Here is a 57671-nt window from a genome sequence, read left to right as displayed (position 1 = left end):
AACGAAAATTGCGCAAGTCATTCGTAATGCTGCCAAATCGGTTGCGATGGAGGAGGAGTACAATAAAAAAGTAACTGACGAAGATATTGTAACGGTTTTGGGAGTACCAAGATTAGAGCGTGATAAATACGAAAATAACGATGTTGCCGGAGTGGTTACAGGTTTGGCCTGGACAAGTGTTGGTGGCGATATTTTGTTTATAGAATCTTTGATTTCTGAAGGAAAAGGAGCGATGACCATTACAGGGAATTTAGGAACTGTAATGAAAGAATCGGCTACAATTGCTTTAGAATACATCAAAGCAAATGCTAAAAAGTTAGGTTTAAGTATTGAATTATTCCAGAAATATAACATTCACTTACACGTTCCGGAAGGCGCTACGCCAAAAGACGGACCAAGTGCTGGAATTGCAATGTTAACTTCTTTAGTGTCCTTATTGACACAAAAGAAAGTTAAGAAAAGCCTTGCAATGACAGGTGAAATCACACTTCGTGGAAAAGTATTGCCTGTTGGCGGAATCAAAGAAAAAATCTTAGCTGCAAAGAGAGCCAACATTAAAGAAATTATTTTATGTCACGAAAACAAAAGTGACATTGATGAAATCAAGGCAGAATATCTTGAAGGCCTGACTTTTCACTATGTAAAAGAAATGAGCGAAGTACTCGCTTTGGCATTAACAGATCAAAAAGCTAAAAATGCTAAAGAGTTGAAATAAAATTTTTAAAATTCCAATCTTTTAAATTCCAAATTCCAAACTGTTTTTTCAGCATTGGAATTTGGAATTTTTTTATTGTATTTTATAATTAATTTTAATCCTTTAAATTCCAAATCCCAAATTTTAAATCTGTATTTTAAGCATTGGAATTTGGAATTTTTTTATTGGAATTTTTCTATTAAAATGGTAATTATGAAACTTTTATGTTTTGAGGTGTAAATTTATTTCGATTTTATTTTTTAGAACACTTATAATTTTATCTTTGTATTTGCGTTTAGAATTTAGAAGCCAATCATAAACATGTTCAAACAACTTGTTTTTCTTTTTATTGTTTTAGTTTGTACCGTTTCATACGGGCAAATTGGAGGTCGTTACACTTATCAGTTTTTAAACTTAACGACTTCGCCAAGACAGGCAGCTTTAGGAGGTAAATCAATAACAATTTATGACGCTGACGTTAATCAAGTGATGTTTAATCCCGCTACTCTGAATGTAGATATGGACAACCAATTGGCAATGAATTACGGAAGTCTTTACGGAGAAGTTTCATACGGAACGGCTTCGTATGCCTATACCTATGACAGACATTTGCAGACTTTTCATGCTGGGATTAATTATGTAAACTACGGTAATTTTGAAGGTTATGACGAAAATGGTCAGGCTACTTCTGATTTTACCGGAAGCGAAGCAGCACTTTCATTTGGCTACGCTTACAATATTCCTTATACCGATATTCATGTTGGTGCAAATGCAAAATTGATAACATCCACTTTAGATACTTATAATTCTTTTGGAGGCGCTATTGACTTAGGTTTTTTATATGTTGATGAATATAACGATGTCAATTGGGCTTTTGTAATTCGTAATATAGGAACTCAGTTCACGACCTATTCCGGAATTCAGGAAAAATTACCATTAGAAATTATTGCAGGAGTTTCACAGGAATTAGAGCATGTTCCGTTGCGCTGGCATCTTTCGTTAGAGAATTTACAACAATGGAATATTTCTTTTTCGAATCCTGTTCGTGGCGAAACCAATATAGACGGAACCACCAGCGAAGAAAAAGTTTCGTTCGTAAACAATGCTTTACGACATGTTGTTTTTGGAGTTGAACTTTTTCCTAAACGTGCCTTTAATATTCGTTTGGGTTATAATTTTAGAAGAGCCGAAGAATTACGTATCGAAGAGCAACGCAATTTTTCTGGAGTTTCATTAGGATTTGGTTTAAAAATGAACCGCTTAAAATTTAATTATTCGTATTCAAGATATACATTAGCAGCAAACACAAGTCTTTTTGGACTTATTATAAATCTTCAATAGCACCTTATATGAGAACATTTTACACCTTACTATTTGTGATGATTGGCTTTTTAACCATTAGCTCAAAAAAATATACCAAAGCAGAAGCGCTTAGCAGTGTCGTGTTAGAAAGAGTTAATTTTCATGTTAATGATTTAAAAACGATGATTAATTCGGAATCAAAATACAATAAAAAAATTGCTTTTTTAGTAGATATGAGAATTCCATCTGCCAAAAATCGTTTTTTTGTATATGATTTAGAAACAAATAAAATTTTAGATCAGGGGCTTGTAGCACACGGCTCAGGTTCAGAAACAGGTGTAAAAGGAGAATTAAGATTTAGCAATACGCCAAATTCTAAGTGCACTTCGTTAGGAAAATATTCCATTGGAAAAAACTATAAAGGTATGTTTGGAAAAGCATATCGTCTAAACGGTCTTGAAGAAACCAATAATAAGGCTTTTGAAAGAGCCATTGTGTTACATCATTATTCTGCAGTTCCATACGAGGAACAAGATTATTATATAAGCAACAGTCAGGGATGTCCAATGGTAAACGAGCAATTTTTTAAAAGAATCGAAAAAATAATTGATGCCTCAAAAACCAATATTATTTTAGAAATTTATTACTAAAAAGAATCCCACAATTACAAATTTCATAAAACCCAAAAGATTATTTTGAAAAAAATAACCATTGCAATCGACGGTTTCTCGTCAACAGGCAAAAGTACTTTAGCCAAACAATTAGCCAAACAATTAGAATACGTATATGTAGATACCGGAGCGATGTACCGCGCCGTAGCTTTTTTTGCTATGCAAAATAAATTAATCGCTGCCGATTCTTTCAATAAAAAAGCTTTAATCGAAGCTTTACCCAATATTCAATTAGAATTCAAATTCAATCCCAATTTAGGTTTTGCCGAAATGTTCCTGAATGGCGAAAATGTCGAAACCCAAATCAGAACCATCGAGGTTTCAAATTATGTGAGCAGAGTAGCCGAAGTTTCTGAAGTTCGTTCCAAATTAGTAGAGCAACAACAGGAAATGGGCAAAAACAAAGCTATCGTTATGGACGGTAGAGACATAGGAACTGTAGTTTTTCCTGATGCCGAACTCAAAATTTTTATGACTGCCAGTGCAGAAACCCGTGCACAAAGACGTTTTGACGAATTACAACAAAAAGGGGATACAGTTTCGTACGAAGACGTCTTAAAAAATGTTGTAGAAAGAGATTATATCGATACACACCGCGAAGATTCTCCTTTAGTAATTGCCGATGATGCCATAGAAATAGATAATTCCTACTTAACAAGAGAGGAACAATTTGCTGCAGTTCTGGAATTGGTAAATGAAGTTGTTAAAACAGCTTAATTTTTTGCTAATATTATTTTTAATGGTAGTTTTACCGCTTCATTTATTTTAAAGACAATTTCATCGTATGGGAATTAAAAACAGATTGATTATAATGAGTTTTCTTCAGTTTTTTGTCTGGGGAGCCTGGTTAATCACAATTGGAAATTATTGGTTTGGAACTAAAAATTGGGAAGGAACACAATTTGGTTTAGTTTTCGGTACCATGGGAATTGCTTCTTTATTTATGCCTACGCTGACAGGTATTATTGCTGACAGATGGGTTAATGCCGAAAAATTATTTGGTGTATTGCACATCGCTTACGCATTAGTTTTATTCGGTATCGCACAAATTACAACACCCGAAAATTTTATTTACGTCATGTTTGCGGCCATGTGTTGTTATATGCCAACCATTGCTTTAAGTAATTCAATTTCATACACTTCATTAAAACTAAATAACAAAAATATAGTAAAAGATTTTCCACCCATTCGCGTTTGGGGAACAATAGGTTTTATTGTCGCCATGTGGATTACCAATTTAAGTGGAAGTAAAGCAACCGAATATCAGTTTTACATTGCTGGAATTGGAGCTTTGATTCTTGGTATTTATGCCTTTACCTTACCAAAATGTGAACCACAGCGTTTGACTAAAGAAAATGCTTCCTGGGTTGAAACTTTAGGTCTGGAGGCTTTCAAATTATTTGGAAATTATAAAATGGCATTGTTTTTTGTGTTTTCTATGTTTTTAGGAGGCGCATTACAATTAACCAATGCTTATGGAGATGTTTTTCTGGACGAATTCAAACATTTCCCAAAATATGCCGATTCATTCGTCATAAAATATTCGACGATTATCATGTCAATTTCTCAGGTTTCTGAAACCTTATTTATTTTGGCAATACCGTTTTTCTTAAGACGTTTCGGAATCAAACAAGTCATGTTGATTAGTATGCTGGCTTGGGTTTTACGTTTCGGATTATTTGCTTTTGGAGATCCTGTTGACGGATTATGGATGATTGTTTTGTCCTGTATCGTTTACGGAATGGCATTTGACTTCTTTAATATTTCGGGTTCACTATTCGTAGAAAGCAATACCGATTCTAAAATACGTTCTTCGGCTCAGGGATTGTTTATGATGATGACCAATGGAGTAGGAGCGGTTTTGGGGAGCTTAACTTCTGGCTGGGCGATAGATCGTTTCTTTACGAAATCATTCAGTAATACAATTGAATTATCTGGATTTTTACAAACCGAAACTACAAATCCTAAAATGTTAGAATTTGTAAAAGAACAAGGAAAATCTATTTCTCCGGAAGGATTATTCAGCAATCCAGTTTTAATGAAAGACTGGCACACCATCTGGTTATCATTTGCAGCCTACGCTTTAGTCATTGCGATTGCTTTTGCCATTTTGTTTAAACACAAACATGATCCAAAAGAATTAGAGAATTTAAGTCATTAAAAAAACATACAAACAAAGCCTGTTCCTCATGAGCAGGCTTTGTTGCTTTAAGGTATATTGGGCGTGACCGTACCGAGATAAGAAGGCAAATATACTTTGCGTACATACGCCTTCTTATCTCGGTACGGTCGGGCTATCCATGCTACTTCGGTAGCTTATTCCTATCCCTCACGCTCCTCGTAACGATCCTGCAAGGTTTCCAAAACCTTGTAGGTATAATCTCTGTCAATTGTTTTTCGATTTTTAATTTCCATTAGCTTTATCCGAATACGAACTTTTATTTTTTTCTATTTCAATAAAAAAAATCAAAAAAATAAATTGCCAATTCAAAATAATGAATAACTTTGTACTTCAAAGTACTTTAATTATGAATCAGAAGCACCAGGAAGACCTATCACACATTCGCTCTATGATGGAGCGTTCTTCAAGATTTATATCGCTTAGCGGACTCTCAGGCGTTTTTGCCGGACTCTCCGCTTTAATTGGTGGATTGTATGTTTTTCAGCTGTTTGAGAAAAACGGAATCCATTACTTTGACGGAAAAAATATTATGTTTTCTATGGATTTAATTTGGGATCTTATTGTGAGCGGTATCATAATATTTGCTTTTGCTTTAACGTTCGGAATTTTATTCACCGTTAGAAAAAGTAAAAAATACAATTTGCCCATCTGGACCTCGACTACCAAAAATATGTTGTTCAATCTTGCTGTACCTTTAGCAGTCGGAGGAGTATTTTGTCTGGCGCTATTGTACCATCAATCGTATGTTTTGATTGCGCCTGTAACATTGTTGTTTTACGGTTTAGCTCTTGTAAATGCTGAAAAATATACTTTTTCGGATATTAAATATTTGGGCTATTGCCAATTAGTTTTAGGATGTATTTCTCTTTTTTATCTGGGTTATGGTTTAGTTTTTTGGATACTAGGCTTTGGTATTTTGCATATCTTGTACGGATTAGTGATGTTCAAAAAATATAAATAAAAACCTCTAATGGGAATCATTGATAAATTAAATAAAGATTTTGAAAGTCGTGTCAGATTAGGTATTATGTCTATTCTGATGGTCAATGACTGGATAGATTTTACCGAAATGAAAACCCTTTTAAACATCACCGATGGTAATTTAGCCAGCCATTCATCGGCGCTGGAAAAGGGTGAATATATCGAAGTTAAGAAAGAATTTGTGGGTAAAAAACCCAAAACCTCCTATCGAGTGACCAATAGAGGACGCGCGGCCTTTAATGAGCACCTGAATAGCCTTGAAAAATTAATGAAATCGAATAACTAAAATTTTTTTACCTAAAAACTTTGAATTACAAAGCACTTTTAAATTAATATCGAATTATTCCAATTGTATTTGTACAACCAAATCACGTAAACAAAGCGAAAACTTAAAGAACCAATAAAAAATAAAACAAACATGAAAAAACTACAATTTATCTTAGCCAGCAGTTTGATTTTTACACTGCTATTCTACAATGAAGATTTAGGTCTTAACTGGGCCATTTTTGCGATGGCACAAATAGCCGCCATTTGTTATTTCTTTCAGGAGAAATTTACCACCCGAACGCACCTTATTTTGGTCATTACATCCGTATTGTCTTGTTTTGCTTTTGCCTGGTATGGCGATTTTGTATCATTTCTGGCTTTGGCCTTGTCGGTTGTTTTTCTGCAATTCAGAACTCAGGAACCTAAACTTAAACTGCTGCAGCTGTTTCCGTTGGTCATAGTAAACGGAATTGCTTCATTAGGACGCATCTTAATGTTCAGCCAATACCTTCCTAAACGAAAAGTCAACAATGGGTTTGCTAAAAAACTGATTGCTTATTTTGTTATTCCGGCTGTGTTTTTAGGATTATTTTTTATTGTTTATTCTTTCGGGAGCGACCATTTTTCGTCTTTGTTTACCGATTATTATTTGGATATAGATGTCTGGCAGGCGTTTGTACTTACTGGTCTGGGTTTTTATATTTCATTTACCTTCTGGAATTACTGGATTCCGGAGGTTTGTTATGAGAAGAACCACATACTGGATAATGATTTTGAAGAAACGGCCAAAACGCAAAACCAGAATTCCTTTTCTTTTCTGGATATTGACTTTGAAAGAAAAAGCGGCGAAATCACGCTCTTTCTGTTAAATGCCCTGCTTTTGGTTTTTATTGCGACTTACAATTACGAGCAATTTTTTGAGGTGGTTGAAAAATCAAACTTAAGTTCAGACACACACGAAAGAGTAAATGCCGTTATTTTTTCAATCGTAATGGCAGTTGGCGTTATTTTATTTTATTTTAAAGGAGGCTTTAATTTTGATGAAAAAGCTACACAACTCAAAAAGCTGGCTAAGATCTGGCTGTTTTTAAACGGTGTTTTAATAGTGAGTGCTATTATTAAAAATTCGGAATACGTTTCATTTTTTGGCCTGACCTATAAACGATTAGGAGTATATGCTTTTCTGGTTTTAGCCATAATCGGTTTGATAGTTTCTTTTTTCAAAATTACGAAGCAAAAAACAAATGCTTTCCTTTTTAATCAGATGGTTTGGTATTGCTACGGAACAGTCTTGATTTGCAGTTTTGTTAATTGGGGAAATCTAATTACGAATTACAACATTTCCGTAAACAAAGGAGTAGAACCTAAATTTTTAAGTAGTTTAGAGTTTAATGATGAACTGCGCCGTGAGTATTTAAAATCGCATAATCTGGACGGAAAGTATCTCGAATCTTACAGAGAAGAGGAAATTACCAGACGACAAAAGGATTCGTTTTTGTCAAAAGCCCTTTATTATGAGTTTCTGAATGAAATTAAATAGCATATTAAATGTTTTTATAAAAAACTCCAAGGATATTCTAATTGTCTTTGGAGTTTTTTTTTGTTTAATTATCTTAAAGTGAATAATCTAACATTATACTTTTTCATTCTTTAGTCCTTATTTTCTTCAATGAATTAACGTAAAATTTATTAATTAAACTACATATTACAAAAGCATAAAACTTATTAAGAAAAACTTTATTATATTTGAATCCTAAATTATTGAAGTTTTTAAGCAGTTTTGTTTCAGCGTAATCAAAGTTTTTCTTAAAAATATAAATAATCAATAAATTATCTAAAAACAAACCCTAAAACCAATCAACTATGAAAAACATTACCTCAGAAGACCCAGCCAAAAGATTCCCTCCTGGAGTTTGTATCGTCGATTCATTACCAAGCGAGCCATTAGGTTCTATCTCATTCCCGGATAACAGATCGAAAGCGCTTTTGCCTCCGGTTGTAAATGCTCAGTTAAAAAACAACAAGAAAGTATTAGCGATTAAAGCGGTTGTATTTATTGCAAAAGGCCAGAATACGCTTGATTTTAGTATCTATCAAAACTGTTATGTGGACATTGATGGAGTACCTCAGTTGCAATTTTTTGTAGCTTATGATATGACAGAATATGAAGGAATAGATTTTGATATGTACGAAGTTAGCTTTGATGCAAATCCAATTCCATTTGTGGATCATTTTTCTCAAATAAAAACAATCCAAACTTTCCTTTGGGACATTGATCCTATAACTTCAAGAGGGACAGAAACTAATGTTCAGGAAAATTAATAGAAAATAAAATTTATCTGCAAAGTTAGGTTCAACAATGAATAAAATGAGCCATCATCTAATATTCTTATTATGATAAAAATTAAATTTTTAATTTTTGTCTTCTTAATAAATTCTCAGTTATTTCTTTTTTCACAAGGGAAAAACGGAGGTAATTTATTAAACGATGAAATTAAAAATAAAGCTAAAGAGTTTAATAAAGAAGTCAATTTTAATAAAGCTCAATTGTTCTTCTTTGAAAACAATTGGGATTCTACTTTAGTTTATTCTATGAAGCAATTAAGTAGCTCTGAAAATAAAGAACTTAAAGATTATTGTCATTATTTCAGGGCTATTAGTTTTTATAAAAAAAAGCTTTTTAAAGAAGCTCAAAAAGAATTTAAACAGATTTCATCTGGATTTAGTTTTTACTACAAGGTAAAATTATATTTAGGTGAAATTGCATTAAAACAGGATAAACCAAAAAATGCGCTACAATACTTTCAGGAAGTAGAAAAACTTCCACATGAGGGTACTTATGATTTTAATAGAAGCTCGGTTTTACACAATATAGGATTATGCTATTTGCACCTGGAAAAATTTGATAAAGCTGAAGAATATTTATTTAAAGGTGCAAAATTGCAAGAGCTTGCAAAAGACAGCTTAATGCTTACCGGTTCTTATATGGATATTGCCAGTTTGTATTACAATCAATATAAAGATGATCTGGCAATACCTTATTTTAAAAAGGCTTATGATCTTTCTAAAAAAATAAAATCATTTGAACTTAGACGAACTGCTACTTTGAATATGGCAGTAGTAGAGGAAAACAGGAAGAATTTCCCACTATCCTTAACTTACAGAAAAGAATACGAAACCTGGAAAGATTCCTTAAACGACCAGAATAAAGTCTGGGCAATTGCTGATCTTGAAAAGAAATTCGCCATAAAGCAAAAACAAAAAGAAGTTAATGTTCTTGCAGCTGAGAATAAAGTAAAAGTAGCCGAACGAAATGGGTTTCTCATTTCTTCGGTTTTACTGCTTGCTTTGTTTGGGGCGGGTGTTTATTTTTATCGACAAAAAATCAGGAACAATAAAATTATTCTGGCTCAAAAAAATGAGCTGGATGTCTTGAACGCCACAAAGGATAAATTGTTTTCGATTGTGAGTCATGATTTACGATCATCTGTAAATGCTTTAAAAACAAGTAATGGTAAATTAATCGAGAATCTGGAAACCAAAAATTACAGTGAGCTCGATGTTTTGCTTCATAACAACAGTACGATTGCTAATGGTGCTTATAACTTATTAGATAACCTGCTTAATTGGGCTTTGCTGCAAACACAACAAGGGTATTTCTTTCAGGAATCATTGCATCTGGCCGCTATTGTACAGCATGTAGAGTACAATTACAAGTCGTTGATGCTGAACAAAAACATTCATTTTGAAAGCAATGTTTCAGCTTCAGATTATGTTTTTGCTGATTTGGATTCGCTTAAAATAATTATAAGGAACTTGTTAGACAATGCGATTAAATTCTCTCAGGAAAATGGAAAAATTTCAATTTACACACGTCCTTCCTCTGAGGATTTCTGTTACCTGGTTATCGAAGATAGCGGATCAGGAATGAATGCTGCAACGAGAGAAGAATTGCTAAGAGAAACAGTACTGCTTTCTAAAAAGAAAAACGACGATGCTATAGGAACCGGATTGGGTTTGCAATTGTGCAAAAGTATGCTTCATAAAAACGAAGGCAGACTGCAAATCGAAAGCGAAGAAAATGTGGGAACTAAAATGATTATTGCGTTACCAAAGTTTAAAACCAATGGATAATATAAATGTACTTATTATCGAGGATACTCCTGCCGAAAGTGAGGTGCTTGTAAAGGTGCTTACCGCTAACAATTACAATATTGTAGGGGTTGCGCCAACGTATACCGAGGCATTAAAACTATTTTATCAAACCACAATTGATATTGTGGTTATTGATGTTTTTTTAGACGGAAAACCGGACGGAATTACTTTTGCAGAGACGATTAATATTGTGCCTAACGGTCAGAAACCATTCGTTTTTTTAACCAGTTCTAAAGATCGTCAGATTTTTGAGCGGGCTAAACTGACGAAACCTTTCAGCTTTTTATTGAAACCTTTTAATGAACTTGAAATTTTATATGCGCTAGAAATGGCCGTAGAAAAGTTTTACGGGCAAACGAATGCTTTTCATAGCGAAGATCAAAATACAGTAGTGAGTACGGACTCGCTTTTTATCAAAAAAAACAAATCTCTAAAGAAGGTCAAAATTGAAGATATTCTTTATATAGAAGTAGAAGACCGCTATTGCAATATCATTACAGAGACAGAGAAATTTGTAATTTTAATATCGCTGACGAAGATTATGCAGCTTTTAGACGCTACAAAGTTCTTTCAGACGCACCGAAATTATATTGTTAACGCCAGCAAAATCACAGAAATAATGGTTAGTGATAATCTGGTTATCCTTAAAGGAAATCACAAAGTAACCCTGAGCGATAAATACAAAGACTTTGTAAAAAACTTTCACATCCTAAAATAGCGTCACTGCTTTTGCATCGCTTTTTGTTTATTATAAATCCTTCATCGTTAATGAAGGATTTTTTTATGCTTTTTCGTTTAGGTCTTTAATGCTGTACTTCACGAGGTGTTTCTTATGACAATATTTGGCTGTTCCATGACATTTTTATGAGCCGGAGCTTAGTTCTGAACTAGTTTTACTTTAGAAAATTAATGGTTTTAAAGAATCCAAACCATTAAAAAGGATTTTTTCTAAAAGCCTTATGAGTAGGACTAATAACTAAATAATACGATTATGTCAAATCAAACCCTTGCAAGCCTGGAGCCAATAGTTGGCGGATGGTCAGAGTTTCAAAAACTAACAGTAGAAGATTTATTGGTGTTTAATAAAGCATTAGAAGGTTATGTTGGAGTAAAATATACGCCTACAAAAGTTGCGATACAAATTGTTGCCGGAACCAATTACCGTTTCAGATGTACGGCATCTGTTCCGCCGTATGATGATGCTTACGAATCGGTAGTGAAGATTATAAAACCGCTTGAGGGTGACCCGTATGTGGTGAAGATTACCAGAATTTAATACTCGGAAAAACCAGATTTTAGACTCCATTTAACCAGGGTGACGAAGCTGTAAGAGTAAAGAAGTAATTTAAAACATAAAAAAAGTATGTCAAATAATGTGCAAACAAATAATGAAACAATACTAGGCAGCTGGTCCGTTTATAATATTCTAACAGCAGAAGATTTAGCCATTTTTAAAGGAGCATTGGAGGGCTTACTTGGCGTTAAATACAATCCCACAGCAGTTTCGACTCAGATTGTGGCAGGAACCAATTACCGTTTTAGAGCGACTGCAACGGTTAATTTATCCGGGCTTACTTACGAGGTTATCGTTGAAATTTACAAACCATTATCTGGTAGGCCGCATCTTGTTTCTATTACACCCTATTAATAATTGGAAAAAAAAGTTGATAAGAAGCCCTGAATAGAAGTATTTGGGGCTTTTTGATGTTGTTTAAAACCGATTATTATTGAATAGTCTCCAACATAAGTTAATCAATTGTTTTGAATAGCCTCCAACTTTAGCTGGATGTTTAATAATTTAAGATATAGTAAGGGCTTTAGCCAAATAATGAATTTGCTTTATTTTTGGCTAAAGCCCATTCTCTTTGAATCTTGTTAATCTCCAACTAAAGTTGGAGGCTATTCAAAATATATTTTTGACCCGTTGGGTGAAATGAATAAAACTTTAATTAAACACATAGGAGAAAACATAGATTTTATGCTTAAAAAAAGGAAATCAAAAAGAAACTCGTTTCTTCATACATAGTCCCGATAACTATCGGGATGTTTTAATACAAGTGAAACGCCTTTTTTGACTTCAATAAGCTATGTTTCTATGTGTTAAAATTAATTTCACTCAACAAGTTATTTTTATATTTTTTTGATGATGTAATAATCGAGTACAGGTTTAAAATAAAAATAATAACTTAGTGACTCATTATTACTATTTTAACGATGCTGAAGCTTAAAGTATTTATTCTGCTTTTGATTGGGGTTTCCGGTTTTGCTCAAACGAAGGTTTTGTACGATCAAAGTGTAGCGGCTTATAAAAACAAAGAGTATGTTTTGTTTTTGAAACTCGCTCAACAATTGGATAGTATAAGGCCAGCACACCCTGCTTATACCTATAATTTAGCTTCGGCTTATGCTTTAAATGGTAAAAAAGAAGATGCTTTATTGGTTTTAAAAAGATTGGTTCTGGCGAATAATACTATTGCATTTGAAGAAGATGCCGATTTTGAATCTATAAAAGAAGAAAAAGGTTTTAAGGATTTATTACAATTAAAAATTTCGCAGTATAAAACCATTGAAAATTCGGTTGAAAAAAGGCAGCTTTCTGAGAAAGACCTGCATCCGGAAGGGCTACTTTATTTGGAAAAGCAAAAGTTATGGCTGGCATCGAGTATTCGGAATAAAAAAATTGTTTCTTTTGATGAAAAAGGTAAATGTTCAGACTGGTTTATGGATTGTTCCTATTCGGTTTTTGCTTTAAAAGCCGATTTTAATGAACAATATTTATGGGTTGCCTGTGCTGCCATTCCTGAGATGAAAGGTTTTGCGAAAGAAATGGAGGGGAAAAGCGAAATTTTGAAAATAGAAATTGCTACGAAAAAATTAGTCAAACGTTTTGCAGTTGAAGGAAATACTGTTTTTGGAGATTTAATTGTAACTAAAAATAACGATGTTTATATTTCGGATAGTGCTGCGCCGATTATTTATAAAATTGAAAAAGAAAATGTAGTGGTGTGGAAAGATTTAAGGAAAGAAGCTTTTAATCTGCAGGGCATTGCTTTGAATGAAAACGAATCGAAATTGTTTGTTGCTGATTATTTGAAAGGAATTATAGCCATAGATATCAAGTCTAAGAAAGAAACCTGGCTCGAATTTCCGGAGAAAACTTCTAAAAAAGGAATCGACGGATTGGTTTTTTATAAAAATGCTTTAATCGCGATTCAGAATGGAGTAGTGCCGATTCGGATTGTACGTTATGATTTGAATGAAACGTAAACTAAAATTACTGATTTTAAGGTTTTGGATAGTAACAGAAAGGAGTTTAACGAACCTGCATTGGCTGCTTTAGTCAAAAACAAAATGTATTTTTTCGCCAATTCTCCCTGGAAATTTTACGATAAAAATTTTCTGTTGGACGAAAGTAAAATTGAAAATCCGAGGCTGTTTGAATTGAATTTAGATTGATACTATTCATTATAAAAGCTACTTTTGATTTAAAATTGATACAATTATGATTAGACAAATTTTAGGGGTTATTATTGGTTACGCCATTTTTGTAATTAGTTCTGTACTTCTTTTTAGATTTTCAGAAGTAAATCCGCATGCAGAGGCTTCCAGATTATTTATGGTTTTGACTTTTGTTTATGGAACTGTATTTTCTTTCATCAGTGGACTCGTAACTCAATTGATTGCAAGGACTAGAAATTTGAAAGTGAATTATGTACTTTTTATTATCATGGCTGGTTTTGCGACTTTTTCGCTTTTTAAATCGAGTGGTAGTTACTGGACGCAATTGCTGGCGATTTTTGTTTTTGCACCGGTTTCGGTTTTGGGAGGTTTGTTTTGGATTAAGAGAAATGTAATTAGTGAAAAGTAAGATGAAAAATATTTGTTTTTTGGTAATTATTTTGTTTTTAGCTAGTTGTGAACAGAAAAAGGAAGGTTTTAAGCCAACAGAAAAACTTGATTTGATTTTGAAAAATGATAAGTTGAATAAAGCTTATTCAGATTTTAGAATGGAAGATGTTTATTTGTCATCAGATCTTGAAAATCAGGATAACTTTATAAAATTTATAAATGAGACAAATACAAATGATTTATTGTCATTGACAGAATGTGAAATTCCAATTGTTCGCTGTTTTGCTTTTAAAGCATTGGTAGAAAAAGATTATCCATATATCAGACAGGTCCTATTTAAGCATAAAAATGATAATGAATTTATTGAATATGGAGCAGGTCAATGTATTCGAATGAAAAGAACAGTAAGCTCATATATGATGTTACAACTTGATCCATATTCAAAAAGTAAAAACAAATTTACTAAAATTGAATATAATAAAATTCAGAAAGAGTTTTGGGAAAAATAAAACATACTCTTTAGTATAGATAGTTATACATAGTAAACTCGACAGGTTTTTGAAACCTGTCGGGTTTGTCGCTTTAAACACGAGTTTTACGCAGCGTTCTTAAAAACTACAAAACATTCTAACATAGCCCCGATAGAGCCAAATATCCTTTTTCTGGCTCCTTTAGCCAGGAAAAGATATGGGCGAAAGCGGGACTAAACGCCCTTAAAACCCGAAAATCTTCTGCTCCTGAGCAATTGACTGATAATCATGCTGATTTTAGTTTGCTATTACAAAAAAATGTATTAATTTTGCAAACCTTTTGGCAAAGAAGAGTTTCCTTTAGGTATCAACTATTTATGTAAAACAACTTCTGTTTTTTCTACTGCTTTATGAAACTCAAGGAAAACAGAATACAAATTTTTTATCAGCATGTCTGAACAATTAAAATCACAAGAAGAGTTTTTAGCAAATTTTAACTGGCATAACTTCCAAGAAGGAATTGATGCAGTAGATGAGAAAAACTTATTAGAGTTTGAAGAACTAGTATCAAAAACTTTTATCGCTACAGATCAAGAAGAAGTAGTTGAAGGAGTTGTTGTTAGAATTACAGATAGAGACGTTATCGTTGATATCAATGCTAAATCTGAAGGTGTTATTTCTTTAAACGAATTCCGTTACAACCCAGCTTTAAAAGTAGGTGACAAAGTAGAAGTATTAATCGACATCCGTGAGGACAAAACAGGTCAATTAGTATTATCTCACAGAAAAGCACGTACTATCAAATCTTGGGATAGAGTTATTTCTGCAAATGAAACAGGAGAAATCGTTAATGGTTTTGTAAAATGCAGAACTAAAGGTGGTATGATCGTTGACGTTTTCGGAATTGAAGCTTTCTTACCTGGATCTCAAATTGACGTTAAGCCAATTAGAGACTACGATGTATATGTAAACAAAATGATGGAATTCAAAGTGGTAAAAATTAACCACGAATTCAAAAACGTTGTTGTATCTCATAAAGCGCTTATCGAAGCGGATATCGAAGTACAGAAAAAAGAAATCATCGGTCAATTACAAAAAGGACAAGTATTAGAAGGTGTTGTTAAAAACATTACTTCTTATGGTGTGTTTATTGACTTAGGTGGTGTTGACGGATTAATTCACATTACTGACCTTTCTTGGAGTAGAATCAACCACCCAAGTGAAGTTCTTGAATTAGACCAAAAATTAAACGTTGTAATCCTTGATTTCGATGATGAGAAAACAAGAATTCAATTAGGATTGAAACAATTAAACGCTCACCCATGGGATGCTTTAGATGCTAATTTAACTATTGGTGATAAAGTAAAAGGTAAAGTAGTTGTAATCGCTGATTACGGTGCATTTATCGAAGTTGCTGAAGGTGTTGAAGGTTTAATCCACGTTTCTGAAATGTCATGGTCAACTCATTTACGTTCTGCTCAGGATTTCGTAAAAGTTGGAGATGTTGTTGAGGCTGTTATCTTAACTCTTGACAGAGATGACCGTAAAATGTCATTAGGTATCAAACAATTGACTCAGGATCCATGGACTGATATTACTTCTAAATACCCAGTAGGTTCTAAACATACAGGTATCGTTAGAAACTTTACAAACTTTGGTATTTTCGTAGAATTAGAAGAAGGAATTGATGGATTAATCTACATCTCTGACTTATCTTGGACTAAGAAAATCAAACACCCATCTGAATTTGTAAATGTTGGTGAGAAATTAGATGTAGTTGTATTAGAATTAGATGTTGAAGGACGTAAATTATCTTTAGGTCACAAACAAACTACTGCTAATCCTTGGGATCAATACGAAGATTCTTTCGCTGTAGGAACTATCCACAATGGTGAGATTTCTGAAATCGTTGACAAAGGAGCTACTGTAGAATTCGGAGATGATATCGTTGCTTTCATTCCTACTCGTCACCTTGAAAAAGAAGACGGAAAGAAATTGAAAAAAGGTGATTCAGCTGATTTCAAAGTAATCGAATTCAACAAAGAATTCAAAAGAGTAGTTGCTTCTCACACTGCTATCTTCCGTGAAGAAGAAGAGAAAAACGTGAAAGCTGCAACTGAAAATACTTCATCTAACTCTTCTACAAACGCACCAGCTGCAACTTTAGGAGATAACAATGATGTATTAGCTGCATTAAAAGCTAAAATGGAAAAAACTGAGAAAAAATAATTCTCCGTTTCCTCTAAATAGAAAGTCCCACAGCAATGTGGGACTTTTTTTATGGGTTTTTGTTTCAGGTTTTATTTGTTTAAGGTTTCAGGTTTCAAGTTTGTCAGTTCGAACAGAACTTAGAACGTTTAGTCTTTGGAATTTGGAATTTATTTTTTGGGATTTTTAGTAGCTATTTCCTGCTATCCATTTCAATCTTTTGTGCCGAACCCCGGCACAAAAGGATTTCCATTTCTATCAGGGCTAGGGGAGTCGTTTTCAAAAGAATCAACTCAATATTGTCATTCCGAGGTACGAGGAATCTCCGCAAGTGGCTCCGCCTGCTTAATCGCCAATCTTTGTCGAGCTCCTTGCGGAGATTCCTCCTTCGTCGAAATGACAAAAATGTAAAAAAGTTTTATTTGGAAGCCAATAATTTAGTCTCTTCAGGACTAAAATCATTTACAATAACGTAAGTATCAATTTTTGTAATTGCCATTTCATCTAAAATATCAACTAAGTTGCCGTAATTGGATTTTTTGCTTGGTTTTATGATTACAATGAGACTTTTTCTGTAATCACCAGTATACTCTATAACTTGTTTAGCTTTATTTGCTAATTCTTTTCTAATACCATCCTTACCGTATTTTACTATTTTGGGCGATATCTCGGAAATTCCTATTAAACCAAAATAAGTTACGATTTTATCATTATCATCAAGTAAAACAGTGAGAGTGCGATTTTGTGTACCAGCACCACAATTGACACGCCCGCATGTGTAAGCATCGTAATCAGGCAAACCAAGAGCCATCATCTTAGGCTTCGACAATTCACCAACAACCATAAAAAAAATAATCAATAAAAAAGAAATGCTCACCATTGCAGTCAAATCGACTCTGGAATTCATCTTTCTGCTTCTGACTTTTTTAGGAAGATTTCGCATAATTAAATGGTTTTAAGTTGAAAATGTTTATTTAGAAGCTAGTAATTCAGTCTCTTTTGGAGTAAAATCATCAATAATAGCATAACTGTTTATTCCTGTTATATTCATTTCGTCAAGAATGTCAACTAAATTTCCGTAATTAGATTTTTTGCTGGGTTTTATAATAACAGTAACGCCTCTTTCAGGTTGTCCCATTCCAGCTGAGTATTGATGAACTTTTTTATCAATACTTAATAATTCTTTGCGTATTCCATCTTTGCCGTATTTAATTTCTTTAGGATTTTGAACAGGAGAATCTATTAATCCCAAGTATGTAATCATTTTATCATTATCATCAAGTATAATGGTTAAAATACGTGTTTGATCAGGGTTATTACAACCAAGATCAGGACCACAACTTCTTTCCGGAGAGCCAAAATCCATCATCTTAGGCTTCGACAGCTCACCAACAACCATAAAAAATATAATCAATAAAAAAGAAACGCTAACCATTGCAGTCAAATCGACTCTGGAATTCAGCTTTCTGCTTCGGACTTTTTTAGGTAGATTTTGCATAAAATTGGGTTTTGGAATTTAAATTTAATCATTTTTTAAGTACAAAATGGAAACAAGTTTAAATTTATTTTAAAACGCATATTTTATAATATTGTAAAAAAAAAAGCCTTGCTAAGCAGGCTTTTGAGTTTATAATTCTTCGACTAAAATCTAAATGTATTTACAAATAAGATAAAACAGCAGTTGTAGCATTAGACTCCAGTTTAACCTTTTTACCAAAAGTAAGGGCATGATTGTTTCTGATATGTCCCGCTGGAAAATCAAAAATTACAGGGTAATCATACTCTTTTACCGCATTTAAAATAATTTCACGCTGAGTACCTCCAAACAAAATATTTTCATCAGCATTATAATCAAAATCACCAACGATAATTCCTTTTAAATCTTTCAGGAAACCATTTCTTTTCAGGGTGTACATCATTCGGTCAACGCGATACAAATCTTCGCCAACATCTTCTATAAATAAAATTTTACCTTTTGGATCAATATCGGAATTGCTGCCTAACATCGACATAATAATAGATAAGTTCCCGCCAATCAAGACTCCTTTGCTGGTACCTAATTTATTCAGCACATTCGCAGGAACTTCATAACTCAATTCTAAACCAAACAAAGATTTATAAAGTGTTTCTTTGGCTTCAGGAGTTGCTCTTCTCATTCCTCCGGGCATAGTGCCGTGAATAGAGGCAAAACCTAATCTGTGAACGTGTTCGTGCAGCGTAGTAATATCGGAGAAACCAATAATCCATTTTGGATTTTTTTTGAAATTAGAAAAGTCTAATTCATCAACAATTCTTACGGTTCCGTATCCGCCTCTGGAACACCAAATGGCTTTTATGTTTTTATTGTCTAAAGCGTCTTGCAGATCTTCTAGTCTTTCCGGATCGGTTCCTGCAAAATGATTGTGTTTTTTAAAAAGATTTTTCCCAAGCTTAACATTCAATCCCCAGCTTTTGGCTAATTCAACTCCTTGATCGATTTCGGTAGAATCGCTTAGAAATCCAGCCGGAGCCACAATCATAATCGAATCGCCGGCTTTAAGGTAAGGAGGTATTGTATAATTTTTAATCGATTTATCTGATTCTGAAAGGTAGTTTTCTTGATAATTCATTTGGTAAGCAGCAGTTTTACATTGAGAGAAAGTAAATAAGAGAAAAATAGGAAAAATCACTCTTATGTATTTATTAGTTGTCATTAAAGCAAAAAATTAAGATTAAGGTTGCAATTTGTTTTATAAAATCGACAAATATAACAATTCGATATTCTTGTGTTAATTTTTAACACAGAATTTTTCAATTAATTTTAAGCCAGAGAATTTCTATGCCGAATTATTTGCTAGGATTTCTACAGATGACAAATTTGATTAAAAAAAAACAAAAAAATCCGTTCAAATCTGCGTTTTCGCTTTAGCGAATCCGTTCCATCCGCGGTCTATTATTGATTTTTTATCGTTTCGCAGTTAAAGTAGCACCAGCCGAAGCAATTACAACACAGACAACTGCCAGAACTTCGTAAAAACTCAAACGTTCCTGCAAAAAGATAAGGCCACAAATTGAAGCTGCTGCAGGTTCTAAACTCATTAAAATGCTAAAAGTTCGGGGAGGAAGCTGTCCTAATGCCTTCATCTCAAGTGTAAACGGAATCGCACTTGATAAGAGCGCCAATGCAATTCCTAAACCTAAAAAGTGTGGTGTAAGATTACTTAATCCGTTTTCGAAAAAACCAAAAGGAAGAATAAGCACAGCAGCGAAAAGCATTCCGGTTGCAACGGCATCGCCATCTTTCATTATTTTAGAAATTTTTCCACCTAAGACTATGTAAGCCGCCCAAAGTGCTCCTGCAACAAGCGCAAAAACTACTCCTAACGGATCAATTTTATCGTTGCTCCATGGCGCAATCAAAACAATTCCGGCTGCTGCCAAAAGTACCCAGCAATAATCAACCAGGCGTTTTGAACCTAGTACAGCAACCAACAACGGCCCGATAAATTCTAAAGTAACCGCCAAACCTATTGGTATTCGCTCTATGGCGAGATAAAAAATCAAATTCATGGCACCCAAAGACAAACCATACGGAATTACAATTTTCCATTGTTGGGGTGTGATTTTCGAAAGGTTAGGTCTGTACACGGCAAACAGAATTAATGCTGAAATTCCAATTCGGAGTGATGCTGTTCCTGCGGCTCCTATGGCTGGAAAAAGTGTTTTTGCAATAGCTGCGCCACATTGAACGCTAATAATCGCTAAAAGTACTGCGGGAACTGGAGGGATATTGAGTTGTTTATTTTTCATGGAAAGATTTGAAGTAAACAAAACTACAAATTTTTACCTTTCTAGAATGGTTTGTTTTATTCAATTGGATTATGACTATACGAATTATTACTTCCTTTACTTTTGTGGAAATCTATTCAGAATATATTTTTCAAGTTCTCTATTATATCTTGGGTCTGTACCAAAAGTATTTTTTAAAGGAAGTCCAAATTTAATTTTAAAATCCTTTTCAGGATAGGTGTAAACTCGATCACATCCAAATGATGAAAATATATTCCAAAACCAAAATCCATAAATCACTTTTTTATTTAAAACCATGACTACAGGCATTCCTGAAAGTTGAATTTTTAACTTACTAATTTTACTTTTTCCCGTTTCTGATAATATAATTTGCTGATTTTTCCAGTCAAAATAATTTATATCACTTTCGTCAAGAAGCGGTTTTTCAGAAAGGATTATACTTTTTTCATTAAAGCAATATTGACAATTTTTTATTTCATTTTGAAAATTTCCTTTAATACCATAAATCTCAATCCCAGATTTTGGTAAAATAGCGGAAAAGCTAAATGAAATGAAAATAAGCATTAACAATGAAGCTATCCTAAAAGACTGTGAAATAGATATTATTTTCATATGGAAATAAAGAAGTTATTCCAAAGCGCGTTTCGTAACATAAGCGCGATAACCAATGATTGCCATTTGCCATTTTTTTGCTTTCGAAATATCTAAACCTTTTTTAGTAAAACTGGGTAAAAGGATTTTATTGATTTTGGCTAAAATTTTAAACATAGTAGGGGATTTTTTTCAAAGATATAAAAAAAGACCTTGCGGTTAGGCAAAGTCTTTTTGGATGTTGTTTAGCAGTAGAAAATTAAGAACGTCTTTTTTCTCTTTCCATTCTTTTCAATTCTCTTTCATTCAATTTCATATCTTTTTCATGTTGTTTCATGTCTTTTTCATGTTGCTTCATATCCAGTTCATGCTGTCTCATGTTTTTTTCAAGTTCTCTCATGTCCATCTCGAATTGCTTCGAATCTGGGCCATAATTTTTTTCGCTGTACTGGCCAAATTTCTCCATGTTAGCATTAAATTGTTCCATGGCAATTTCATACTTTTCCATTTCTTTTTCAAAAATTGCTTCACGCTGCGACATAATTTTCTCAATTTCTTCTCCGTAAGCTTCCATAGCTTCTAAATTAGGTTCAAAAGCTTCCATTTTTTTCTCAAATTCTGCCATTTCTTTTTCAAATTTAGTTACAGCCACTTTGTCCTTCATATTGATTGGAGCTACCGGAGGTTTTGGCATTTTAGACATATCGATTGCAGGTGCAGGAGGCAATGCTCCAGCTGGAAAAACAGGAGGTGCTGGTGGAGTTGGAGGCGTCATTCCGGCAATAGGCGCAACTGGTGCAACAGAATTGTCACTTAGGATTATTCGTTGTTTATTACTAACCGACACACCATTCATTTCGTCATCGCTAGTGACTACGTTGATGTCTTTTGAGCCATCATCATTTGTAGCCACTACAATTCCGAAATCTTTAATAGCTTCTCCATCGCCATCGATATCAATGTTTTGTATTTGTTCGTTTCCTCTTTTTACTTCAACGCTAATCGCTGTTAATTCGCTTTTGTTGTTTCTTTTTACATTCGAAACCGCAACATCAACATTATGATTTTGTTTTAGTTTTTCGCCCATTTCTTTTAATTCCTGATCGGTTGTTGTTTTCTTGATTTTGTAAACATCAACAGATTGTTCTTTTTCAGCAATTTCTTTTTCTATTGCCTTTTTTTCCTGTGCTATTGTTTCAATTTGAAAAATAAGTACAAAAGCAACAAGCGCTGGAATTACAGCATAATACTTCCAATAATTGGTTTTTTTTGATTGATTTTTGTTTAACATGACAATTCGTTTTTTGATTAATGATTGATAAAAATGATTGGTAATGGCAACACAGCTTTCATGTGTTGTTATTTTCAAAAGCGTGTATTGATACGCTTTTTTGTCGGATATTTTTTTGGTCGCTTCGCTGTCGGCAATAAATTCCAGGTTTTGCAAAATGGCTTTTTTATACAGCCACATTACAGGATTGAACCAAAATAAAGCACAAAAAACTCTCGAAATCAAAACATCTACGGTATGATCTTGATCGCTATGCACTTTTTCGTGCTCCAGAATATTCTCTAATTCGGCTTCGCTAAACATTGATGAGTTGTACACGATGTAATCAAAATAAGAGAACGGAGCGATATTTTCGTTGATATCAATAAGTTTAAAATCGGCTTGCTGCTGCACTTCTTTTCCTTTTAAAACCGAATTTAAACTATAAAAATCAATACCAATTTTGATTAAAAAAGCCGCAAGTCCAAGCGCATAAATCCCAAGTGAAACATAGTTCCAGTTGATCTCAAAACTTTCTTCCTGAATGGTTTGCTGCGGAAAATAAGTCGTATCATAATTGTAGTCTGAAACCGGAGCAGGAGTAGGGTCAACCCAGACAATTTGTGTATAAACTATAAATGGCAGCACAACCGATGTGATTAAACCAGCCAGCAAAAACCATCTGTTGCTGGTAAAAAAGGTTTCTTTGCGCAATAAAAAATAATACGCAAGGTAAAACAGTATAAGCAATCCGCCAGATTTTGCGATAAATAGGATAAGTGCTTCCATAAACAGTTATTTTTCTTCTTTTGTAGTTTCGATCATAGCCAGGATTTCGCGTAATTCAGCTGCCGAAATTTTTTCTTCTTTAGCAAAAAACGAAACCATACTTTTATAAGAACTATTAAAATAATTATCAATAGCCGTGCTCATGAAACCTTTGCGGTACTCTTCGATACTTACAATTGGGTAGTACTGATGTGTGTTTCCAAAGGCATTATGGCTCACATAACCTTTTTCTTCCAGATTACGCACAATAGTCGAAAGCGTGTTATAATGCGGTTGGTCTTCCGTAATTTCTGCCTGAACTTCTTTTACAAAAGCTTTTTTAAGCTTCCATAAAATGTGCATGATTTCCTCTTCTTTGTTGGTTAACTTTTGCATAATTGCTGCTTTTTCTGTTTTATTATTTTACTATAAATAGGAATACATAAATATATAGCATTCAAATATTTATTACTTTTTTTTATTTTGTTGTAATTTCAATAACATCATTATTTCCCGCATCGCCATATTTTGCTTTGGCGTTAAGACCTCTTAAAACATTCATGTTTTTTACCACTTTAACATCAATATCATTAACCGTTACGTTGGGGGTGATGGTCCCGTTTATTACAATAAGAGGCTTAGGGTCACTTACATGGTTTGTAATCGTAACGACATTATCATGGGGTGTAACGTTTATTGAATTTGTATTTACACTTGTAGTAGTGTTAGTATTTGAGTTAACATTTGTACTAACGTTTGTACTAACGTTTGTATTACTAGAAGAATTAGATTGATCATTACGATTAGTATTAGAGTTTTGTGTGTTTTTTATTTTTATTATAACGTCTTTAGCTTCTGTTTTAGCTGTGGTTGGAACCGTTTTGTCATCAGCAAAATTAAAGATTATTTCGCCAGATTTTTCACTTATGACAATAATACCTATTTTTTCGATTCCGGTGCTTACTACCGATTTTTTTGATTTGGTAACCCCTTTTTTGTCTTTTAATTCTAATTGGATAGCTGTAATTTCTTGGTTTGAATTTCGCTCCAGTTCAGAAACGGTAGCTGTAATGTCAAACTTTTCTTTTAAAGTTTTTACTCTTTGGTCAATATCAGCATCAGAAGTATTTTTACTGATGGTGAAAACCTCTACAGCTTCTACTTTTTCCGGATTGATATTCGCTCCACTATTAGGGCCATTTTCCTGTGCAATGGTTTTTACCTGAAATAAAGCTACAAAGGCTACAAGTGCTGGAATTACTACATAATACTTCCAGGCATTCCTCTTTTTTGATTGATTTTTGTTTAACATGATGATTCGTTTTTTGATTAATGATTGATAAAAATGATTGGTGATGGATAGACAACTTTCGTGAGTTGTAATTTTTAAAAGCGTGTATTGATACGCCTTTTTATCTGAGATAATTTTGGCAGCTTCTTTATCGGCTATGAATTCTAAATTCTGAACAATGGCTTTTTTGTACCACCATATAATAGGATTGAACCAGAACAGAATACAAAACACCCTCGAAATCAGCATATCAGCAGTATGATTTTGCTCGCTATGTACTTTTTCGTGCTCAATAATATTCTCTAATTCTTCAGCGCTGAACATTTTCGAATTGTAAACAATATAATCAAAGTAAGAGAACGGAGCAATGTTCTGATCAATATCAACGAATTTAAAATCAGCTTGTTGTTTTATTTTTTTTCCTTTTAAAACAGAATTTAAACTATAATAATCCAATCCAAATTTGATTAAAAAAGAAACTAATCCAAGCGCGTAAATTATCAGTACGACATAATTCCAGTTTATCTCGAAATTTTCTTCCCTGATTATGTTTTGAGAAATATCAGTTGGTAAAAAAGAACTGTTTGAGATAGGAGTAGGAGCAACCAGAATTGTTTTGGTGTAAACCAGGAAAGGCAAAACCACCGAAGTTATCAATCCGGCCAATAAATACCACCTGTTGCTGTTAAAAAAAGTTTCTTTGCGCAATAAAAAATAATAAGCCAAGTAAAACAGGGTTATTAATCCACTTGATTTTGCAATAAAAATAAAAAGTGCTTCCATGATTTGTATTTTTTAGATCCTGTTTACCAGTATTTTATAAAGGTAAATAATTTGAAGGCAGTAAGTCTCCTAAACGTCTTGTTCCTAAATATCCTGAAAATCTAATTTCATCGCTGTTTGAGTTGTTTCCAAATTTATCAACATAAAATTCATTCGTATAAAACATAATTTTAGATTGATTCTTTTTGTTCAGCACACTATACTCAGCATAAAATTTGGTCTTGTTTTCTTTTAATGTAATGTGTTCCGTATCGTTATACAATACCGTAATTTTTTTAGAATCGCCTACAGATGTAATCGTAAAATAATGCTCCGGATTGGCAGGAAAACTACCTTTATAAAAAGTGTATTTAGCTTCTTTCCAGTTGTTATTGGCCAGGACTTTAAAGAAATTCATGGTCGATTGTTTGTATGTTTCTCTTCTTATTTTTTCAATCTTGCTGTCTTTTTTTACTTCACGATACAAAGTAGTTCCTAAAAATAAGCTTTCGGTTGCATCTATACTTTGTACACTTTTTTTATAGAATTTTACGTAAAAATCCTGTAAATTAAACTCAACATCATATCCTAAATAGGTATTTCTAACTTTAATAGGATTTATTGATGTGGCTGATAAAACATTCGTTTTATAATCATAATCCAGCAAAATATCCTCTTCGTTATCAATTATACAGGACCTTCCTGCTTTTGATTTACCTAAGAGCTGCTCTTTGAAAACGGCCAACTTTTGTTTTCTTGTAAAAAACTCTTTTGTAATAATTACCTCCCTAAGCTGGTTTTGTTTCGGAATTAAATAAGAGTCTAAATCATTATTTTTGAGCGGATCATTAATGATGATTGTTTCGTAACCCAGTGCTTGTATTATTAAAGCTATATTAGAATTTTGACTAATCTCTAACGAATATTTTCCGTTTCCGTCTGTTACAGTTCCAATTGTTGTACCATCCAGATAAACCGAAACTCCCGGAACAGGAACTTTGGTTTCATCAAAAACACTCCCACTAATCGTTTGCGAATAAGCTGACACGGTAAACATCAAAACAAATAGTAGCTGTATTTTACTTATCATGCTGTTTTCTTTTCTTCTTGGTTCGTTAATTTTTGGAGTTCTTCTAATTTTAATTCAAACCTACAACTATTTTTTTAGTTACACAACTATAAAAATAGTTATTTAACTGTTTTTTAAGTTAGGAATGAAGTTTAAGGCAATTAAAAGTAATTTATTTTAAATATAAATGACTGATTATAAAGGTTTTACTGATGTTGAAAAAAGTTTATATAAAATTGAGTTTAAACAATTTAATTACTAATCCCCAAATTTGACATCGGGTACGTCAAATTTGACATCGGGTACGTCAAATTTGGCATCAGGAACGTCAAATTTGACATCAGGGACGTCAAATTTGACATCAGAGACGTCAAATTTGACATCAGCGACGTCAAGTTTGACATCGGGAACGTCAAATTTGGCATCAGAGACGTCAAATTTGACATCAGGCACGTCAAATTTGACATCGGTTACGTCAAATTTGACATCAGGGACGTCAAATTTGGCATCAGCGACGTCAAATTTGACATCAGGCACGTCAAATTTGACATCAGGAACGTCAAATTTGGCATCAGGAACGTCAAATTTGACATCAGCGACGTCAAATTTGGGGTTCTGAATACTACTTGGAATACATTAGTGCAAACGAAATAATTTTATGAAGGAAATATAAAGGAGTGCTACGATACTTTTTCGTCTATCAATGCTTTCTTAATCCAAAAGCAGCAAAAAGTAGCTACAAGTCCGATACAAGCCATAAAAAACCAATTGATCTGATAACCAAATTTCGAAATAATTTCAAAACTTGCTTTGGAACTGGTAATATGTGCCAGACTAAAACTCATCGTATAAAGTGCCATATAACGCCCTTCCTGACCTTTAGGAGCACGGCTCAGGGCAAAGGCATTCGAAAACGGAAAAACCAGAATTTCGCCAATCGATATGCAAATCATACTGATGACTAATATTCCGGCCCAAGCATTTATAAGCAGTAAAAAGAAACTGGACGCCATGACAAAGGAGCCGAGCGTGATGATTTTTAATTTTTGAAACCCTTTTCTTTCAACGAATCCGACGGTGGGCATTTCGAGAGAGAAGATTATGATTCCGTTTAAAGTCATTAAAAGCCCGGTCTGAAATTCGGTTAAGCCAAATTTTTCGTTATGATATAAAGGTAGTGTGGTAAAAAGCTGAAAGAAAATCATCGCCGCCACAAAGCTTACGAATAAGAAAACCCAGAATATTTTATCCTGAAAAACAGACTTTATTTCAGGTGCGCTTTCGGTTTTATCATCATGTGTTGCTTTTTTCTTTTCTTTTACCAATAAAGCAAAAATCGAAATCGAAATGATGCAGGAAGCTCCATCGACCCAAAAAAGTCCCGGATATCCCATTCCCATAATAATTAGACCTCCTAAAGCAGGACCAGCAGCAAAACCTAGATTTACAGCCAAACGTACCAATGTCAATGCACGGGTTCGGTTCTCGGGTTTGGCATAGGCACCAAGCGAAACAAACATCGCCGGACGAAACATATCGGCAATAGTCATCAGGACAAACATAGCGGAACAAAGCGCCCAAAAAGTGGTAATATATTGTACTAAAAAGAGCGAAACACCACTAGTAAACAGACTGAAAATCATGATTTTGTAAAAACCAATTTTATCAGACAGCTTTCCGCCCAGCCACGAACCTAACATCGAACCCAAACCAAAAGAAACCATAATCCAGCCTACCTGATTGTAGGTAAAATGAAGATCTTCTTTAAGGTATTTTGACAAAAACGGCAATACCATAGTACCTGCACGATTGATAAAAGTGATGATGGCAAGTATCCAGATTTCGCGTGTAAATCCTCTGAAATTGTTGATGTAGTGATTAAAGGCAGTTTTGAGCATTATAATAATGGTTATTTGCAACAAAGTTAGGAAACTTTGTCACGCAGATGGGTTGCCGCTTTGTTAGTTTTAAACTATTTTTGTGGAAAATTTTCCAAATGAAAAAAATACTTTCTCTTGTTTTATTGCAGGCTTTTACTTTTGGCTTTGCCCAAATAAAATTTAGCAAAACAGAAGCTGAAAAATTTCAGAAGACCATTAATGCGGAATATGCTGATGCTAAGACGAGTCCGTTGATGGAAGAGGATTTGAAGACTTTTAAAGCCCTGGATTTCTACCCGATAAACGGAAAATATTTTGTGAACGCCAAATTTGTAAAAGCGAAAAACGAAAAGGTGTTCGAAATGAAAACGACCGGAACCAGAACGCCAAAATACATTAAATACGGTACCGTTTTTTTTACTATTGATGGGAAATCACTAAAGTTGAACGTTTATAGAAATATAGAACTTTCTAAAACGGATGAATATAAAGACCATTTGTTTTTACCTTTTTCTGATTTGACTTCCGGGAAAGAAAGCTACATTGGCGGGCGATACATCGATTTGAAAATTCCGAAAGGACAAACAATTCCCATCGATTTTAATCAGGCTTACAATCCGTATTGCGCTTATAATCACAAATATTCCTGTCCGCTTGTACCTTTAGAAAATGATTTGAATATCGAAATTAAAGCAGGTGTAAAGACTTTTCATTAATGGAATTCTTTAATTTTCATACGCATCAGTTTACGAATCAATCCAATGTTCTGGAGCTGGTCAATCAATATCCAAACGAATTTGATGATGCGATTCCGTTTTATTCTATCGGAATTCATCCCTGGTATATTGTTGAAGAAAGACTTGAATCGGGTTTGAAAATTATAGAAGAAAAAGTACAGACTAAAAATTGTCTGGCCATAGGCGAATGTGGTCTCGATAAAAGAGTAGAAGTGCCGCTGGATTTGCAGATTGCCGTTTTTGAGAGACAATTGGCTTTGGCAGAAAAATATAAAAAACCGGTGGTGATACATTGTGTAGCTGCTTTTCAGGAAGTGATTGCGATTAAGAAAAAAATGAAAATTTCGGTTCCGATGATTGTACACGGATTTTCGAAAAACAGTCAGATAGCAAACCAATTAATTAAAGAAGGATTTTATATTTCGATTGGAAAATATTTACTGAGAAATCCCGAATTAAAAACAGTTTTTCAGGAATTTCCAAATAATAGATTTTTCCTGGAAACCGATACAATTGATGAAAATTTAGAACTGGTTTATCAATTAGCAGCAGATTATAAAGATTTATTAGTCAAAGATTTACAGGGGATTATCTCAAGTAATTTTAAGGAGGTATTTGGTTGTGAGATGTGAGATGTGAGATGTGGGTTGTGAGTTGGGAGATGTGAGTTTGGAAAACCTGAAACTTGAAACCTGAAACTTGAAACCTGAAACTTGAAACAAAGAAAACCTGAAACAAAAAAAAACAATAAACAACAATATATATATGGCAGAGTGGACGGAAAGAGCCGAGCTTTTATTTACGAAAGAGGGATTAGAAAATTTGCAAAACGCAAATGTTTTGGTAGTAGGTTTGGGCGGAGTAGGCTCATTTGCTGCTGAATTTTTGGCTAGAGCAGGAGTAGGAAAGATGACAATTGTAGATGGTGATGTAGTTGATATTACTAATATCAACAGGCAATTACCTGCTTTACATTCTACGGTTGGTCAGCCAAAAATTACGATTGTTGGTGATCGTCTGATGGATATTAATCCGGAACTAAAACTGACCAGAGTACAGGAGTTTCTTTCGCCAGAACGTGCTTTCGAAATTGTATCTGAAGAGTTTGATTATGTTTTGGATTGTATTGACAGTATTACCCCAAAACTAAATCTGATTATTGCCGCTAAACGCAAAAGAGTCAAAATTATCAGTAGTATGGGCGCTGGCGGGAAAATGCTGGCTTCTAAAGTTAAAGTGGCTGATATTTCTAACACCTTCAATTGCTACTTTTCTAAAACCATCAGAAAGCGTTTGAAAGAAGTAAAAATAAACAAACTGAAAGTGGTTTTTTCATCTGAAATTCAGGATAGCAAAAGCTTAAAACTAACCGACGGAAAAAATTATAAAAAATCATTCTACGGAACCAACAGCTATATGCCAGGTTTATTTGGCCTGCACGCTGCCGAAACAGTGATTAGATATTTGTTAAAGAAATAGTTACTAAGATGCTAAGGAACTAAGCTACTAAGATTTAAACTTAAAGCTAAAAAAACTTAGAACCTCAGAACCTTAGCATCTTAGCAACTCAAAAGAAAAAAAATGATAAAAACAGTAATTTTTGATATGGACGGCGTGATTGTCGATACAGAGCCCGTACATCGTTATGCGTATTACAAACAATTTTCGGAATTAAATATTGAGGTAAACGAAGAAATGTACACTTCGTTTACGGGATTTTCTACGCGCAATACATTTCAAACCCTAAAAAGCAATTTTCCGACAATCGAACACGAAGTCGAAGATTTGATTCAGCGCAAGCGAAATATTTTCAATGATGCTTTCGATACCAAAGAAGATTTGCTTTTGCTGGACGGAGTAGAAGATCTGATAAAAGATTTGTATCAGCATGGTATTCAGCTAATTTTGGCTTCTTCGGCTTCAAAAGTTACGATAGACAGGGTTTTTACGAGATTTAATTTGCATCAGTATTTCTCTCATATTGTAAGTGGCGAAGATTTTCCGCAATCAAAACCCAATCCGGCTATTTTTCTGCATGCCGCTTCGTTGTCGATTGCACCAAAAGAAAACTGTATTATTATCGAAGACAGTACCAATGGCGTAAAAGCGGCCAACGCTGCAGGTATTTTTTGCGTGGGTTATCATAGCGAACATTCTAAATTGCAGGATTTATCGACGGCTAATTTGGTAATCCATCATTTTAAGGAATTAAATGCCGAAATAATATCACAGCTTGATGCTTGAATTATGTAATATTTAACATTTGTTCCCTAATTGAATTTGTAAATTTGAACAAAACTAATACACTCACTAAAATGAAAAAAATACTTATTGCCTTAGCCGTTATTTTAACGCCATTTATTACAGAAGCACAAATAAAAACACCACAAGCGAGTCCGAAAGCAACAATCAAACAAACTGTAGGTTTAACAGATGTTGAAGTAGTTTATTCCAGACCAGGAGCAAGAGGAAGAGCCGTTTTTGGAAACTTAGTTCCGTTTGGAAAATTATGGAGAACCGGAGCTAACGAAAACACGATTATTTCCTTTAGTGACGATGTGGTGATTGATGGAAAAACATTAAAAAAAGGAAAATATTCGTTATATACCGTTCCAAGAATCGAAAGCTGGGATGTGATTTTCTATCTGGCAACAGACAACTGGGGATTACCGGAAAACTGGAACGAAGCAAACATAGCGTTGAAAACCACGGTTAAAGAAGACGCTTTGCCAACTCCTGTAGAGACTTTTACAATTGGTATCAATGGTTTAGATCCTAATTTTGCATATTTAGAAATGGCTTGGGAAAACTCTCATGTAGCACTTAAATTTGAAGTTCCAACTGCAAAAACAGCTACAGCCAGTATTCAAAAAACATTGAGTGGCGCAACCTGGAATGATTATTTTGCCGCTTCTCAATATCTTTTTCAATCCAACGGAAATATAGAAGATGCGAGAGCTTATGTTGATAAAGCTTTAGAAATGAGTACTGATAAACCTTTTTATGTTTCGCGCTTAAAATCATTGATTCAGGCAAAACAAGGTGATAAAGCAGGAGCAATCGAAACTGCAAAAATTTCTCTTGCAGCAGCAGAAGCAGCCAATAATCAGGATTACGTAAAAATGAATAAAGACAGCATTGCAGAGTGGAGCAGATAAATTTCTGCGAAATTTAAATTCCAATACTTTTTTAAATTCCAAAAAATAAATTCCAAATTCCAAAACTAAACATTTTGGAATTTGGATTTTTTTTTTGGAATTTGGAATTTAAAATATTGGAATTTGAGATTTTTGGAATTTAAAATTTAATTCATACTCGGTGATTCCGGAATTTTAATACTTTTTTTAGGCTTCTTAAGGAGTAATAAATAAAAAGTAATACCGCCCAAAATCACGAGCAAAGCAATTTGAAGCTGTCCCAAACTATTGTTGTTATTGTACATTTCGTTGGCGCTTGCCAGTTTTGTTTTCCCTTCCGCAACCTGAATTTTAGACATTAATTCTAAAGTTTCAATTGCCTGATCCGAAGTTTTTACGACCTCATTCCAGTTTTTATTTTTAGTATGAATGCTTATCGCAGTGCAGGAAACCATAAAGGCATCAAAATGTATTTTTTCTTTAGAGGTCAAAACGGTTTTTATGTACAATTTATCAATTTCATGAATCGTTTTAAGGGCAATAAAGATTTCTTCGCTTTTATGAATCGGATTCCGGGCATTTTGCGCTTCCGATTTTATAAAATGAATTTCGTTCAGATACTCAAAAATATAACCCGCCACAACCAGTCTGTCTTTATAAATCGCGTTGATATTCTCGTTTACATTTTTAGAATTTCGCAACGTATTATAGTTACTCAATACAATCACCAGCATTACAATCAGTAAAATAAAAGCCGCTTTGGTTTTATTGGTATATTGGCTCAATGCTTTCATAATTAAGGAATTAAATTATCTTTAAATTCAGGTTTATCAAAGATAATTATTTTCAGGAGCTATTTCCCGCTATCCGTTTCAATCTTTGTCTGGCTAAAGGAGCCAGACAAAGGATTTCCACTTCTATCGGGGCTAGGGCACTCGTTTTCATCAGAAAAATAAAAATATAAGTAAACTTAGTACCTCAGAACCTTAGCGCCTCTAAAAGAACCTTTTCCTGAACCAGAAAGCCACATTAACCAGCGCAATCAAAGCAGGAACTTCGACCAAAGGCCCAATAACACCCGCAAAAGCCTGCCCGCTATTAATCCCAAAAACACCAATCGCAACTGCAATCGCCAGTTCAAAATTATTTCCAGTAGCGGTAAAAGCAATCGCAGTGCTTTTAGAATAATCAGCACCAAAATACTTTCCGATAAAAAAACTAATTACAAACATGACAGTAAAATAAATCACCAAAGGAATCGCAATCAAAACAACATCCATCGGAATCTGTACAATCAATTCGCCTTTTAAGCTAAACATAAGTACAATCGTAAAAAGCAAAGCAATCAAAGTGATAGGAGAGATGAATGGCACATATTTTTCCTGAAACCATTTCTCGCCTTTAAGCTTTATCAAACCATAACGACTGATAATCCCAAGTAAAAACGGAATTCCGAGGTAAATCCCCACACTTTCAGCAATTTGCCCAATACTGATATTGACATTAAAACCTGTATAACCAAAATAAGGCGGCAAAATCGTGATAAAAACATACGCATAAACACTATAAAGTAACACCTGAAAAATACTATTTAAGGCAATTAATCCCGCAGCATATTCGCGGTTTCCATCGGCAAGGTCATTCCAGACAACAACCATCGCAATACAACGTGCCAATCCTATAAGTATTAGTCCAATCATGTATTCCGGATAGCCTTTTAAAAATAAAAGTGCTAACGCAAACATCAAGATCGGACCCACAATCCAATTTAGAAATAACGAAGCGCCTAAAACTTTTGTGTTTTTAAATACGTCTCCCATCTTATCATATTTCACTTTTGCCAATGGCGGATACATCATCAGAATTAGCCCAATTGCCAGCGGAATATTAGTCGTTCCGCTAGAAAACGAGTTGATAAAATTTCCGCTTGACGGAATAAAATAGCCAACAGAAACACCTATCAGCATGGCTAGAAAAATCCATAAGGTTAAAAACCGATCCAGAAAACCCAGTTTTTTTCTTTCTACAATTGGAGAACAGTGATTTAGGCTCATATTATTTTTTTATTTGAGAGAAAACATAAAACATTTCGGTTGCAATTTGCAAACTGCGTTCCTGATATTTTTCGTCTTGCTGAGGCGTATTGTCAAATGCTTTCGGATCCTCAAACGTAATCGGAATTCGTTTTTCTGCACCGGCGATAAACGGACAGCCACCATCGGCCTGAGAACAAGTCATAATAGCAGCAAAACCACTTTCTGGATTAAATGAATCATCATACGTTTTAGAAAAACCAATAATTGGTGCTTGATTCTCAGTAAATTTTATTGCGTAAACCGGATTGTTTTCTTCAGAAAGTTTCTGAATTTTAAATCCTGTTTTCGTCAATGTTTCCGCCACCTTCGAAAACATCGCCGTAGCTTCGGTTCCGCCAGAATAACAAAAAACATTTTGTATGCCGTAATAATGTGCCGCTGTCTGCCCCCAAACTTGCGATAAATGACTTCGTCTGGAATTGTGTGTACAAATCAAATTCAACCGAATATCTTCCTGGTTATCCACTTTCAACTGAATAAATTCAATCAGAGGTTTCAGAATGTTTTTGCGTTCAGCGGTTATTTCATTAAAATTAAAAGAGGAAACAGTTTGTTCTATTTCGGCAAATAAGTTCTTTTTTGGTGTCATATTTTGGTTTTAAAGATTAGCAGCATCCTCCGCCAGGAGTACAGGAATTAGCTGTGTCGGCATTAAGCTGGGTAAGTTTTAATTTTGGCTTTTCAGCAGGAATTCCACATTGATCCTGAGCTAAACAGGCTGTCTGTTTATTCAGTAATAAGAAATCTTTTCCGTTGAAACCTAAATCATATTTCCCGATAGTAGTGTCTTGGTATTCGACTTCAATTTCAAAATCTTCAATCCCGATAGCTATCGGGACCAAAACTTTCTCAGAAAGCGCTATAATATGATTAAGTTTGTTTGGTTTTAGGCGGTGTTCAAAATCATTGGCGTCCCAAAGCTGAAAGTTTACAACCGTTTCTTTACGAACAGTTCCGCCACAATCAATAAAATTTTTGGTGATGAAACCCACTTCGGTAACATGAAAATGTTCTGGCACGAAGTTTCCGTTAGGTAACTGAAAATTTACTGTTTCTACAGTTTCCAGTATGGTTTTAATTTCTGAAAGTTTCATAATAATAAAAGTTTAGTTGTTTATTGCAATATTGCGATAATTTAGAAATAAAAAAATGCTTTAACAGCACTTTTGATTGGTTACCGTTTGTATAATAGTAGAAAAATAATTTTTTAAAACGTCAAAAGTTTTTTCATCGATACAATAACATATCGCATTTCCTTCGATGTTTCCTTTAATAAGTCCAGCGTTTTTAAGCTCTTTCAAATGTTGAGAAACTGTTGGCTGAGCAAGAGGCAATTCGTTTACAATATCACCACAGATACATGTATTTACTTTTTGCAAATATTCAATTATAGCAATTCGGGCAGGATGACCTAATGCTTTAGCAATAATCGCAATTTGATTTTGTTGATCTGTAAAATGTTCCGTCTTAGTAGCCCCCATCTGTTTTATTTTTATATTGCAATATTACGATATAAAATTGTATTACAAAAGAAACTGCCTTATTATTTTGGTTTATGTTTTTAATTTACCACTTATGAGCAAGACGGAAGCCACGATAATTAACATTAATATCCAGAAAATGAAATGGCTAAGGGCAGACAATAAAAAGACCTTGATTTTTGGCATTTTATTAAAAAATCCCATGTTACTCCAAAAGATAAGCACGACATCAAGTGCATAAATAATATTGGTAATTGTGGCGATATGTGGAGTTCCGTAGTAATAATATAGTAAGGGAAATGTCGCTATATGGGCAAAAAGCTTTTGCGATGCCTTGAACGTATTCAAAATAAAGTATTCTACAAAGTTATACCCTTGTTTTCTAAACGCGATCCAGGTACCTATTGTATAAATCGGAATGGTGGCAATGGTGATCCAGGAAAAATGTGTAGCCATCCATTCGTTGAAATCATGATAGTCAAATTCAGACTCTGTGGGATCCGGAAATAGATTAAGATCAAATTTATGATATAAAAAACCATACATACCCGCCAAAAGTAAAACTAAGGAAAGGGGTTTAAAATGATTTACTCTTTTTCCTTCTATGAATTCCCGGATAGAATCTCCTGGTCTGGTAAACAATGCTTTAAACGAATATAAAATCCCTTTGTCAAAATGAAACAATCCGTGCTGAATGTCATGCCATAAAAAGTGCCTGTTGATGCGGTGCGTATCGGCAGGCTGACTACAATTATTACAATAATTACCTTCGTAAACATGCTGACAGTTTTTACAGGTTATTTCCATCTGTGGTATTTTTTTGAATTGCTTATTGATATAAAAATTACGGTTTACAAATCTAATCTTTGGTTTTAACTGATTTAAATCCATTTGGATACATAATAGCCAATAAAACACAAATCAGTAAAAAGTTATATTCAACACCATTTCTGCCACCGCCCACAACAAACCAGCCTTCCTGAAAGTGTACTAAAACAATTCCCATAATGAGCACAAAAATCGTTACAAATCCAGCTGGTTTAATGTATTTATTCAAAATAAAAAGTATTGCTGCAACGATATGAGACAGCTTGACAGACCAGGCAATAAGTACTCCAAAAGGAGCAAACCCAATCTGATTGAGGTATAAATTCCCAAAATCATTAATTCCGTTATTAAACATTCCAAAGACAGAATGGGTGAGTAGTATAATAGCAACAGCAATCCTTAAAAGTAGAGTTCCGTTCATGATTTTGAATTTAATTCAATAAAAATAATAAAAAAATGCCTATCAAAATAAATGAATAGGCATTTTAAATAGTTGATATGTAAGGTTTTTTAAACTTTTCCTAACGTATATAATTGCTCCATAGTAGGGGTTAGACTTCCTCCGGCTGGTTCCAGTGTGATTCCAAATGCTTCTGCAGAAACCGTTTGATCAACTGCAAAAATCTTTTGTTCATTTCCTTCAAAATTACTTAACAAACCAATACTCGTAGGCGTAAGAACCGGACTCAGTTTAAGCGCCCAAACCTGATATACCATTCCTTTAGGAGGTTTTGGTAAACCGGCAGCATCAATATAAGTAGTTCTGGTTTCTTTGTTCCAATACACTTTTGCAAATGATTTTGGAGATACAGCCTGACCACCCAATGTTACACCCGTATTTTTGATGTCTCTTACAATGTTTAAACTTTTCTCTACTTCGGCTGTTTTTTGCCCTAAGAAAGCATAATCACGTTCTATTTTGGTCTTTTCATTACCAATAGTAGAGATCGCTTCTTTGGTTTCGTTCAATTGCAGGGTTTGATATCCAACGCCTAATAGCAGGAGTACTGCAGCAGCCCAGCCAGCATATTCTGACCAGCGTGAAGCAGGTTTCATCTCGACTACTTTGCCGTGTTTCAATTCTAAACGTGCTTTTATTTTTTCGAAATTTGCTACCGAATGAAATGGGGAGAAACTAGATGATAAGGCCACAATGGCTTTTTCTATCGAAATAATTTCCTGATCGACTTCGGGGTTCTTTTTTGCCAGTTCGGCTATTTCCAGATTTTCAGTTTCGGTTAATAAACCATAAACATATAGCTCTAGAATTCCTGATTCTATATATTCTTGTGCTTCCATTATATTTTTAAATAATTACGTAGGTCGTTAATACAGTTTCTGTTTTGTGTCTTGATAGTTCCCAGCGGCATGGCTAGCTCTTCTGATGCTTCTTGCTGGGTATATCCTTTGAAAAATAATAAATCGATTATCTCGATACATTTTGGTTTTAGTTTTTTTACAAACTCTTGTATTCCAATAGTATCAATTCTGTTCGTTAATTTATTACTGTCATCTAACAGATGTACGAAATTATCAGAGGAAAGGTTTTTTTGACTGTTGTTAAAGTTTTTAGAACGTAGTTTATCAATTGATGTATTGCGGGCTATATTAAGGATCCAGGTATAAAACCGGCCTTTCCCTTCATTATACGAATCGATGTTTTTCCAGATTTTAACAAAGACTTCCTGGAGTACATCTTCGGCTTCTTCGCGATTTTTTATTAGAACGTTAATGACCGAAAAGAGACTTTTCGAATACATATCATACAAATAGGTAAAAGCTCTTTCGTCTTTCTTGTAAATTAAAACTAACAATTCTTCCTGACTCATAAATTTAGGTTTTTACTGATACAAACGAACACATTTTAGGTTGAAAATTCGGATTGTGGAAATATTTTTAATAAAGATAATTGATTTTTTTATGAATATCCTAATTTTTTTAAGAATCAAATGCCCAGTAAAATAAGGGATGTTTAAAATAATTAACTTTTTTTTAGTCTTTTTTAAAACCAAAACCAATCCTACTGCGTAAATGCAATTATAACTTTTAATTAATTTCAAAATGAAAAAACCAAAAATGATATTAGGCCTTGCGTTCGTTGCAATTGCAGGTTTAATTTTAGTAGCAGCTGACCATATTGATGCGCCAGCAACAATGACAGGCGATTCGGGAGATATTACAGACGTTTATGCTTTTCAGGGACAAGACACCAATAATTTGGTTTTTGCTGTAAACACACAAGGGCTTTTAAGTCCTAATGCTACAACAACGGCAAAATTTAGCGAAAACGTTTTGGTTGAAATCAACATCGACAACAATGCAGACAATGTTGAAGATTTAGTTATTCAGGCTATTAAGCGTGGAGACAAAATGTACTTTTTTGGTCCATATAAACCATCAGCTACCGGAGCATCAAGTACTATTTCTACAAGTGCAGCTTCAGGAAGTGTTGCTATCTCTGCTTATGGAGCAACTCCTGTAACAAGTACTAATAATGGTATGAAGTTTTTTGCCGGACCAAGAGATGATCCTTTCTTCTTTGATTTAGGTCAGTTCAAAGCCATTTTGGGTGGTACAGCTACAGGATTTAATAATCCGGGTACAGACACTTTTGCTGGTACAAACGTAATGGCTATTGTGGTTGAAGTGCCTAAAACAATGTTAGGTGGAACTTCTTCTCTAAATGTTTGGGCCGAAACTAAAAAGAAACAATAATAGTAACTACTAATCAAAAAAATTAAGGTCATGAAGAACATAAACAAATTCAATATACTAATAGTAGCACTTACAGGTGTACTAACTTTTACAAGTTGCGACGATAATGATAATAATGATAACAACGAACCAACCGTTGATTTCTCAGGAACTTACGTGCAACAGGATCAAATGGCGAGACCTGCTATAAATACTGTTTTTATTGCTGCCGGAGCGCCTAAGGATGAATTCAACAGTACTATTCCTTCGATGATGGGAACCAAATATCAAATGGTTTTTCAGGATAGATTGATGGCATTAAATGCCGGATATACTACAAATGCTTTAGGGATGGATGCGGCTACTTTTACCGGAGCACTAGCTACAGATGTATTAAATGTATCCAAAACCGGAAAAACAACTTTCTTCGACGGAACCAATGTCTTAACCGGAAGAGCTTTGGCTGATGATGTTATCGATGTGGAGTTATTACTGATTTTCGGCGGACCAATGGGTACTTCTAATCCAGGACTAACTTCTGATCATGTAGATGCTAATGATAAAGCTTTCTTAACAGCATTCCCTTATCTGGCTGGAGCCTGGTAAAATAAAGTAAAAAACAGAGCGATATTCTATTGCTCTGTTTTTTAAACCATCTTTCCCAAACACAATCAATCACACCAAATACGTTAGAACATGAAAACTATAAAAATAGCCGTACTACTGGTATTTACCCTAATATTTCTTTTCAGTTGCACTAACACGGAGAAAAAAATTACCAAAACTTCAGATTACGAAAAATACCTGAATCTTAAAGAAAATAAATCACTTGATTTTGCCAATAAAGAAATTGATTTCTGGCAAAAAAAATTTGATGCTGCTCCTAATCAAATTAGTTATTTGAGTCCAATTGCGGCTAACTACACTACATGTTTTGTCCATACAGGTAATATTAATGACTTATATAAAGCGGAAGCCTTATTGGTTTTATCAAATCAGACTTACAGTTATTCTAAAGTTTCGACTATTAGAGCATTGGCCCGAAATTACATTTCGCAGCATCGTTTCAAAGAAGCTTTACTGCTTGCCAACAAAGCGCTTGCGATTGGCGAAGGTAAAAAAGAAACACAAAAACTGCTGTTTGATGTGCAGATGGAAATGGGAAACTATGACGAAGCCAAAAAAAATCTAAGTGCGATAAAAGACATGAACGATTTTGATTACCTGATTCGTCTGGCCAAATGGAACGATCATATAGGAGATCTTGACACCGCTATCGGATTTATGGAAACGGCCCGTGATATTGCTGATAAATACGAGAACAAAGCATTACAAATCTGGTCGTACTCTAATCTGGGAGATTTTTACGGTCACGCCGGAAGAATCAAACAATCGTACGAAAGTTACCTAAAAACATTAGAACTGGATCCTAATGACGCTTATGCTTTAAAAGGAATTGCCTGGATTGCTTTTTCTTACGAAAGAAATACAGCCGAAGCGAACAGAATCATTGATGCAATCCTGAAAACACATAAAACACCAGACTTCTATTTGCTTAAATCACAAATTGCACAATACGAAGGAAATAAAGCTAAAGAAAAACAATATAAGGATGCGTATTTTAAAATGCTAAACGAGTATAATTATGGCGCTATGTATAATAAATACAATGTTTTAGTATATGCTGATACCAAATCGACAGCACAAAAAGCCCTTGAAATTGCCAAAATCGAAATAGAACACAGACCAACACCAGATTCGTATGATTTACTGGCTTGGTCGTACTATAATTTAGGCGAAAATAAAAAAGCACTCGAAATTGCTCAGACTCATATAGTTGGAAAAACATTTGAACCGAATGTACAATATCATTTGGCGATGATTTACAAATCCAATAATTTTATCGCAGAAATTAAGCCTATTAAAGAAGAATTATCTAAAAGTAGTTTTGAATTAGGGCCAAATTTTGATAATAAAATAAAACAATTGTAACAGAATCATTCCAAACAAACCAATCAAAATCAAATGAGAAAACTAGCTATGTTATTGCTGATACTTTTTAGTGTCAAGGGATATAATCAGGTTCAAAAAGGTTCAATAGTTGATGCTTTCGGACTTCCAATCGAAAATGTTTATATATACAATACAGAGACACAGAGTCATGCACATACCAATCAATTTGGAATTTTTAGCATTGTAAACACCAATATAGGAAATCATTTAGAGGTAAGTGCACTGGGGTATAAAAAAACAATTTTCACTATAACCGAAGCATCAGCTATTTTAATTACACTTGAAGAGAATAGTTTTCAACTGAATGAGGTCATTATTCAACCTAAACTTTCAGCCATGAATGTTATTTCAAAAATAGATCTAGAAACGACACCCGTAAATTCTTCACAGGAAATTTTACGCAAGGTTCCGGGTTTGTTTATTGGGCAGCATGCGGGAGGTGGTAAGGCTGAACAAATATTCCTCAGAGGATTTGATATAGATCATGGTACTGATATTGGACTTTCGGTTGATGGAATGCCGGTTAATATGGTTTCGCATGCACACGGACAAGGGTATGCTGATCTGCACTTTGTAATTCCGGAAACGGTAGATAAAATTGACTTTGGCAAAGGTACTTATTATGCTAACAAAGGCGATTTTACGACAGCCGGTTACGTAGATTTTAAAACCAAAGATAAATTAGAGAACAGCAGTATTGGTATGGAAGTAGGGCAGTTCAATACGTTTAGAACTGTAGGATTGTTTGATCTTTTAGGAAAACAAAAACGTCAGAGCGCTTATATTGCTACCGAATACATTCTAACTGATGGTCCTTTTGATTCTCCTCAAAACTTCAACCGTCTTAATCTGTTGGGTAAATATTCTGCTATTCTGGATAATAACAGTACATTTTCGGTATTGGGATCTCATTTTTCCAGCAAATGGGACGCATCAGGACAAATTCCGCAACGATTGGTTGATGCCGGAACTATTTCAAGATTTGGTTCTGTTGATGATACCGAGGGAGGAAATACGTCCAGAACAAATTTTAGTGCTTCATTGACTAAACCAATTGACGAAAATACCTTTATAAAAGCGAATACTTTTTATAGCAATTATCAATTTGAGCTCTATTCTAATTTCACTTTCTTTTTAGACGATCCTATTAATGGTGATCAGATTAAACAGAAAGAAGATCGTGATATATATGGTGTAAATGCCGAGTTAAACAAAAAAGTAGTCTATAGCAACTTCGATATTCTTTATCAGGTAGGAGTGGGTGTTCGTGCCGATGCCACTACAGATACAGAGCTTTCGCATACATTAAACCGAAGCACAGTTTTAGAACCCATAAAACTAGGGGATATAGATCAGTCTAATTTATTTACATATCTGAATACCGAATTTCATTTTGGTAAACTAATTATCAATCCGGCAGTTAGAGTTGATTATTTCAAGTTTAATTATCAGGACAAGTTAATGATGAATTATAAAACGCAATCGGAGAATAAAACTAAGGTGTCGCCTAAATTAAACTTTATTTTCTCTCCAAGTAATGATCTGCAGTTTTACTTAAAAACAGGTATGGGATTCCATTCTAATGATACGAGAGTGGTGGTTGAAAATCAGGGGAAAGAAATTCTGCCTACCGCTATCGGAACTGATATCGGTACTATCTGGAAACCATTTCCTAAACTAATAATTAACTCAGCCGTATGGTATTTATATCTGGAACAGGAATTTGTTTATGTGGGCGATGCCGGTATTGTAGAGCCAAGCGGAAAAACCAAACGCTACGGAGCTGATTTAGGTATTCGTTACCAGTTAAGCGATTACTTCTTTTTTGATCTTGATGCTAATTATACGCATGCCCGAAGTATTGATGATCCGGAAGGACAAAACTATATTCCGCTAGCACCTGATTTTACTACTACAGGTGGAATCAGTTTCCAGAAATGGAATGGCTTTTCGGGAGGTATCCGTTACCGATATTTAGACAGCCGTCCGGCAAATGAAGATAATTCTATTGTAGCCAAAGGTTATTTTATTGCCGATTGTAATGTGAATTATGATTATAAAAATATGACGTTCGGGGTTTCAGTCGAAAATTTATTCAATTCAGAATGGAATGAGACACAATTTGCTACCGAATCCAGATTACAGAATGAGCCTGAGAGTGTCGAAGAAATTCATTTTACACCAGGTACACCGTTTTTTCTAAAAGCCAGGGTTACTTATAAATTTTAAGTTCATGGTTTGATTTGTTTGTTTTGGGGAGAAGCCTAGCGTCTGATTAACGCTAGGCTTCGTTTTTTATGGGAGCTTGTTGAGACGGTTTCATTTCTAAAGAAACCAGCTGTTTTTTGGTACCAACCTGAGATTGATTATTATTTTAATTAAGTAACGTTGGGTGAAATTATATTTAACACATAGAAACATAGCCTATTGAAGTCAAAAAAGGCGTTTCACTTGCATTAAAACAGATAGCTATGTTTGAAGAAACGAGTTTCTTTTTGATTTACTTTTTTTTAAAATTATAAAACCTATGTTTTCTATGTGTTTAATTAAATAATATTTTATAAAACAGGATGAATAGCCTCCAACTTTAGTTGGAGATTAGTAAAATTAAAAGTGAATGGGCTTTAGCCAAATTATAAGCGAATCTAGTATTCGGCTAAAGCCTTTATGATACCACAAATTATAACCATCCAGCTAAAGCTGGAGGCTATTCAATCATAATCGGGCTTCTATTGTCCGGATACGGTACTGCTAATCTCTTTTGGCTTTGCCAAAACTCAAAGTTTTTGTATATAAAACAGGATGAATAGCCTCCAACTTTAGTTGGAGATTAGTAAAATTAAAAGTGTTTGGGCTTTAGCCAAATTATAAGCGAATCTAGTATTTGGCTAAAGCCTTTATGATACCACAAATTGTAACCATTCAGCTAAAGCTGGAGGCTATTCAACCTCAATTGCGGTCATACTGTCCAAATGCCCTACAGTAATCCCTTTTGGCTTTGCCAAAAATAGTATGAATAGCCTCCAACTTTAGTTGGAGATTAGTAAAATTAAAAGTGTATGGGCTTTTGCCAAATTATAAGCGAATCTAGTATTTGGCTAAAGCCTTTATGATACCACAAATTATAACCATCCAGCTAAAGCTGGACGCTATTCAACCTCAATTGCGGTCATACTGTCCAAATGCCCTACAGTTATCCCTTTTGGCTTTGCCAAAAATAGAATGAATAGCCTCCAACTTTAGTTGGAGATTAGTAAAATTAAAAGTGAATGGGCTTTAGCCAAATTATAAGCGAATCTAGTATTTGGCTAAAGTCTTTACGATACCACAAATTATAACCATCCAGCTAAAGTTGGAGGCTATTCAATCATAATCGGGCTTCTCCTGTCCGGATGCGGTACTGCTAATCTCTTTTGGCTTTGCCAAAACTCAAAGTTTTTGTATATAAAACAGGATGAATAGCCTCCAACTTTAGTTGGAGATTAGCAAGATTTAAAGTGAATAGGCTTTAGCCAAATTATAAGCGAATCTAGTATTCGGCTAAAGCCTTTACGATACCACAAATTGTAACCATCCAGCTAAAGCTGGAGGCTATTCAACCTCAATTGCGGTCATACTGTCCAAATGCCCTACAATTATCCCTTTTGGCTTTGCCAAAAATAGAATGAATAGCCTCCAACTTTAGTTGGAGATTAGCAAGATTTAAAGTGAATAGGCTTTAGCCAAATTAAAAACGAATCTAGTATTCGGCTAAAGCCTTTACGATACCACAAATTGTAACCATCCAGCTAAAGCTGGAGGCTATTCAATCATAATCGGACTTCTACTGTCCGGATGCGGTACTGCTAATCCCTTTTGGCTTTGCCAAAACATAGATGACCATAGATTTTTTATACCTGATAAGTATTAGGAATGAAAATCTTTTTTGATTAATTTTATAAAAAATATAAACAATGAAAACACTCGTATATTTAGCTTCAATCGCTTTGGTTTTTGCTGCAACAACGCTGCAGGCACAAACAAGTAAACAAACCTCTAATAAAGATAAGCTCATGACAAAAGAAACGATCTATCAGTTTAAAGTACAGGATTTATCGGGAGATACCTTTGATTTTGCTTCCTTAAAAGGAAAGAAGGTGATGATAGTAAACACGGCTTCTAAATGTGGATTAACGCCACAATACAAAGATCTGGAAGCGATTTACAAAGAATACAAAGACCAGGGATTTACAATTGTTGGGTTTCCGGCTAATAACTTTGCAGGACAGGAGCCAGGTACTAATGAAGAAATTGGTGCTTTTTGCCAACAAAACTATGGTGTAACGTTCCCGATGATGGACAAGGTTTCTGTAAAAGGAGATGATATGTGTGAAGTATATAAATTCTTAACTCAGAAATCTAAAAACGGTTTACAGGATTCTGAAGTAGAATGGAATTTTCAAAAATACCTTATCAATGAAAAAGGAGAACTGGCAAAAGTAATACACCCGAAAACATTACCTACAGATCCGGAGGTTATCAACTGGATTAAAAGTTAGATTTTAAAACAAACTCAATACGAATCCACAAACCAGCAGTTTCAAACTGTAGGTTTGTGGATTTTTTTATGGCTAAAACTAAGCTGGCTTGTAAAGGTTTTATGTAGCATAGCTAAAGAGGAAATCTTTACTGCATAGAACTAGTTCTACATCCCGTATAGAACTAGTTCGAGCGCAAAATCACTAAATTAGGGTATTGCAGTATTAGATTTTATTTATCAATTTCACCTGAAAGAAATTACTGATATAAAAAGAGTTTCTTTCGCTGATGAAATAATATAAACCAATAAAAGTAAAAGTATGTCATTAAAGAATTTAAGCCCATCACCTTATACGCCAACTGAAAAAACAGCAGCTTTAAACCACCTCGAAGCCATAGAAGCAACACTATCGGATAAATTTAAAACATTGTCGAGTGCAGATCGGTTAAAGTTTGGGAGCGTGCACGAGCAGAACAAGCTTCTTATTAATAAAGTACGGGATTTAAGAGACAGTCAGCCCGTTTTGTGCTGTCCGGATATCGACTGGAATAAGTTTTTAGAAGATATAGAATCAAGGGAGTTTTTGCAAAATTATATTATGCGTTTAGAAAACCTGCTAATCAACCTTAAAAACAATAAAATCCTGCATGATTACGATAATTATCAGGCTGCACTTACGGATTATGATTATGCCAAATTCAAAAAGAATTCTAACAACTTTGGCTATGAGTCTAAAGTAATAGAACTGGCACAATTTTTTAATAGAACGGGAACGACAGTTTCAAGAAAGCCAACCGAAGATTCGGAATAACTATAAAATCACTCCAATTTAGAAAGCCTTTCCGGATAAAACCGTTGAAAGGCTTTTTTTATGCTTGTTTTTATCCCTTGAAGGGTTTAAAACCCTTCAAGGGATAAAACTACAACTCCACGTATGAGGTTCGGAACGTCAAATTTGACGTTCGAGACCTCAAATTTGACGTTCCGAACCTCAAATTTGACGTTGGCAACCTCATTTATGACGTTCGGAACCTCAAATTTGAGGTTAGCAACCCCATGTATGACGTCTGGAACCTCAAATTTGAGGTTGTCAACCCCATGTATGGGGTACAAACTTCCATGTATGGGGTTCGGAACCCCAAATTTGAGGCTGAGAACCCCAAGTTTGAGGTTCAAACTTCCAAATTTGAGGTTCGGAACCCCAAATTTGAGGCTGGCAACCCCATGTATGAGGTTTCGAACCCCAAATTTGGACCTCTTAGCCTCATGTATGGAAGTTGGAACCCCATACATGAGGCTTCGAACCTCATACATGAACCTTTTAGCCTCATATATGGAGTATTAAACCTCTTATATGGACCTTTTGACCCCATCTATGGAAGTGAGAACCTCATATTTGGAAGTTGAAGCCTCATAGAGTAAGTACTGAACCTCAAAAATGGAAGTGTATGTTATGGAAGTTTTTTATAAAGAAGCGTAAATGCAAAAAAGTCTTTATAGCGATTTTATTTGTGCTGTAATTTATAGTATATTAGCTTAAATATAATAGGTTTTTATTAGACATAAAGACTTTAGTTAAGTAATTTTAAGTGTTTTATTATGAATGTATTAAAGAAAATTACAGGTTGGTTTTTATTTTTATTTGCAGGATGTTTATCCTTAGCATTATTAATGAGTTCACTAAATGCAATTGTTCCAACGATAAGCGAATTTAAGGAATCAACAGCAAGTGGTCTTGGTTACTTAATGGGGTCTTTACTTGTGATTTTTGTTTTTGGATTACTAATAAAGTATATAGCTAAACTGGGCTTAAAAATGATTAAATCAAAAGTAATTGTTGAAGATTCTATTGATGATATTGGTGCTTTATAGTTTATTATTGGAATTATTTATAAGAAACAATCTATTCTTACTCGGTAAATTTCAGTATAACTTAAAAGAATAATAAGCTATGGACAAGGAAGACTGGAATGTAATGGTAATGCCGCCTTTTTATTTTAAATTTACTAGTATTACAAATAGCTGACCCAAGTTACCAACTAACATAAAACAATATAAAGAACAGCTGAAGCAAAAAGAAAACATGAATGAAGAACAATTAGTATTGTGGAATACTATTAAAAATTTTGAATTGGATGATCCGGATGTTTCGCTGAGTTTTACTGACAGGCTTGCCAGAGAAAACGGCTGGACAATTGAATATTCGATCCGGACGATTTTAGAATATAAAAAATTCATTTTCCTTTTGACAATTGCAGATCATCCCCTAACACCATCAGATCAGGTAGATCAGGTCTGGCATCTGCATTTGCTTTATACCCAGTCTTATTGGGAAGATTTTTGTGGAGATATCCTTAAAAGAAAGATTCATCACGGACCAACCAAAGGTGGTGATACCGAAAAAAGTAAATTCACAGATTGGTACGACAAAACAAAACAATTGTATCTGGAAGTTTTTAAAAATCAAGCCCCTCATGATATATGGCCGTCAAGTCAAATAAGATTTACGGAGATTAATTTTGAACGGGTAAACCTGGATAAAAACTGGATCATTAAAAAGCCATTTTAAATGAAATATTTGACAGAACTAACTCCTGCCGAAATACTTGTATTGACCAAAGAAAGTGTAACGCACAAGGAACTTTTAAAAATAACATTTATTGATTTGTTATTCAAACAGGTTTTAAAAATCATTGAAGTAGAAAGAAAACCTCATGTAAGGCAAGACACCAGAGTTTATGAATATGTGGTGGCAGGGCCAAACTTTAAATCCTATCCATCTAAAAACCACGAACGAATATTCCTGTCCAGTTTTGATCCTTATGATAGTGTTCCGATATTGTTTCGGAATTTGGTGAAGATAGGATATCAAAAATCAAGAACATTAGAGGAGTTAAAGAATGATGTGATTAAAACGCCAGCTCTAAGGAAATGCTTTCATCAAAACTTCTTTCAGAAAATGTTTTATGGATACAGTCTTACAGAATATGGTACTGAACTGAAAAGAAAGATCAAAAAAGAAATTCAGGATGCAGGCAATCAATTGTCAGGATTAAACAGTATCGAAAACCAGAAAGCGGTTGAACTCATACAACTGATTGGTGCTAATATCTTTATTTTGGTCAATATAGACTATGGACTCTTGCACCAGATAGATATGGACTTAGGCTTGGAGACTACGAAGATAAATACACTTAATTCAGGTTCAGGCTGTAGTGGCTACAGTTCCGGTTTTGATCACTTTTCGGTGAGTTTTGATAGCGGCTGCAGTGGTGACAGTGGTTGCGGAAGTGGCTGTAGCGGCTGCGGAGGTTGTGGGGGAGACTGAAATATGAATTTGAAACATTTTCCCCAATGCTATCTACATCAGAAAACAACAAGTATCCCAACACGAAAGAGTTGGGATATTTTTTTATACCTCATTCTAATAGCATAGCATGCAGTTAATTATGAAATTTCGGTTTTAAATTATATAACATAGGAATTTTGCTTTTTACCGAATTTTGGAATACAACTAACTGGAGTATTCATTTAAATTGATTTAGTCATGCCAGATCCAAGAATTAAAAACGAAGAACAATACAGAGCTTTGCTTGAAAAAGGATATAGCAAGCAAAAATCGGCTCGTATTGCAAACACACCTGATGCGGGTGTAAAAGGCGGCAAAGCAAAACCATACGAGCAATGGACAAAAAAAGAACTTAGCGTACAAGCCCGAAACGTAGGTATTGCAGGCCGCTCTAAGATGAAAAAGAATGAAATAATTGAGGCTTTACGCCATAACTAAACATTCGGTATAAAAACTTCGTCAACATAATCTTTCACTAAAATAAGCTATCATGAATGCAGCGGCTAAAACAGAGAAACTGGTTAATCAGTTGCTTAAAACCCCACATTTAGTACTCGAAAAATTAGATTTGGTATATGTAAACAATCAAGAGCTGCCAATTGAAAGATGCAGGGCAGAGGAAGGGTTTGTTTATAAAAAGAACGGACGCTGCATTAAGCAAAAAAGCGAACTGAAGCGAATTAGCAGTCTGGTGTTGCCACCGGCTTGGGTAAATGTGCAAATTTCGGATCTAAAGAACGGGCATTTGCAGGCAGTGGGACTTGATGATAAAAACAGAAAGCAATACCGCTATCACCCAAAATGGAATCTGATTCGAAATCAAACCAAGTTTTATAAAATAGCCGAATTTGGAAACAAGTTACCCGCCATCAGAAAACAAGTCGATAAAGATTTGGAACAAAAAGAATGGGGCAAAGAAAAAGTCGTAGCCCTTGTCATCAGGCTGATGGAGGAAACCCATATCAGGATAGGTAATGAGAAATATGCAAAAGATAATAAATCATACGGGCTATCGACCTTAAGAAAGCGTCATATCAACATCAATAAGAACTCACTCAAGTTTGAATTTATTGGTAAAAAGGGGAAACAGCATACGATTACGACCCGCAACAAACAATTGGTGAAACTAGTAAGCAGATGCGAAGAAATTCCGGGTTGGGAAGTCTTTAAATATTATGATAAAAATGGCGAACGGAAAGTGTTAGACAGCCACATGGTCAATCAGTATTTGCATAGTATTTCAGGAGAATATTTTAGTGCCAAGGACTTTAGAACCTGGGCCGCATCGATTATATTCTTTGAAACGCTAATGGGTTTTGGCATCACTTCGGATGAAAAAGAAATCAAGAAAAATATACTGGAAGCCTATGATGTTACGGCAGAAGCATTAGGCAATACCAGAAACGTTTGCCGCAATTATTATGTGCATCCCTTGCTGGTTACTACCTATGAAGATGGTTCCATCAAAAAATACTTTGATAAGGCAAAGAAAAGCCGAAGTAATAAGAAATATTTTTCCCGTACGGAAATAGCATTCTCAGAACTGATTACGAACTATCAAATCAATTTATTGTAAAACCGGATTTGTAGCGTTAATAAAAGAATCTATTGAGTTAATGTATCTCTTTTAAAAATAGGAAATTTGAGTAACAAACTAAATCATTATTAACTAAAAAATCAATATTATGTTACGTTGGACAGTCATTTTTATTATTCTTGCTATAGTAGCCGGAATATTTGGTTTTGGTGGTATTGCCGCTGGAGCCGCTAGTATCGCGAAGGTATTATTCTTTATATTTCTAGTCTTATTTATCCTATCACTAATAAGCGGAAGAAGAAATATTTAGTTGAAAATATAAATAGAAGATAGAACAAATAAAAAACGACACATATATCCTGATAAATGTGTCGTTTGTATTTTTAAAATAATAAAATTATGGGAACAAAAAGCGGTGCTTACCAGGATGTTTATATCAAAAGAGAGGATGAAATGGTAAGTTTAAAAAATGATGTAACAGATTTTTGTGAGAAATATATAAAGCCAGTCCATCCTAAAAACTGGGATTGGTCCACACGTGATTTTGACAATCCTGATAACGACCCAACCGTAGCCGAGGCCAGAGCTATTGCTAATGTAGTCTATAAAGATTTGCATGATGAGAAAAAAACAGATGTAGATCTTTCGACCATGAATAATGTAGAAGCGATAAAAGCATACCTAAATCCGAAAAGCAAACACGAAGCATTCAATATGGAAGAGTTTGCTTTTGCCTTGAAAGTAGAATTAGAACATGGCAAAATAAAAGATGTAAATGTAACCAATAATCATCCGTTTTTAACCGCTATGATTGCCCTGGCACACATGACCGAAAGTCTGACGTATTACAAAAGACTGAAAATCATGGAAGCCGAAGGAGAAATTTATGAAATCCTACGCAAGATTGAAACGGCAACTACCGGAAAAGAAAAATGGTACAAAGAATTAGGCAAAGCCGAACTGGAACTTACAGAAGCCAGAGCCGGTCTTGCAGAACGCCTTGAAAAAATGGATGATATTCCGCCTTTGGAAATCATTGGCGATTAGATAAACGCAAAAGCCTCTTCGTAAAAAGAGGCTTTTTTATAGATTGATTTTATAAGAATTAATTGGTTTTACGAATTACTAAACTGAAGATTGCTTAGGTTTTTATAAATTCCGTTTTCAAGACTTATTAATTCCTGATGGGTTCCTTCTTCGGTAATTTTTCCGTTATCCAAAACTAATATCTTATCCGCATTTCTAATGGTAGAAAGGCGGTGTGCGATGATGATACTGGTTCTTCCTTCCATTAAAACTTCCAATGCTTCCTGAACTAATTTTTCGCTTTCACTATCCAAAGAAGAAGTGGCTTCGTCCAGAATTAAGATACTTGGATTTTTAAGCAAAGCTCTTGCAATAGCAATACGCTGGCGTTGTCCTCCGGATAATTTTACCCCGCGTTCTCCAACCAGGGTTTCGAATTTCTCAGGGAAACCTTCGACAAAATTCCAGGCATTAGCTTGTTTAGCAGCCAGGAAAATTTCTTCGTCTGTAGCATCAGGTTTACCGTAAGCAATGTTTTCTCTAATGGTTCCTCCAAACAAAATTACATCCTGAGGAACGATACTCATATTGCCACGCAGATTTTCTAAATCATAATCGTAAATGTTTTTCCCGTCAACCAGAATTTCTCCTGAAGTTATATCGTAGAAACGTAATAATAAAGATGATATAGTCGATTTTCCTGCGCCACTAGGCCCTACAATTGCTATCTTCTGACCAAAATCAGCAGTGAAATTGACATTTTTAAGAACCTGAATTTCTTTTCGTGAAGGATAACTGAAAGCAACGTTCTGAAAGGAAACTTTTCCTTTGATTTTTTCTACAGCAGCTCCTTTTCTATTGGCATTAATTTCTTCCGGAGTTTCTTCTAATAATTCAAAAACACGTTCTGTAGCACCCACTGCTTTCTGAATCTGAGCATACATTTCGGCAATACCGCCAAAAGAAGCACCGATAAAAGTTGTATAAAGTACAAATGAAATTAAATCTCCAACACCCTGAACTTCTCCTTTTATAGTCAATGTAATACCATACCAAACGACAGCCACTACACAGCCAAAAAGACATAGAATGATGAAGGATGCGAAATAACCGCGGTATTGTCCGCCTTTAATCGCGATTTTTACAATTTCTTTAATTTTGTTTTTGTAACGCTCGATTTCATACCATTCATTAGCAAAAGCTTTTACATTACTGATTCCCTGTAAAGTTTCTTCGACAATAACCTGACTTTCTGCCACTTTATCTTGTGTTTTCTTTCCGTATTTACGAATAAAACGACCAAAAATAACGGCAGCAACAGCTACTACTGGTACAATAGCCAACATCATCAGGGTTAGTTTTGGGCTAATGCTTCCCAGAATAACAAAACCTCCAATAATTAAGATAAATTGTCTTAGAAATTCGGCAATAGTAGTAGTAAAAGTATCCTGCAATTGCGAAATATCGGCACTGATTCTACTATTCAATTCTCCAACACGCTTTTGTGAATAGAAAGACATGGGTAGTTTTACCAGATTTTCATACAAAGCAAAACGAATATTAGATAAAGAGTTTTCGGTAAAATTTACAAAAAGAGATATTCTGAAGAAGGAAAAAACGGCTTGTAAAACCAGTATTCCCATTAGTGTTAATGCTATTTCGTTGGCTTTATCCAGATCTTTATTCGTCACACAATCAACTAACATTCCCATTAATTTAGGAAAAGCCAATGCTGTTGCGCTAGTTAATAATAAAAATAGGAGTCCGACGAAAAATTTCCATTTATGGTTTTTAGCATATTTAAAAATTCGTAAAGCTTTTTGAAGTGAATTAGAATCTAATTTAGCTTTAGGTAAGTCATTTTCTTGAAATCTTGCCATTTGAATATACAATTAAGGTATGCAAATGTATGACTATAGGTAGTGATTACAAAAGAATGTTAACATTTAGCCTTTGTATTTTAACAATTAAAACAATAAGGTTCTGAAATCTTATTTTTAAGTAAAAAATAAACTCCTGTAAAAGAGGGTAATAAAAAATAAATGTAAAAATATTTCATTTTTTTTCGAAATATCCTTGCAAATACAAATTCTAGCTGTATATTTGCACACCTTTAAACAAAGGGCGATTAGCTCAGCTGGTTCAGAGCACCTCGTTTACACCGAGGGGGTCGGGGGTTCGAACCCCTCATCGCCCACAAACTTCCAAAAACTCCAAAATCATTTGATTTCGGAGTTTTTTTTATTTTATAGGCTTATGGAATTTACTGTTTATATTTTATTTAGCGAAAGCAAGAATAAATTTTATATAGGATATTCTTCTAATTTACAAGAAAGAATTATTCGGCATAATCAGAAAAGTAAAGGATTTACTGGAAATGTTAATGACTGGAAAGTTGTTTTTACTGAGAACTACGAATCAAAAGATTTAGCTCATGAAAGAGAATTACAAATTAAATCTTGGAAAAGCAGAATCAAAATTCAAGAACTAATTTCAAAAAATTAACGCAGCTGGTTCAGAGCATTCCGATTCTTCATCGGAAGTGGTCGGGGGTTCGAACCTTCCGATGAAAAATCGGAACAAGCTATCATCGCCCACCAAAAAACTCCTTAAGAAATTAAGGAGTTTTTTTTATGCTCTTTTTTGCGGTTACATATTTTTAGAAATTTCAATTTTCTAAAATTCCAAATTCCAAACGAATCAATATAATAAACACGAAAACGGATCAACACGAAAACCTGTCAAATAACAAAAATTAGGATAAATATTAGTTAACCAAAAAAGGAAAAAATAGTGTAGTAAAGATAATTTCTATCTGTTATTACTCTTTTATGTTTAATCTGTTACTTTTAAATGCTGAATTTGCCCATCCACAATATCAAAGTGAAATTTTAGCGAGATAGGGCTTCCTGGGAATTTTCCTGAACATTCTGCAGTTAAGATGCTTGTTGTACCGTTTTCGGTATATTCCAGTGGTTTCATCACTGATTGGTAGTTCTTGTTTGAGTGATCGATCCAACGTTCTATTTCAAGTCTTCCATTATGCGTTTTACCTTCGTCAAACACTTCGGCAGTTTCTGAAAACAAATTGGCATAAGTCACAGCGTCAAATTCGTTCTGTGCTTTAATCAAGTTTGTTAATACTTTTGGTAAATTCATTGTTATTATTTTTAAAGATTATTAAATTGTTGGTACAGTACCGCCATCGATTACATATTCAGTTCCTGATAAATAACTGGCTCTTGGAGAAACAAGAAAACCAACCAATTCAGCTACTTCTTCTGGCTCAGCGGGTCTGCCGTACGGTATTCCGCCCAATGCGTCCATTACTCCTTGCTGTGCTTCTTCGACAGTACTATTGGCGTTTCTTGCAATCTCAGCCAACCAGGCTTTCGATGCTCCTGTATTGATCCATCCGGGAGAAACAGTCAGTACCCGAACACCTTTAGGCGAAACTTCATTCGATAAACTTTTACTATAGTTTCTTAATCCCGCTTTTGCAGCCGCATAAGGCAAAGTGGAGTCATAAAGTGGCAGTATTCCCTGGATAGAAGCGATATGAATAATAACTCCGTTTTTTCGATCTATCATTTGAGGTAAAAAACCTCTGTCCAGTCGAACCGGAGCAAGCAAATTAGCCTGTAGAGTTGATTCCCAATCTTCATCAGATAATGCTGTAAAGCCACCGGCAGGTGTTGTTGAAGAACCAAGATTGTTCACCAAAATGTCAAGCCTTCCCTAAGACGACAGCACTTCGGTGACAACTTTTTGTGTTCCTTCTGCTTTACTCAAGTCGGACGGAATAAAATGCAGCTTGCTGTTTTCTTTATCCGGTGTGTTTCTTGCAGTAATAATAACCGTTGCCCCAGCTTGTAGCAGCCTTTCTGCAATTGCTCTTCCGGCTCCTTTTGTGCCTCCTGTTACTAAGGCAATCTTCCCTGATAATTCATTTTGATAATCCATTGAATGTTGTGTTTTAAATTTCTATTGTACAAATCTCGGAAGTATGTTACTTCCTCACAAGTACGGAGTTACGATTCAGATAGGGATAAATTATTCCCCTATTGCACATATAGGAACATAGGATTACTTTTGTAATATGTATGAAAGAAAAACAATCCCTAACTTAAACTGCGGGCTTGACCTGATAGGTGAAGTGCTTTACGGCAAATGGAAGATACGTTTGCTTTGGTTTATTAATGAAGGCCATAAAAGACCAAGTGAATTGCAGCGTAAAATACCGGATGCTTCACGCAGGGTTTTAAATATTCAGCTGAAGGAGTTAGAGGAACATGAACTTGTTTCAAAAATTATTTACCCCGTTGTACCTCCTAAAGTCGAATATAGTCTGACAGATTTTGGAAAAACACTAATTCCTGTAATTTCAGCTATTGGAAATTGGGGAGATGAGCATGAAGAACGTTTAAGATCGCTCATTTTAAAACGCTTAGATCAAAATTAAGATGTAGAAAAATGGATACTCTTTTTGTTTTACATGCAGTTTACTTGTTCTATTTGCACTAATCTTATAATTCTTTATATCAGTTATTTATAAAAATTTAAGCCTTTAAAAAAAGTCAAAATTACAATTAAGTGTTTGGTTGCATTCCCTGAAAACCCACTAAGAAACTCGTTAATTTTTTAATGCGTTTTTTTTGCTCTGGATTGAGGAAAAAATATGTAAGAAAATTATGTTTTATTTAACTTGAGCCATAGATATTATTAACATTTAATAAAACAAATTAATATAGGTTTGATATAAACAATCAATTCTATATTTATGAAAAAAAAATACTTAATCATTGCAATGTTATTTTCGATTTTTGTTGTTAAGGCACAAGATGATCACGCTGAAAATGAAAAGAAAAATGAATTAAAATTAAATGTGTTAGTACCTCTTTCTGGTGCATTTGAAGGGACATACGAAAGGAACTTGAATAAAAAATCCTCAGTAGGGGTTTCTGTTTTTACAGTATTTAATAATGATAAATCACACGATGATTTAAATTATTCTGTATCGCCCTATTATAGAAGATATTTCGGAAAGAAATTTGCTTCCGGTTTTTTTGCCGAAGGATTTGGAATGTTAAGTTCAATTGACGGAAAAAAAATATATGATATAAATGATAATTCAGTATTTACTGAAGGTTCTGATGTTATTGATTTTTCCCTTGGTTTAGGCTTAGGAAGTAAATGGGTTACTAAAAGTGGATTTATTTTTGAAATCAACGCTGGTTTGGGAAAACTTTTATTTAATGCTGATAAGACTGACCACACCCAAGTTGCGAGATTTGGTTTTCATGTAGGCTATAGATTTTAAAACAATAATTAAATAAAAACTTTTACAAAGCTGCTGGATTCTAGTGGCTTTGTTTATTAATTACTCATTTAGAATATTTAAATTGAATTTTTTATTAAATTCTTTTTCCCCTTTAGAGGTTATCATTAATGCTCTTGAGTTAGCGATTTTTCTAATCCAATCTAATGCTAACATTTTATTTAAAAGAGCAGTTGCCAGTGAACCAGAAAGATGATCTTTTCTTTCGCTCCAATCTAAACAAGGCTTTGCAAATGTTCTTCTTTGCTTTTTTAATTCTAAAAGGTCAATTCCAAAATCTTCGAAAAAAATTTCACCTTTTTCAGTAATTAGATATGCTTTATTTTCTAGTTTAAGATAATTTTCCGACAGCAATTTTTCCGTAATTTTTACACCAATTTTTCCAGCTAAATGATCATAACAGGTTCTACAGTGTTTAATATTAGAATTGTTAGTGAAAATTTTTCTATGCTTATCTTTAGGAATTAAGTTTGCAATTCCTTCAATAGCCGAAGCTACTTCTTGATTTGAGATTTTGTAATATTTATGCCTTCCCTGGCTTTCGACACTCAAAAGTTCTGCATTTACCAATTTTGACAAATGGATACTAATATTTTGAGCCGATGTTTCTACGATATTAGATAATTCGATAGCAGTGTAGGCTCTATTGTCAAGTAAAGTCCATAAGATTACAGACCTCATTGGGTTTCCTATCAAAGCACTTATTTCGCTTATTTC

Annotated in this window: 61 protein-coding genes, 1 tRNA gene and 2 pseudogenes (2 of these 64 cut by a window edge); 39 read left to right on the top strand and 25 right to left on the bottom strand. The window is 34.3% G+C overall.

The window, feature by feature from the left end:
• The 17 genes from lon to rpsA all read left to right on the top strand — a co-directional run.
• Nucleotides 1-715 carry the 3' end of an endopeptidase La gene (gene lon / locus GON26_RS18540; protein ID WP_160376262.1) on the top strand. The gene continues 1739 nt to the left of window position 1, outside the view, so 715 of the gene's 2454 nt are visible here — the last part of the coding sequence; its start codon lies beyond the left edge, outside the window; the stop codon is at nucleotides 713-715.
• Between the two features lie 300 nt (nucleotides 716-1015).
• Nucleotides 1016-2035, top strand: a complete 1020-nt coding sequence (porQ, locus tag GON26_RS18535) for a type IX secretion system protein PorQ (protein ID WP_160376261.1) — start codon at nucleotides 1016-1018, stop codon at nucleotides 2033-2035.
• An 8-nt stretch (nucleotides 2036-2043) separates the two neighbouring features.
• Nucleotides 2044-2646, top strand: coding sequence for a murein L,D-transpeptidase catalytic domain-containing protein (locus tag GON26_RS18530; RefSeq protein WP_160376260.1), 603 nt, complete (start codon nucleotides 2044-2046; stop codon nucleotides 2644-2646).
• Nucleotides 2647-2691: 45 nt separating this feature from the next.
• Nucleotides 2692-3384 carry a (d)CMP kinase gene (gene cmk, locus GON26_RS18525; protein WP_160376259.1) on the top strand — a complete coding sequence of 231 codons (693 nt, stop codon included), beginning with the start codon at nucleotides 2692-2694 and terminating at the stop codon, nucleotides 3382-3384.
• Nucleotides 3385-3451: 67 nt separating this feature from the next.
• Entirely contained in the window at nucleotides 3452-4828 is a 1377-nt protein-coding gene (locus tag GON26_RS18520) for a nucleoside permease (protein WP_160376258.1), read from the top strand.
• A 367-nt stretch (nucleotides 4829-5195) separates the two neighbouring features.
• Nucleotides 5196-5810 (top strand): hypothetical protein, encoded by a 615-nt coding sequence (locus tag GON26_RS18515; RefSeq protein WP_160376279.1) that lies wholly within the window; start codon nucleotides 5196-5198, stop codon nucleotides 5808-5810.
• A 9-nt stretch (nucleotides 5811-5819) separates the two neighbouring features.
• On the top strand, nucleotides 5820-6116 hold the full coding sequence (locus GON26_RS18510; RefSeq protein WP_160376257.1) for a winged helix-turn-helix domain-containing protein: 297 nt from the start codon (nucleotides 5820-5822) through the stop codon (nucleotides 6114-6116).
• Between the two features lie 132 nt (nucleotides 6117-6248).
• Nucleotides 6249-7637, top strand: coding sequence for a DUF4153 domain-containing protein (locus GON26_RS18505; protein ID WP_160376256.1), 1389 nt, complete (start codon nucleotides 6249-6251; stop codon nucleotides 7635-7637).
• Nucleotides 7638-7960: 323 nt separating this feature from the next.
• Entirely contained in the window at nucleotides 7961-8419 is a 459-nt protein-coding gene (locus GON26_RS18500; RefSeq protein ID WP_160376255.1) for a hypothetical protein, read from the top strand.
• A gap of 72 nt (nucleotides 8420-8491) precedes the next feature.
• Nucleotides 8492-10231, top strand: coding sequence for a tetratricopeptide repeat-containing sensor histidine kinase (locus GON26_RS18495; protein ID WP_160376254.1), 1740 nt, complete (start codon nucleotides 8492-8494; stop codon nucleotides 10229-10231).
• Entirely contained in the window at nucleotides 10224-10970 is a 747-nt protein-coding gene (locus tag GON26_RS18490; RefSeq protein WP_160376253.1) for a LytR/AlgR family response regulator transcription factor, read from the top strand. The genes GON26_RS18495 and GON26_RS18490 overlap by 8 nt, the downstream gene beginning before the upstream one ends.
• A gap of 273 nt (nucleotides 10971-11243) precedes the next feature.
• Nucleotides 11244-11528 carry a hypothetical protein gene (locus GON26_RS18485; RefSeq protein ID WP_160376252.1) on the top strand — a complete coding sequence of 95 codons (285 nt, stop codon included), beginning with the start codon at nucleotides 11244-11246 and terminating at the stop codon, nucleotides 11526-11528.
• Between the two features lie 87 nt (nucleotides 11529-11615).
• Nucleotides 11616-11900 (top strand): hypothetical protein, encoded by a 285-nt coding sequence (locus GON26_RS18480; protein WP_160376251.1) that lies wholly within the window; start codon nucleotides 11616-11618, stop codon nucleotides 11898-11900.
• A 566-nt stretch (nucleotides 11901-12466) separates the two neighbouring features.
• Entirely contained in the window at nucleotides 12467-13519 is a 1053-nt protein-coding gene (locus GON26_RS18475; RefSeq protein WP_160376250.1) for a TPR end-of-group domain-containing protein, read from the top strand.
• Between the two features lie 235 nt (nucleotides 13520-13754).
• Nucleotides 13755-14120 (top strand): hypothetical protein, encoded by a 366-nt coding sequence (locus GON26_RS18470; RefSeq protein WP_160376249.1) that lies wholly within the window; start codon nucleotides 13755-13757, stop codon nucleotides 14118-14120.
• Nucleotide 14121: 1 nt separating this feature from the next.
• The gene (locus GON26_RS18465) at nucleotides 14122-14610 is read left to right on the top strand and encodes a hypothetical protein (RefSeq protein ID WP_160376248.1); all 489 of its coding nucleotides are present in this window, start codon (nucleotides 14122-14124) and stop codon (nucleotides 14608-14610) included.
• A 411-nt stretch (nucleotides 14611-15021) separates the two neighbouring features.
• Nucleotides 15022-16800 (top strand): 30S ribosomal protein S1, encoded by a 1779-nt coding sequence (rpsA, locus tag GON26_RS18460; protein ID WP_160376247.1) that lies wholly within the window; start codon nucleotides 15022-15024, stop codon nucleotides 16798-16800.
• 397 nt (nucleotides 16801-17197) lie between these two features.
• Here the strand turns inward: rpsA and GON26_RS18455 are convergent, their stop codons facing one another.
• From GON26_RS18455 to GON26_RS18410, 10 genes are all read right to left on the bottom strand, one after another.
• Complete coding sequence (locus GON26_RS18455; RefSeq protein ID WP_160376246.1) at nucleotides 17198-17722, bottom strand: ExbD/TolR family protein; 525 nt, start codon at nucleotides 17720-17722, stop codon at nucleotides 17198-17200.
• Between the two features lie 27 nt (nucleotides 17723-17749).
• A complete protein-coding gene (locus GON26_RS18450; protein ID WP_160376245.1) occupies nucleotides 17750-18277 on the bottom strand; it encodes an ExbD/TolR family protein in 528 nt (175 codons plus the stop codon).
• A 160-nt stretch (nucleotides 18278-18437) separates the two neighbouring features.
• Complete coding sequence (locus GON26_RS18445; RefSeq protein ID WP_160376244.1) at nucleotides 18438-19388, bottom strand: S66 peptidase family protein; 951 nt, start codon at nucleotides 19386-19388, stop codon at nucleotides 18438-18440.
• 334 nt (nucleotides 19389-19722) lie between these two features.
• Complete coding sequence (locus GON26_RS18440; protein WP_160376243.1) at nucleotides 19723-20568, bottom strand: EamA family transporter; 846 nt, start codon at nucleotides 20566-20568, stop codon at nucleotides 19723-19725.
• Between the two features lie 96 nt (nucleotides 20569-20664).
• Nucleotides 20665-21180: a hypothetical protein gene (locus GON26_RS18435; RefSeq protein WP_160376242.1), complete on the bottom strand. Its 516-nt coding sequence runs from the start codon at nucleotides 21178-21180 to the stop codon at nucleotides 20665-20667.
• Nucleotides 21181-21195: 15 nt separating this feature from the next.
• Nucleotides 21196-21336, bottom strand: coding sequence for an SsrA-binding protein (locus GON26_RS18430; protein ID WP_160376241.1), 141 nt, complete (start codon nucleotides 21334-21336; stop codon nucleotides 21196-21198).
• An 82-nt stretch (nucleotides 21337-21418) separates the two neighbouring features.
• On the bottom strand, nucleotides 21419-23218 hold the full coding sequence (locus GON26_RS18425) for a M56 family metallopeptidase (protein ID WP_160376240.1): 1800 nt from the start codon (nucleotides 23216-23218) through the stop codon (nucleotides 21419-21421).
• Nucleotides 23219-23224: 6 nt separating this feature from the next.
• Nucleotides 23225-23593 carry a BlaI/MecI/CopY family transcriptional regulator gene (locus GON26_RS18420; protein WP_160376239.1) on the bottom strand — a complete coding sequence of 123 codons (369 nt, stop codon included), beginning with the start codon at nucleotides 23591-23593 and terminating at the stop codon, nucleotides 23225-23227.
• An 82-nt stretch (nucleotides 23594-23675) separates the two neighbouring features.
• Entirely contained in the window at nucleotides 23676-25271 is a 1596-nt protein-coding gene (locus tag GON26_RS18415) for a M56 family metallopeptidase (protein ID WP_160376238.1), read from the bottom strand.
• 34 nt (nucleotides 25272-25305) lie between these two features.
• Nucleotides 25306-26340, bottom strand: coding sequence for a carboxypeptidase-like regulatory domain-containing protein (locus GON26_RS18410; protein ID WP_160376237.1), 1035 nt, complete (start codon nucleotides 26338-26340; stop codon nucleotides 25306-25308).
• Between the two features lie 250 nt (nucleotides 26341-26590).
• Between GON26_RS18410 and GON26_RS21920 the strand changes: the two genes are divergently transcribed.
• Entirely contained in the window at nucleotides 26591-26938 is a 348-nt protein-coding gene (locus tag GON26_RS21920; protein WP_394350414.1) for a hypothetical protein, read from the top strand.
• Between the two features lie 61 nt (nucleotides 26939-26999).
• Here GON26_RS21920 and GON26_RS18400 read toward each other — a convergent pair whose 3' ends face one another.
• A complete protein-coding gene (locus GON26_RS18400; RefSeq protein WP_160376235.1) occupies nucleotides 27000-28217 on the bottom strand; it encodes an MDR family MFS transporter in 1218 nt (405 codons plus the stop codon).
• A 98-nt stretch (nucleotides 28218-28315) separates the two neighbouring features.
• On the opposite strand from GON26_RS18400, the gene GON26_RS18395 reads away from it, so the two are divergent.
• The 5 genes from GON26_RS18395 to GON26_RS18375 all read left to right on the top strand — a co-directional run bounded on the left by GON26_RS18395 (nucleotide 28316) and on the right by GON26_RS18375 (nucleotide 32094).
• Nucleotides 28316-28915, top strand: a complete 600-nt coding sequence (locus GON26_RS18395; protein WP_160376234.1) for a DUF1684 domain-containing protein — start codon at nucleotides 28316-28318, stop codon at nucleotides 28913-28915.
• Nucleotides 28915-29568, top strand: coding sequence for a TatD family hydrolase (locus tag GON26_RS18390; RefSeq protein WP_160376233.1), 654 nt, complete (start codon nucleotides 28915-28917; stop codon nucleotides 29566-29568). Before GON26_RS18395 ends, GON26_RS18390 begins: the two co-directional genes overlap by 1 nt.
• A gap of 133 nt (nucleotides 29569-29701) precedes the next feature.
• The gene (locus GON26_RS18385; protein WP_160376232.1) at nucleotides 29702-30415 is read left to right on the top strand and encodes a tRNA threonylcarbamoyladenosine dehydratase; all 714 of its coding nucleotides are present in this window, start codon (nucleotides 29702-29704) and stop codon (nucleotides 30413-30415) included.
• A 102-nt stretch (nucleotides 30416-30517) separates the two neighbouring features.
• The gene (locus GON26_RS18380; RefSeq protein WP_160376231.1) at nucleotides 30518-31180 is read left to right on the top strand and encodes an HAD family hydrolase; all 663 of its coding nucleotides are present in this window, start codon (nucleotides 30518-30520) and stop codon (nucleotides 31178-31180) included.
• Between the two features lie 71 nt (nucleotides 31181-31251).
• On the top strand, nucleotides 31252-32094 hold the full coding sequence (locus tag GON26_RS18375; protein WP_160376230.1) for a DUF2911 domain-containing protein: 843 nt from the start codon (nucleotides 31252-31254) through the stop codon (nucleotides 32092-32094).
• Nucleotides 32095-32240: 146 nt separating this feature from the next.
• Here GON26_RS18375 and GON26_RS18370 read toward each other — a convergent pair whose 3' ends face one another.
• The 9 genes from GON26_RS18370 to GON26_RS18330 all read right to left on the bottom strand — a co-directional run bounded on the left by GON26_RS18370 (nucleotide 32241) and on the right by GON26_RS18330 (nucleotide 38307).
• Complete coding sequence (locus GON26_RS18370) at nucleotides 32241-32867, bottom strand: MCP four helix bundle domain-containing protein (protein ID WP_160376229.1); 627 nt, start codon at nucleotides 32865-32867, stop codon at nucleotides 32241-32243.
• A 201-nt stretch (nucleotides 32868-33068) separates the two neighbouring features.
• Nucleotides 33069-34127: an ACR3 family arsenite efflux transporter gene (gene arsB, locus GON26_RS18365; RefSeq protein ID WP_160376228.1), complete on the bottom strand. Its 1059-nt coding sequence runs from the start codon at nucleotides 34125-34127 to the stop codon at nucleotides 33069-33071.
• A 1-nt stretch (nucleotide 34128) separates the two neighbouring features.
• Entirely contained in the window at nucleotides 34129-34758 is a 630-nt protein-coding gene (locus tag GON26_RS18360) for an arsenate-mycothiol transferase ArsC (RefSeq protein WP_160376227.1), read from the bottom strand.
• A 16-nt stretch (nucleotides 34759-34774) separates the two neighbouring features.
• Nucleotides 34775-35263, bottom strand: coding sequence for a DUF6428 family protein (locus GON26_RS18355; RefSeq protein WP_160376226.1), 489 nt, complete (start codon nucleotides 35261-35263; stop codon nucleotides 34775-34777).
• A gap of 60 nt (nucleotides 35264-35323) precedes the next feature.
• Nucleotides 35324-35650: an ArsR/SmtB family transcription factor gene (locus GON26_RS18350; RefSeq protein WP_160376225.1), complete on the bottom strand. Its 327-nt coding sequence runs from the start codon at nucleotides 35648-35650 to the stop codon at nucleotides 35324-35326.
• Between the two features lie 72 nt (nucleotides 35651-35722).
• The gene (locus GON26_RS18345; protein WP_160376224.1) at nucleotides 35723-36457 is read right to left on the bottom strand and encodes a DUF3667 domain-containing protein; all 735 of its coding nucleotides are present in this window, start codon (nucleotides 36455-36457) and stop codon (nucleotides 35723-35725) included.
• A gap of 52 nt (nucleotides 36458-36509) precedes the next feature.
• Complete coding sequence (locus tag GON26_RS18340) at nucleotides 36510-36899, bottom strand: DoxX family protein (RefSeq protein ID WP_160376223.1); 390 nt, start codon at nucleotides 36897-36899, stop codon at nucleotides 36510-36512.
• An 89-nt stretch (nucleotides 36900-36988) separates the two neighbouring features.
• Nucleotides 36989-37777 carry an anti-sigma factor gene (locus GON26_RS18335; protein ID WP_160376222.1) on the bottom strand — a complete coding sequence of 263 codons (789 nt, stop codon included), beginning with the start codon at nucleotides 37775-37777 and terminating at the stop codon, nucleotides 36989-36991.
• Entirely contained in the window at nucleotides 37777-38307 is a 531-nt protein-coding gene (locus GON26_RS18330; protein ID WP_160376221.1) for an RNA polymerase sigma factor, read from the bottom strand. The genes GON26_RS18335 and GON26_RS18330 overlap by 1 nt, the downstream gene beginning before the upstream one ends.
• Nucleotides 38308-38539: 232 nt before the next feature.
• Between GON26_RS18330 and GON26_RS21915 the strand changes: the two are divergent.
• From GON26_RS21915 to GON26_RS18300, 5 genes and pseudogenes are all read left to right on the top strand, one after another.
• Nucleotides 38540-39778 (top strand): annotated as a pseudogene (locus GON26_RS21915) (DUF4331 family protein).
• A 90-nt stretch (nucleotides 39779-39868) separates the two neighbouring features.
• Complete coding sequence (locus tag GON26_RS18315; protein ID WP_160376218.1) at nucleotides 39869-41164, top strand: tetratricopeptide repeat protein; 1296 nt, start codon at nucleotides 39869-39871, stop codon at nucleotides 41162-41164.
• A gap of 33 nt (nucleotides 41165-41197) precedes the next feature.
• Nucleotides 41198-43414, top strand: a complete 2217-nt coding sequence (locus GON26_RS18310; protein WP_160376217.1) for a TonB-dependent receptor — start codon at nucleotides 41198-41200, stop codon at nucleotides 43412-43414.
• Between the two features lie 1724 nt (nucleotides 43415-45138).
• Nucleotides 45139-45723 (top strand): glutathione peroxidase, encoded by a 585-nt coding sequence (locus GON26_RS18305; protein WP_160376216.1) that lies wholly within the window; start codon nucleotides 45139-45141, stop codon nucleotides 45721-45723.
• A gap of 300 nt (nucleotides 45724-46023) precedes the next feature.
• A complete protein-coding gene (locus GON26_RS18300) occupies nucleotides 46024-46515 on the top strand; it encodes a hypothetical protein (RefSeq protein WP_160376215.1) in 492 nt (163 codons plus the stop codon).
• 86 nt (nucleotides 46516-46601) lie between these two features.
• On the opposite strand, the gene GON26_RS18295 is transcribed toward GON26_RS18300, so the two are convergent.
• Nucleotides 46602-47018, bottom strand: a complete 417-nt coding sequence (locus tag GON26_RS18295) for a hypothetical protein (RefSeq protein ID WP_160376214.1) — start codon at nucleotides 47016-47018, stop codon at nucleotides 46602-46604.
• A gap of 285 nt (nucleotides 47019-47303) precedes the next feature.
• Between GON26_RS18295 and GON26_RS18290 the strand changes: the two genes are divergently transcribed.
• The 7 genes from GON26_RS18290 (at nucleotide 47304) to GON26_RS18260 (ending at nucleotide 51637) form a co-directional block, all read left to right on the top strand.
• Entirely contained in the window at nucleotides 47304-47576 is a 273-nt protein-coding gene (locus GON26_RS18290; protein WP_160376213.1) for a hypothetical protein, read from the top strand.
• A gap of 211 nt (nucleotides 47577-47787) precedes the next feature.
• Nucleotides 47788-48273 (top strand): glycine-rich domain-containing protein, encoded by a 486-nt coding sequence (locus GON26_RS18285; protein WP_160376212.1) that lies wholly within the window; start codon nucleotides 47788-47790, stop codon nucleotides 48271-48273.
• Nucleotides 48274-49032 carry a hypothetical protein gene (locus GON26_RS18280; RefSeq protein ID WP_160376211.1) on the top strand — a complete coding sequence of 253 codons (759 nt, stop codon included), beginning with the start codon at nucleotides 48274-48276 and terminating at the stop codon, nucleotides 49030-49032.
• Between the two features lie 219 nt (nucleotides 49033-49251).
• The gene (locus GON26_RS18275; RefSeq protein WP_160376210.1) at nucleotides 49252-49491 is read left to right on the top strand and encodes a DUF7218 family protein; all 240 of its coding nucleotides are present in this window, start codon (nucleotides 49252-49254) and stop codon (nucleotides 49489-49491) included.
• Nucleotides 49492-49543: 52 nt separating this feature from the next.
• Nucleotides 49544-50629 (top strand): DNA topoisomerase IB, encoded by a 1086-nt coding sequence (locus GON26_RS18270; RefSeq protein WP_160376209.1) that lies wholly within the window; start codon nucleotides 49544-49546, stop codon nucleotides 50627-50629.
• Nucleotides 50630-50738: 109 nt separating this feature from the next.
• Entirely contained in the window at nucleotides 50739-50900 is a 162-nt protein-coding gene (locus GON26_RS18265) for a DUF1328 domain-containing protein (RefSeq protein ID WP_160376208.1), read from the top strand.
• Nucleotides 50901-50989: 89 nt separating this feature from the next.
• Nucleotides 50990-51637, top strand: a complete 648-nt coding sequence (locus GON26_RS18260) for a DUF5661 family protein (RefSeq protein WP_160376207.1) — start codon at nucleotides 50990-50992, stop codon at nucleotides 51635-51637.
• Between the two features lie 68 nt (nucleotides 51638-51705).
• On the opposite strand, the gene GON26_RS18255 is transcribed toward GON26_RS18260, so the two are convergent.
• Complete coding sequence (locus GON26_RS18255; RefSeq protein WP_160376206.1) at nucleotides 51706-53496, bottom strand: ABC transporter ATP-binding protein; 1791 nt, start codon at nucleotides 53494-53496, stop codon at nucleotides 51706-51708.
• A 242-nt stretch (nucleotides 53497-53738) separates the two neighbouring features.
• Between GON26_RS18255 and GON26_RS18250 the strand changes: the two genes are divergently transcribed.
• Nucleotides 53739-53813: transfer RNA gene (locus GON26_RS18250), tRNA-Val, on the top strand.
• 59 nt (nucleotides 53814-53872) lie between these two features.
• A complete protein-coding gene (locus tag GON26_RS18245; protein ID WP_160376205.1) occupies nucleotides 53873-54121 on the top strand; it encodes a GIY-YIG nuclease family protein in 249 nt (82 codons plus the stop codon).
• A 330-nt stretch (nucleotides 54122-54451) separates the two neighbouring features.
• Here the strand turns inward: GON26_RS18245 and GON26_RS18240 are convergent, their stop codons facing one another.
• Complete coding sequence (locus tag GON26_RS18240; RefSeq protein WP_160376204.1) at nucleotides 54452-54775, bottom strand: nuclear transport factor 2 family protein; 324 nt, start codon at nucleotides 54773-54775, stop codon at nucleotides 54452-54454.
• Between the two features lie 21 nt (nucleotides 54776-54796).
• Nucleotides 54797-55579, bottom strand: a pseudogene (locus GON26_RS18235) (SDR family oxidoreductase).
• 136 nt (nucleotides 55580-55715) lie between these two features.
• Between GON26_RS18235 and GON26_RS18230 the strand changes: the two are divergent.
• Both GON26_RS18230 and GON26_RS18225 read left to right on the top strand, forming a co-directional pair.
• Nucleotides 55716-56078, top strand: a complete 363-nt coding sequence (locus GON26_RS18230; protein ID WP_160376203.1) for a winged helix-turn-helix transcriptional regulator — start codon at nucleotides 55716-55718, stop codon at nucleotides 56076-56078.
• Nucleotides 56079-56396: 318 nt separating this feature from the next.
• Nucleotides 56397-56936: a DUF3575 domain-containing protein gene (locus tag GON26_RS18225; protein WP_160376202.1), complete on the top strand. Its 540-nt coding sequence runs from the start codon at nucleotides 56397-56399 to the stop codon at nucleotides 56934-56936.
• Nucleotides 56937-56996: 60 nt separating this feature from the next.
• Here the strand turns inward: GON26_RS18225 and GON26_RS18220 are convergent, their stop codons facing one another.
• Nucleotides 56997-57671 carry the 3' portion of an ArsR/SmtB family transcription factor gene (locus GON26_RS18220; protein ID WP_160376201.1) on the bottom strand. It continues 9 nt past the right edge of the window, so 675 of the gene's 684 nt are visible here — the last part of the coding sequence; its start codon lies beyond the right edge, outside the window; the stop codon is at nucleotides 56997-56999.

The organism is Flavobacterium hydrocarbonoxydans (genome assembly GCF_009789235.1).
Lineage (GTDB): Bacteria > Bacteroidota > Bacteroidia > Flavobacteriales > Flavobacteriaceae > Flavobacterium > Flavobacterium hydrocarbonoxydans.
This window is presented reverse-complemented; position numbering and strand designations above follow the sequence as displayed.

What these genes read in the sequence shown, in the direction of transcription:
- GON26_RS18330 (WP_160376221.1), bottom strand. Translation starts at nt 38,307, where the DNA reads ATGAGTCAGGAAGAATTGTTAGTTTTAATTTACAAGAAAGACGAAAGA.
- arsB (WP_160376228.1), bottom strand. Translation starts at nt 34,127, where the DNA reads ATGAGCCTAAATCACTGTTCTCCAATTGTAGAAAGAAAAAAACTGGGT.
- GON26_RS18260 (WP_160376207.1), top strand. Translation starts at nt 50,990, where the DNA reads ATGGGAACAAAAAGCGGTGCTTACCAGGATGTTTATATCAAAAGAGAG.
- GON26_RS18480 (WP_160376251.1), top strand. Translation starts at nt 11,616, where the DNA reads ATGTCAAATAATGTGCAAACAAATAATGAAACAATACTAGGCAGCTGG.
- GON26_RS18310 (WP_160376217.1), top strand. Translation starts at nt 41,198, where the DNA reads ATGAGAAAACTAGCTATGTTATTGCTGATACTTTTTAGTGTCAAGGGA.
- GON26_RS18450 (WP_160376245.1), bottom strand. Translation starts at nt 18,277, where the DNA reads ATGCAAAATCTACCTAAAAAAGTCCGAAGCAGAAAGCTGAATTCCAGA.
- GON26_RS18315 (WP_160376218.1), top strand. Translation starts at nt 39,869, where the DNA reads ATGAAAACTATAAAAATAGCCGTACTACTGGTATTTACCCTAATATTT.
- GON26_RS18515 (WP_160376279.1), top strand. Translation starts at nt 5,196, where the DNA reads ATGAATCAGAAGCACCAGGAAGACCTATCACACATTCGCTCTATGATG.
- GON26_RS18225 (WP_160376202.1), top strand. Translation starts at nt 56,397, where the DNA reads ATGAAAAAAAAATACTTAATCATTGCAATGTTATTTTCGATTTTTGTT.
- GON26_RS18455 (WP_160376246.1), bottom strand. Translation starts at nt 17,722, where the DNA reads ATGCGAAATCTTCCTAAAAAAGTCAGAAGCAGAAAGATGAATTCCAGA.
- GON26_RS18305 (WP_160376216.1), top strand. Translation starts at nt 45,139, where the DNA reads ATGAAAACACTCGTATATTTAGCTTCAATCGCTTTGGTTTTTGCTGCA.
- GON26_RS18520 (WP_160376258.1), top strand. Translation starts at nt 3,452, where the DNA reads ATGGGAATTAAAAACAGATTGATTATAATGAGTTTTCTTCAGTTTTTT.
- GON26_RS18475 (WP_160376250.1), top strand. Translation starts at nt 12,467, where the DNA reads ATGCTGAAGCTTAAAGTATTTATTCTGCTTTTGATTGGGGTTTCCGGT.
- GON26_RS18340 (WP_160376223.1), bottom strand. Translation starts at nt 36,899, where the DNA reads ATGAACGGAACTCTACTTTTAAGGATTGCTGTTGCTATTATACTACTC.
- GON26_RS18245 (WP_160376205.1), top strand. Translation starts at nt 53,873, where the DNA reads ATGGAATTTACTGTTTATATTTTATTTAGCGAAAGCAAGAATAAATTT.
- GON26_RS18370 (WP_160376229.1), bottom strand. Translation starts at nt 32,867, where the DNA reads ATGAAAGCATTGAGCCAATATACCAATAAAACCAAAGCGGCTTTTATT.
- GON26_RS18270 (WP_160376209.1), top strand. Translation starts at nt 49,544, where the DNA reads ATGAATGCAGCGGCTAAAACAGAGAAACTGGTTAATCAGTTGCTTAAA.
- GON26_RS18335 (WP_160376222.1), bottom strand. Translation starts at nt 37,777, where the DNA reads ATGGAAGCACAAGAATATATAGAATCAGGAATTCTAGAGCTATATGTT.
- GON26_RS18445 (WP_160376244.1), bottom strand. Translation starts at nt 19,388, where the DNA reads ATGAATTATCAAGAAAACTACCTTTCAGAATCAGATAAATCGATTAAA.
- GON26_RS18470 (WP_160376249.1), top strand. Translation starts at nt 13,755, where the DNA reads ATGATTAGACAAATTTTAGGGGTTATTATTGGTTACGCCATTTTTGTA.
- GON26_RS18300 (WP_160376215.1), top strand. Translation starts at nt 46,024, where the DNA reads ATGTCATTAAAGAATTTAAGCCCATCACCTTATACGCCAACTGAAAAA.
- GON26_RS18410 (WP_160376237.1), bottom strand. Translation starts at nt 26,340, where the DNA reads ATGATAAGTAAAATACAGCTACTATTTGTTTTGATGTTTACCGTGTCA.
- GON26_RS18400 (WP_160376235.1), bottom strand. Translation starts at nt 28,217, where the DNA reads ATGCTCAAAACTGCCTTTAATCACTACATCAACAATTTCAGAGGATTT.
- GON26_RS18395 (WP_160376234.1), top strand. Translation starts at nt 28,316, where the DNA reads ATGAAAAAAATACTTTCTCTTGTTTTATTGCAGGCTTTTACTTTTGGC.
- GON26_RS18430 (WP_160376241.1), bottom strand. Translation starts at nt 21,336, where the DNA reads ATGTTTAAAATTTTAGCCAAAATCAATAAAATCCTTTTACCCAGTTTT.
- GON26_RS18440 (WP_160376243.1), bottom strand. Translation starts at nt 20,568, where the DNA reads ATGAAAAATAAACAACTCAATATCCCTCCAGTTCCCGCAGTACTTTTA.
- GON26_RS18420 (WP_160376239.1), bottom strand. Translation starts at nt 23,593, where the DNA reads ATGCAAAAGTTAACCAACAAAGAAGAGGAAATCATGCACATTTTATGG.
- GON26_RS18490 (WP_160376253.1), top strand. Translation starts at nt 10,224, where the DNA reads ATGGATAATATAAATGTACTTATTATCGAGGATACTCCTGCCGAAAGT.
- GON26_RS18290 (WP_160376213.1), top strand. Translation starts at nt 47,304, where the DNA reads ATGAATGTATTAAAGAAAATTACAGGTTGGTTTTTATTTTTATTTGCA.
- GON26_RS18265 (WP_160376208.1), top strand. Translation starts at nt 50,739, where the DNA reads ATGTTACGTTGGACAGTCATTTTTATTATTCTTGCTATAGTAGCCGGA.
- GON26_RS18355 (WP_160376226.1), bottom strand. Translation starts at nt 35,263, where the DNA reads ATGAAACTTTCAGAAATTAAAACCATACTGGAAACTGTAGAAACAGTA.
- GON26_RS18485 (WP_160376252.1), top strand. Translation starts at nt 11,244, where the DNA reads ATGTCAAATCAAACCCTTGCAAGCCTGGAGCCAATAGTTGGCGGATGG.
- GON26_RS18500 (WP_160376255.1), top strand. Translation starts at nt 7,961, where the DNA reads ATGAAAAACATTACCTCAGAAGACCCAGCCAAAAGATTCCCTCCTGGA.
- GON26_RS18495 (WP_160376254.1), top strand. Translation starts at nt 8,492, where the DNA reads ATGATAAAAATTAAATTTTTAATTTTTGTCTTCTTAATAAATTCTCAG.
- GON26_RS18275 (WP_160376210.1), top strand. Translation starts at nt 49,252, where the DNA reads ATGCCAGATCCAAGAATTAAAAACGAAGAACAATACAGAGCTTTGCTT.
- GON26_RS18505 (WP_160376256.1), top strand. Translation starts at nt 6,249, where the DNA reads ATGAAAAAACTACAATTTATCTTAGCCAGCAGTTTGATTTTTACACTG.
- GON26_RS18465 (WP_160376248.1), top strand. Translation starts at nt 14,122, where the DNA reads ATGAAAAATATTTGTTTTTTGGTAATTATTTTGTTTTTAGCTAGTTGT.
- GON26_RS18510 (WP_160376257.1), top strand. Translation starts at nt 5,820, where the DNA reads ATGGGAATCATTGATAAATTAAATAAAGATTTTGAAAGTCGTGTCAGA.
- GON26_RS18415 (WP_160376238.1), bottom strand. Translation starts at nt 25,271, where the DNA reads ATGGAAGCACTTTTTATTTTTATTGCAAAATCAAGTGGATTAATAACC.
- GON26_RS18435 (WP_160376242.1), bottom strand. Translation starts at nt 21,180, where the DNA reads ATGAAAATAATATCTATTTCACAGTCTTTTAGGATAGCTTCATTGTTA.
- GON26_RS18350 (WP_160376225.1), bottom strand. Translation starts at nt 35,650, where the DNA reads ATGGGGGCTACTAAGACGGAACATTTTACAGATCAACAAAATCAAATT.
- GON26_RS18345 (WP_160376224.1), bottom strand. Translation starts at nt 36,457, where the DNA reads ATGGAAATAACCTGTAAAAACTGTCAGCATGTTTACGAAGGTAATTAT.
- GON26_RS18425 (WP_160376240.1), bottom strand. Translation starts at nt 23,218, where the DNA reads ATGGAAGCACTTATCCTATTTATCGCAAAATCTGGCGGATTGCTTATA.
- GON26_RS18385 (WP_160376232.1), top strand. Translation starts at nt 29,702, where the DNA reads ATGGCAGAGTGGACGGAAAGAGCCGAGCTTTTATTTACGAAAGAGGGA.
- GON26_RS18380 (WP_160376231.1), top strand. Translation starts at nt 30,518, where the DNA reads ATGATAAAAACAGTAATTTTTGATATGGACGGCGTGATTGTCGATACA.
- GON26_RS18390 (WP_160376233.1), top strand. Translation starts at nt 28,915, where the DNA reads ATGGAATTCTTTAATTTTCATACGCATCAGTTTACGAATCAATCCAAT.
- GON26_RS18255 (WP_160376206.1), bottom strand. Translation starts at nt 53,496, where the DNA reads ATGGCAAGATTTCAAGAAAATGACTTACCTAAAGCTAAATTAGATTCT.
- GON26_RS18230 (WP_160376203.1), top strand. Translation starts at nt 55,716, where the DNA reads ATGTATGAAAGAAAAACAATCCCTAACTTAAACTGCGGGCTTGACCTG.
- rpsA (WP_160376247.1), top strand. Translation starts at nt 15,022, where the DNA reads ATGTCTGAACAATTAAAATCACAAGAAGAGTTTTTAGCAAATTTTAAC.
- GON26_RS18530 (WP_160376260.1), top strand. Translation starts at nt 2,044, where the DNA reads ATGAGAACATTTTACACCTTACTATTTGTGATGATTGGCTTTTTAACC.
- GON26_RS18240 (WP_160376204.1), bottom strand. Translation starts at nt 54,775, where the DNA reads ATGAATTTACCAAAAGTATTAACAAACTTGATTAAAGCACAGAACGAA.
- GON26_RS18360 (WP_160376227.1), bottom strand. Translation starts at nt 34,758, where the DNA reads ATGACACCAAAAAAGAACTTATTTGCCGAAATAGAACAAACTGTTTCC.
- GON26_RS18375 (WP_160376230.1), top strand. Translation starts at nt 31,252, where the DNA reads ATGAAAAAAATACTTATTGCCTTAGCCGTTATTTTAACGCCATTTATT.
- GON26_RS18285 (WP_160376212.1), top strand. Translation starts at nt 47,788, where the DNA reads ATGAATGAAGAACAATTAGTATTGTGGAATACTATTAAAAATTTTGAA.
- GON26_RS18295 (WP_160376214.1), bottom strand. Translation starts at nt 47,018, where the DNA reads ATGTATGAGGTTCGAAGCCTCATGTATGGGGTTCCAACTTCCATACAT.
- GON26_RS18280 (WP_160376211.1), top strand. Translation starts at nt 48,274, where the DNA reads ATGAAATATTTGACAGAACTAACTCCTGCCGAAATACTTGTATTGACC.
- porQ (WP_160376261.1), top strand. Translation starts at nt 1,016, where the DNA reads ATGTTCAAACAACTTGTTTTTCTTTTTATTGTTTTAGTTTGTACCGTT.